The organism is Shewanella sp. DW31 (genome assembly GCF_015767295.1).
GTDB lineage: Bacteria > Pseudomonadota > Gammaproteobacteria > Enterobacterales > Shewanellaceae > Shewanella > Shewanella oncorhynchi.
The window spans coordinates 1-57671 of sequence record NZ_JADWMP020000025.1; the positions used below are offsets into that span (position 1 = coordinate 1).

Annotated in this window: 52 protein-coding genes (1 of these 52 running past the window's edge); 18 read left to right on the forward strand and 34 right to left on the reverse strand. The window is 44.9% G+C overall.

Annotation, left to right across the window (positions count from 1 at the left end):
• Positions 1 to 330: 330 nt before the first annotated feature.
• On the reverse strand, positions 331 to 1758 hold the full coding sequence (gene ccoG, locus GWI56_RS18030) for a cytochrome c oxidase accessory protein CcoG (protein ID WP_105250769.1): 1428 nt from the start codon (positions 1756 to 1758) through the stop codon (positions 331 to 333).
• 91 nt (positions 1759 to 1849) lie between these two features.
• Here ccoG and GWI56_RS18035 point away from each other — a divergent pair, with 91 nt between their 5' ends.
• From GWI56_RS18035 to GWI56_RS18045, 3 genes are all read left to right on the forward strand, one after another.
• On the forward strand, positions 1850 to 2200 hold the full coding sequence (locus GWI56_RS18035; RefSeq protein WP_105250770.1) for a hypothetical protein: 351 nt from the start codon (positions 1850 to 1852) through the stop codon (positions 2198 to 2200).
• 124 nt (positions 2201 to 2324) lie between these two features.
• Positions 2325 to 3230, forward strand: coding sequence for a 1,4-dihydroxy-2-naphthoyl-CoA synthase (locus tag GWI56_RS18040; protein ID WP_198573704.1), 906 nt, complete (start codon positions 2325 to 2327; stop codon positions 3228 to 3230).
• Between the two features lie 183 nt (positions 3231 to 3413).
• On the forward strand, positions 3414 to 3617 hold the full coding sequence (locus GWI56_RS18045) for a DUF2061 domain-containing protein (RefSeq protein WP_105250772.1): 204 nt from the start codon (positions 3414 to 3416) through the stop codon (positions 3615 to 3617).
• A gap of 108 nt (positions 3618 to 3725) precedes the next feature.
• Here GWI56_RS18045 and glmS read toward each other — a convergent pair whose 3' ends face one another.
• The 4 genes from glmS to glmU all read right to left on the reverse strand — a co-directional run bounded on the left by glmS (position 3726) and on the right by glmU (position 10306).
• Positions 3726 to 5555 carry a glutamine--fructose-6-phosphate transaminase (isomerizing) gene (glmS, locus tag GWI56_RS18050; protein WP_198573705.1) on the reverse strand — a complete coding sequence of 610 codons (1830 nt, stop codon included), beginning with the start codon at positions 5553 to 5555 and terminating at the stop codon, positions 3726 to 3728.
• 44 nt (positions 5556 to 5599) lie between these two features.
• Positions 5600 to 6370 (reverse strand): DeoR family transcriptional regulator, encoded by a 771-nt coding sequence (locus tag GWI56_RS18055; protein WP_198573706.1) that lies wholly within the window; start codon positions 6368 to 6370, stop codon positions 5600 to 5602.
• Positions 6371 to 6571: 201 nt separating this feature from the next.
• Positions 6572 to 8665: a TonB-dependent receptor gene (locus GWI56_RS18060; RefSeq protein ID WP_198573707.1), complete on the reverse strand. Its 2094-nt coding sequence runs from the start codon at positions 8663 to 8665 to the stop codon at positions 6572 to 6574.
• Between the two features lie 276 nt (positions 8666 to 8941).
• Positions 8942 to 10306 (reverse strand): bifunctional UDP-N-acetylglucosamine diphosphorylase/glucosamine-1-phosphate N-acetyltransferase GlmU, encoded by a 1365-nt coding sequence (gene glmU, locus GWI56_RS18065; protein WP_198573708.1) that lies wholly within the window; start codon positions 10304 to 10306, stop codon positions 8942 to 8944.
• Positions 10307 to 10447: 141 nt separating this feature from the next.
• On the opposite strand from glmU, the gene GWI56_RS21770 reads away from it, so the two are divergent.
• Positions 10448 to 10720 carry a hypothetical protein gene (locus GWI56_RS21770; protein WP_263204327.1) on the forward strand — a complete coding sequence of 91 codons (273 nt, stop codon included), beginning with the start codon at positions 10448 to 10450 and terminating at the stop codon, positions 10718 to 10720.
• Positions 10721 to 10768: 48 nt separating this feature from the next.
• Here GWI56_RS21770 and GWI56_RS18070 read toward each other — a convergent pair whose 3' ends face one another.
• The 14 genes from GWI56_RS18070 to mioC all read right to left on the reverse strand — a co-directional run bounded on the left by GWI56_RS18070 (position 10769) and on the right by mioC (position 23174).
• Positions 10769 to 11197 (reverse strand): F0F1 ATP synthase subunit epsilon, encoded by a 429-nt coding sequence (locus GWI56_RS18070; protein WP_105250790.1) that lies wholly within the window; start codon positions 11195 to 11197, stop codon positions 10769 to 10771.
• 36 nt (positions 11198 to 11233) lie between these two features.
• Positions 11234 to 12625, reverse strand: coding sequence for a F0F1 ATP synthase subunit beta (atpD, locus tag GWI56_RS18075; RefSeq protein WP_105250791.1), 1392 nt, complete (start codon positions 12623 to 12625; stop codon positions 11234 to 11236).
• Between the two features lie 35 nt (positions 12626 to 12660).
• Complete coding sequence (gene atpG / locus GWI56_RS18080; RefSeq protein ID WP_006084762.1) at positions 12661 to 13521, reverse strand: F0F1 ATP synthase subunit gamma; 861 nt, start codon at positions 13519 to 13521, stop codon at positions 12661 to 12663.
• A 50-nt stretch (positions 13522 to 13571) separates the two neighbouring features.
• Positions 13572 to 15113, reverse strand: a complete 1542-nt coding sequence (gene atpA / locus GWI56_RS18085; RefSeq protein ID WP_168827626.1) for a F0F1 ATP synthase subunit alpha — start codon at positions 15111 to 15113, stop codon at positions 13572 to 13574.
• A gap of 14 nt (positions 15114 to 15127) precedes the next feature.
• Complete coding sequence (atpH, locus tag GWI56_RS18090; RefSeq protein ID WP_006083842.1) at positions 15128 to 15661, reverse strand: F0F1 ATP synthase subunit delta; 534 nt, start codon at positions 15659 to 15661, stop codon at positions 15128 to 15130.
• Between the two features lie 15 nt (positions 15662 to 15676).
• On the reverse strand, positions 15677 to 16147 hold the full coding sequence (gene atpF, locus GWI56_RS18095) for a F0F1 ATP synthase subunit B (protein ID WP_006083841.1): 471 nt from the start codon (positions 16145 to 16147) through the stop codon (positions 15677 to 15679).
• Positions 16148 to 16184: 37 nt separating this feature from the next.
• Entirely contained in the window at positions 16185 to 16436 is a 252-nt protein-coding gene (gene atpE, locus GWI56_RS18100) for a F0F1 ATP synthase subunit C (RefSeq protein WP_006083840.1), read from the reverse strand.
• A 64-nt stretch (positions 16437 to 16500) separates the two neighbouring features.
• Positions 16501 to 17295, reverse strand: a complete 795-nt coding sequence (gene atpB, locus GWI56_RS18105) for a F0F1 ATP synthase subunit A (RefSeq protein ID WP_105250793.1) — start codon at positions 17293 to 17295, stop codon at positions 16501 to 16503.
• Between the two features lie 12 nt (positions 17296 to 17307).
• On the reverse strand, positions 17308 to 17691 hold the full coding sequence (locus tag GWI56_RS18110) for an ATP synthase subunit I (protein WP_105250794.1): 384 nt from the start codon (positions 17689 to 17691) through the stop codon (positions 17308 to 17310).
• Between the two features lie 225 nt (positions 17692 to 17916).
• A complete protein-coding gene (locus GWI56_RS18115; protein ID WP_105250795.1) occupies positions 17917 to 18795 on the reverse strand; it encodes a ParB/RepB/Spo0J family partition protein in 879 nt (292 codons plus the stop codon).
• A gap of 9 nt (positions 18796 to 18804) precedes the next feature.
• Entirely contained in the window at positions 18805 to 19593 is a 789-nt protein-coding gene (locus GWI56_RS18120) for a ParA family protein (RefSeq protein ID WP_105250796.1), read from the reverse strand.
• 73 nt (positions 19594 to 19666) lie between these two features.
• Positions 19667 to 20287 (reverse strand): 16S rRNA (guanine(527)-N(7))-methyltransferase RsmG, encoded by a 621-nt coding sequence (gene rsmG, locus GWI56_RS18125; protein WP_105250797.1) that lies wholly within the window; start codon positions 20285 to 20287, stop codon positions 19667 to 19669.
• A gap of 117 nt (positions 20288 to 20404) precedes the next feature.
• Positions 20405 to 22294 carry a tRNA uridine-5-carboxymethylaminomethyl(34) synthesis enzyme MnmG gene (mnmG, locus tag GWI56_RS18130; RefSeq protein ID WP_113941417.1) on the reverse strand — a complete coding sequence of 630 codons (1890 nt, stop codon included), beginning with the start codon at positions 22292 to 22294 and terminating at the stop codon, positions 20405 to 20407.
• A 439-nt stretch (positions 22295 to 22733) separates the two neighbouring features.
• A complete protein-coding gene (gene mioC, locus GWI56_RS18135) occupies positions 22734 to 23174 on the reverse strand; it encodes an FMN-binding protein MioC (RefSeq protein WP_198573709.1) in 441 nt (146 codons plus the stop codon).
• Between the two features lie 250 nt (positions 23175 to 23424).
• Between mioC and GWI56_RS18140 the strand changes: the two genes are divergently transcribed.
• Complete coding sequence (locus GWI56_RS18140; RefSeq protein ID WP_198573710.1) at positions 23425 to 24978, forward strand: oligopeptide:H+ symporter; 1554 nt, start codon at positions 23425 to 23427, stop codon at positions 24976 to 24978.
• Positions 24979 to 25062: 84 nt separating this feature from the next.
• On the opposite strand, the gene mnmE is transcribed toward GWI56_RS18140, so the two are convergent.
• The 5 genes from mnmE to rpmH all read right to left on the reverse strand — a co-directional run bounded on the left by mnmE (position 25063) and on the right by rpmH (position 28893).
• Positions 25063 to 26424: a tRNA uridine-5-carboxymethylaminomethyl(34) synthesis GTPase MnmE gene (mnmE, locus tag GWI56_RS18145; protein WP_198573711.1), complete on the reverse strand. Its 1362-nt coding sequence runs from the start codon at positions 26422 to 26424 to the stop codon at positions 25063 to 25065.
• Positions 26425 to 26530: 106 nt separating this feature from the next.
• Positions 26531 to 28159: a membrane protein insertase YidC gene (gene yidC / locus GWI56_RS18150; RefSeq protein ID WP_198573712.1), complete on the reverse strand. Its 1629-nt coding sequence runs from the start codon at positions 28157 to 28159 to the stop codon at positions 26531 to 26533.
• A gap of 3 nt (positions 28160 to 28162) precedes the next feature.
• A complete protein-coding gene (yidD, locus tag GWI56_RS18155; RefSeq protein ID WP_006083829.1) occupies positions 28163 to 28417 on the reverse strand; it encodes a membrane protein insertion efficiency factor YidD in 255 nt (84 codons plus the stop codon).
• The gene (gene rnpA, locus GWI56_RS18160) at positions 28384 to 28740 is read right to left on the reverse strand and encodes a ribonuclease P protein component (RefSeq protein ID WP_105250802.1); all 357 of its coding nucleotides are present in this window, start codon (positions 28738 to 28740) and stop codon (positions 28384 to 28386) included. Before rnpA ends, yidD begins: the two co-directional genes overlap by 34 nt.
• A gap of 15 nt (positions 28741 to 28755) precedes the next feature.
• Entirely contained in the window at positions 28756 to 28893 is a 138-nt protein-coding gene (gene rpmH / locus GWI56_RS18165; RefSeq protein WP_006083827.1) for a 50S ribosomal protein L34, read from the reverse strand.
• A 445-nt stretch (positions 28894 to 29338) separates the two neighbouring features.
• On the opposite strand from rpmH, the gene dnaA reads away from it, so the two are divergent.
• The 4 genes from dnaA to gyrB all read left to right on the forward strand — a co-directional run bounded on the left by dnaA (position 29339) and on the right by gyrB (position 35565).
• Positions 29339 to 30727, forward strand: coding sequence for a chromosomal replication initiator protein DnaA (gene dnaA, locus GWI56_RS18170; RefSeq protein ID WP_113941415.1), 1389 nt, complete (start codon positions 29339 to 29341; stop codon positions 30725 to 30727).
• A gap of 19 nt (positions 30728 to 30746) precedes the next feature.
• A complete protein-coding gene (gene dnaN / locus GWI56_RS18175) occupies positions 30747 to 31847 on the forward strand; it encodes a DNA polymerase III subunit beta (RefSeq protein ID WP_105250803.1) in 1101 nt (366 codons plus the stop codon).
• A gap of 201 nt (positions 31848 to 32048) precedes the next feature.
• Entirely contained in the window at positions 32049 to 33131 is a 1083-nt protein-coding gene (gene recF, locus GWI56_RS18180) for a DNA replication/repair protein RecF (RefSeq protein ID WP_105250804.1), read from the forward strand.
• Between the two features lie 16 nt (positions 33132 to 33147).
• On the forward strand, positions 33148 to 35565 hold the full coding sequence (gyrB, locus tag GWI56_RS18185) for a DNA topoisomerase (ATP-hydrolyzing) subunit B (protein ID WP_113941413.1): 2418 nt from the start codon (positions 33148 to 33150) through the stop codon (positions 35563 to 35565).
• Between the two features lie 112 nt (positions 35566 to 35677).
• On the opposite strand, the gene GWI56_RS18190 is transcribed toward gyrB, so the two are convergent.
• Entirely contained in the window at positions 35678 to 36340 is a 663-nt protein-coding gene (locus tag GWI56_RS18190; RefSeq protein ID WP_198573713.1) for a glutathione S-transferase family protein, read from the reverse strand.
• A 240-nt stretch (positions 36341 to 36580) separates the two neighbouring features.
• Here GWI56_RS18190 and GWI56_RS18195 point away from each other — a divergent pair, with 240 nt between their 5' ends.
• Genes GWI56_RS18195 through GWI56_RS18210 form a run of 4 tightly spaced genes read left to right on the forward strand, consistent with a single transcriptional unit; the run spans position 36581 to position 38826 of the window.
• Positions 36581 to 36883, forward strand: coding sequence for a hypothetical protein (locus GWI56_RS18195; protein WP_006083821.1), 303 nt, complete (start codon positions 36581 to 36583; stop codon positions 36881 to 36883).
• A 1-nt stretch (position 36884) separates the two neighbouring features.
• Entirely contained in the window at positions 36885 to 38111 is a 1227-nt protein-coding gene (locus tag GWI56_RS18200; RefSeq protein ID WP_198573714.1) for a sulfite oxidase, read from the forward strand.
• Positions 38111 to 38494, forward strand: a complete 384-nt coding sequence (locus GWI56_RS18205; RefSeq protein ID WP_198573715.1) for a cytochrome C — start codon at positions 38111 to 38113, stop codon at positions 38492 to 38494. The genes GWI56_RS18200 and GWI56_RS18205 overlap by 1 nt, the downstream gene beginning before the upstream one ends.
• A complete protein-coding gene (locus GWI56_RS18210) occupies positions 38491 to 38826 on the forward strand; it encodes a c-type cytochrome (protein WP_198573716.1) in 336 nt (111 codons plus the stop codon). Before GWI56_RS18205 ends, GWI56_RS18210 begins: the two co-directional genes overlap by 4 nt.
• 93 nt (positions 38827 to 38919) lie before the next feature.
• Here GWI56_RS18210 and GWI56_RS18215 read toward each other — a convergent pair whose 3' ends face one another.
• Positions 38920 to 39840 (reverse strand): biotin-dependent carboxyltransferase family protein, encoded by a 921-nt coding sequence (locus GWI56_RS18215; protein WP_198573717.1) that lies wholly within the window; start codon positions 39838 to 39840, stop codon positions 38920 to 38922.
• A 333-nt stretch (positions 39841 to 40173) separates the two neighbouring features.
• On the opposite strand from GWI56_RS18215, the gene GWI56_RS18220 reads away from it, so the two are divergent.
• Positions 40174 to 41214, forward strand: coding sequence for an HDOD domain-containing protein (locus GWI56_RS18220; protein WP_198573718.1), 1041 nt, complete (start codon positions 40174 to 40176; stop codon positions 41212 to 41214).
• An 87-nt stretch (positions 41215 to 41301) separates the two neighbouring features.
• Here the strand turns inward: GWI56_RS18220 and glyS are convergent, their stop codons facing one another.
• Complete coding sequence (gene glyS / locus GWI56_RS18225; RefSeq protein ID WP_198573719.1) at positions 41302 to 43371, reverse strand: glycine--tRNA ligase subunit beta; 2070 nt, start codon at positions 43369 to 43371, stop codon at positions 41302 to 41304.
• A gap of 10 nt (positions 43372 to 43381) precedes the next feature.
• Entirely contained in the window at positions 43382 to 44287 is a 906-nt protein-coding gene (glyQ, locus tag GWI56_RS18230; RefSeq protein WP_006084781.1) for a glycine--tRNA ligase subunit alpha, read from the reverse strand.
• Between the two features lie 117 nt (positions 44288 to 44404).
• On the opposite strand from glyQ, the gene GWI56_RS18235 reads away from it, so the two are divergent.
• On the forward strand, positions 44405 to 45001 hold the full coding sequence (locus tag GWI56_RS18235; RefSeq protein WP_198573720.1) for a DNA-3-methyladenine glycosylase I: 597 nt from the start codon (positions 44405 to 44407) through the stop codon (positions 44999 to 45001).
• A gap of 190 nt (positions 45002 to 45191) precedes the next feature.
• Here GWI56_RS18235 and GWI56_RS18240 read toward each other — a convergent pair whose 3' ends face one another.
• The 6 genes from GWI56_RS18240 to fadB form a co-directional block, all read right to left on the reverse strand.
• Positions 45192 to 48380: an amidohydrolase family protein gene (locus GWI56_RS18240; RefSeq protein WP_198573721.1), complete on the reverse strand. Its 3189-nt coding sequence runs from the start codon at positions 48378 to 48380 to the stop codon at positions 45192 to 45194.
• A 244-nt stretch (positions 48381 to 48624) separates the two neighbouring features.
• Entirely contained in the window at positions 48625 to 49071 is a 447-nt protein-coding gene (locus GWI56_RS18245; protein ID WP_113941403.1) for an MOSC domain-containing protein, read from the reverse strand.
• 48 nt (positions 49072 to 49119) lie between these two features.
• A complete protein-coding gene (tusA, locus tag GWI56_RS18250; protein ID WP_105250817.1) occupies positions 49120 to 49365 on the reverse strand; it encodes a sulfurtransferase TusA in 246 nt (81 codons plus the stop codon).
• 175 nt (positions 49366 to 49540) lie between these two features.
• A complete protein-coding gene (locus tag GWI56_RS18255; RefSeq protein WP_198573722.1) occupies positions 49541 to 50707 on the reverse strand; it encodes a diguanylate cyclase in 1167 nt (388 codons plus the stop codon).
• Between the two features lie 243 nt (positions 50708 to 50950).
• On the reverse strand, positions 50951 to 52114 hold the full coding sequence (gene fadA, locus GWI56_RS18260; RefSeq protein ID WP_198573723.1) for an acetyl-CoA C-acyltransferase FadA: 1164 nt from the start codon (positions 52112 to 52114) through the stop codon (positions 50951 to 50953).
• A gap of 22 nt (positions 52115 to 52136) precedes the next feature.
• Positions 52137 to 54287: a fatty acid oxidation complex subunit alpha FadB gene (gene fadB, locus GWI56_RS18265; RefSeq protein WP_198573724.1), complete on the reverse strand. Its 2151-nt coding sequence runs from the start codon at positions 54285 to 54287 to the stop codon at positions 52137 to 52139.
• A 490-nt stretch (positions 54288 to 54777) separates the two neighbouring features.
• On the opposite strand from fadB, the gene pepQ reads away from it, so the two are divergent.
• The 3 genes from pepQ to GWI56_RS18280 form a co-directional block, all read left to right on the forward strand.
• A complete protein-coding gene (gene pepQ, locus GWI56_RS18270; RefSeq protein WP_198573725.1) occupies positions 54778 to 56100 on the forward strand; it encodes a Xaa-Pro dipeptidase in 1323 nt (440 codons plus the stop codon).
• Between the two features lie 27 nt (positions 56101 to 56127).
• A complete protein-coding gene (locus GWI56_RS18275) occupies positions 56128 to 56742 on the forward strand; it encodes a YigZ family protein (protein WP_198573726.1) in 615 nt (204 codons plus the stop codon).
• A gap of 77 nt (positions 56743 to 56819) precedes the next feature.
• Positions 56820 to 57671, forward strand: partial view of a TrkH family potassium uptake protein gene (locus tag GWI56_RS18280; protein WP_105250821.1) — the 5' portion only. It continues 606 nt past the right edge of the window; 852 of the gene's 1458 nt are visible here — the first part of the coding sequence; the start codon lies at positions 56820 to 56822; the stop codon falls past the right edge of the window.

A 57671-nucleotide genomic window follows, 5' to 3' on the forward strand; every position in this document is an offset into this window, starting at 1 on the left:
TTCCAGTTGGCTAGGGCTGCGTATTCTACGCATTTCCCGTTTCGCGTCAAGGAGTTTTTGCAAACTTTCTCAACACTCATCAATCAGTAAACTCATCGATGAACTGTCACATCAGGCTGCTTAACGCTGTCTGCCGTGTCAGTGGATGCGCATTATAGGGAGCAGGAGATTTTGTGCAAGGGCTTTTTGTAGGAAAATAACGATTAATGGTTTAGACGTTTACTTATCAAACGATACGTATAAAAAAGGGGCTAAAAAGCCCCTTTATCTCGATTAAGTCTGGCAATCTATATGAGTCACGCTCAGCTAGATCATCATAAATACTGTTATCTATGGACTAAAGAAGCGAGATTCTTGCTCAACTTCGACTTCTTCACCGTCGATATGAGTTTTCACTTTTATCTCGATATTAGTAACTGAACGAGACAGCTCAACCGGATCGATACCTACACTAATAGGGAGAGTTAACACTTCACCACCCGCAATAGTGACCGAAGTTGGACCGTACCATTTATAGTTGTCTAATCCTTCGACACTCATAGTGTATTCGTGGGATTGCTCTGTCTTATTAAGAATCTTCAAGGTGAAGGTGTTTTCAATCAAACCTTGATTGTTCTCTCTATAGAGCTGGTTGCGGTCACGAATGATGTCCATACGCACAGGCGCTATGGTCGCACTGGAGTATATAAAGACTAATATCATCGCTATCAGTACCACGCCATAACCGACAAGTTTAGGTCGCAGCACTTTTTGCTTAATTCCTTCTAACTTGTTCTCGGTGGTATAACTGATAAGCCCTTTTTCATATCCCATACGATCCATGGTTTGATCGCAGGCATCGATACAAGCGCCGCAGTTAATACACTCATATTGCAGACCATTACGAATATCGATTCCCGTAGGGCATACCTGCACACACAAGTCACAGTCGATACAGTCGCCAAGCCCTAGCTCTTTAGGGTCATCTTTGCGTGAGCGCGGACCACGGGTCTCACCACGTTTAGTATCGTAACCCACGATAAAAGTATTCTTATCGAACATGGCCGCTTGGAAACGAGCATAAGGGCACATGTGGATACACATGATTTCACGCATCCAACCCGCATTGCCGTATGTGGCAAGTGTAAAGAACACGACCCAGAAGTAGATACCGCCAGAAGCATTAAGCGTAAATACGTCGACATAGACTTCACGACTTGGCACAAAATAGGACACAAAGGTCATCGCCGTCATCAGTGAGAGCAATAGCCAGGCCGTATGTTTTGCCGTTTTACGCCAGAGTTTGTCAAAGCTCCATGGCATTTGATCTAACTTAATGCGTTTATTGCGTGCGCCTTCAAGTTTTTCCTCGAACCAGATGAACATAAAGGTCCATACTGTTTGGGGGCAAGTGTATCCACACCAAACACGGCCAAGATAGGTGGTCACAAAAAACAGAGCGAAGGCAGCGATCATAAACAACGCTGCAAGCAAGGTGAGATCCTGCGGCCAAATCGTTAAACCGAAGACGTGAAACTTTTGTTCGCCCAAGTTAAACCATACGGCTTGACGGTCGCCCCAAGGGATCCAAGGTAAAAGCAGGAAAAATAACATGGCGATCCAGCCCATGCGGCGACGTACGCTACTCCACAAACCGTCTATGGCTCGGACATAAATCCGATTACGAGGATTAAAGCGATCAGCTTTACTCGCATCTGGCTGGTGAATCTTAATTCGATTGGTTTTCGAATAGTCCTTGTTGTTAGATTCTGAGTTCATCGTTACAGCCTTTTACTGCTTTAATATTGGACGAAAACTAGCTTATTATACCCATATTCTTAATGGTTATTCACTTATGTTGGACTAAAAGATGAAAGGTTGGATCATATTGGCGCTACTCGCGGGTGCTTTATATTACTTATACACAGAAACAGATAAATTAGATGTTCCTATTGCAAAGACTGAGGCGATGATCAAAGAAATAGAGAATAAAGTTGACTCTATGACAGGAACAAAAATTATTAAAATCGACCATAAACTGACTAAGGTAAGAACCGACATCATAGAACGTTTATCCACATTAGAACTCGAAGCCTTCAATCAAATTCCAATGACACCCGAGTCTATTGCCGACTTTAAGGCTAACTATTGTGGTACTATGGCACCTCAACATCCAGTGTTTAGCAAAGATAATCAGCTTTATCTATGTGATCACCTTTAATCATTACAGACTCATAGGCAAACGGGATTTTGCTATATAGCGCTAAGGTTTAGACTTAGGTGATTGACCTTATATATGATTCCGCCTAGCCTTTGAAGCATTACAGCATAAAGGCCTATGAATCATGACCCAACAAGTATCAGACATTTTTGATCCCACCCTATGGGATGAAGTCAGTGGATTTCATTTCGACGATATTACTTACCACAGAGCCAAAGCGCACGGCACAGTACGCATTGCCATTAATCGCCCAGAGTGCCGTAACGCCTTCCGACCTAAAACCGTTGATGAGTTATTTATCGCACTCGACCATGCACGCCAATGGTCTGATGTGGGTTGCGTACTGCTTACGGGTAACGGTCCTTCGGCAAAAGATGGTGGCTGGGCGTTCTGTTCAGGTGGAGATCAACGTATTCGCGGCAAAGATGGCTATAAATATGAAGGCGCTGAAGAAGGTAAGGCCGATCAAGCCAGAATGGGCCGCTTACATATATTAGAAGTGCAACGCCTGATCCGCTTTATGCCTAAAGTGGTCATCGCCGTTGTGCCGGGCTGGGCGGTGGGTGGCGGCCATAGTTTACACGTAGTGTGCGACTTAACCTTAGCCTCGAAAGAACACGCAATATTTAAACAAACCGATCCCGATGTTGCGAGCTTCGACTCAGGTTATGGCAGTGCTTATCTCGCCAAGATGATAGGTCAAAAACGTGCCCGCGAAATCTTCTTCTGCGGATTTAACTACAGCGCTGATGAAGCCTTCAACATGGGTATGGTTAATAAATCCGTTCCCCATGCAGAGCTAGAAACCGAAGCATTAATGTGGGCGAAAGAGATTAACTCTAAATCACCTACGGCTATGCGTATGCTTAAATACGGCTTCAACATGACTGATGATGGTATGGTCGGTCAGCAATTATTTGCCGGTGAAGCGACGCGTTTAGCCTATGCGAGCGCCGAAGCACAGGAAGGACGCGATGCCTTCCTCGAAAAACGCGATCAAGATTTTTCAGCCTTCCCTTGGCACTACTAATTTTAGAATTGTATTAATTTACGTTTAAATGCTCAAAGCCCTCTATCGTGAGGGCTTTATGTTTTTTACAACGGATAAATAGATAAAACCGTTTAAACTAATCTGAAAACACGGCTTTTAATTTTAATGAGAATTGTTATCATCTAAACATTCCCGCTGGGAGCCTATTTAGAGGACAAGATCATGACTAAGACACTCACTTTTGCTGTACTACATTTTAGCGTCGCTTTTACCGTAACCTATTTATTAACTGGCAGCGTAGTCGTCGGCGGCGCAGTGGCCTTAGTTGAACCCGCGATTAACACAGTGGTGTTTTACTTCCACGACAAAGTATGGAAACGCATTGAGGCAAAAAAGCAGCACGAGCTAGATGCCATTCCAGCATAGAAAGCTAAGCCACCAGCATTTACTATTGCTATAAGTTAATCGTCTTTTTGTCGTGAATCTAAATGAAAAAACCGCCAATAAAGGCGGTTTTTATTTAAGTGCTTATATTTATTCTACTGTTACAGATTTTGCTAGGTTGCGTGGTTGGTCCACGTCGGTACCTTTGATCAACGCAACATGGTACGACAATAGCTGTAGCGGAATAGTGTAAATCAGCGGCGCCATAAAGATGTCGCAGTGTGGCACAGGGATCACTTTCATCGTGTCATCCGACTCGAACTCGGCATCCACGTCGGCAAACACATACATGAGTCCACCTCGGGCACGCACTTCTTCGACGTTCGATTTCAGTTTTTCGAGCAATTCATTGTTTGGCGCAACGACGATAACAGGCATATCGGCATCGATAAGCGCTAATGGGCCGTGTTTTAATTCGCCAGAGGCATAGGCCTCAGCATGAATGTAAGAAATCTCTTTCAGCTTTAAGGCGCCTTCCATCGCAATCGGGTATTGATCGCCACGGCCAAGGAATAACGCATGGTGTTTATCGGCAAAATCTTCAGCCAATTCAGCAATCGCAGCATCTAGCCCTAAAGCTTGTTCCACTTTAGCTGGCATAGATTGTAGGCTTTGAGTGATGTCGGCCTGCATTTGCTCAGACATGCCATTGTGGCGACCGATCACCGCAGTCAACATTAATAAGCCAGCAAGCTGTACTGTGAACGCTTTAGTGGATGCCACGCCAATCTCAGCGCCCGCTTTCATCATGTAAGCCATGTCAGATTCGCGAACCAGTGATGAACCAGGTGCATTACAAATCGTCAATGTGGCTTTGTAACCCATTTCTTTCGCTAAGCGCATGGCCGCTAAAGTATCGGCAGTTTCACCCGATTGTGAAATCGTAACTAATAAGCTATTTGGAAATAAGTGCGACTTGCGGTAACGGAACTCAGAGGCAATTTCGACGTTACACGATACGCCAGCCCAATCTTCTAACCAGTAACGTGCCGCCATGCCCGCATGGTAGCTAGTACCACAGGCGATGATTTGCACGTGTTTGATATCTTTTAAGAACTCAGCCGCGTTATCACCAAAAGCAGTGTCTAGCACTTGCTTGTTAGCAATACGACCTTCAATAGTGCGCGTCAGTGCCAATGGCTGCTCGTAAATCTCTTTTAGCATGTAGTGGCGATATTCACCTTTGTCACCGGCATCGTGGGTAATTTCAGATTCTTTGACTTCACGCTCAACGGCATTACCGTTTAAGTCGAAAATACTCACGCTGCGACGGGTCACTTCGGCCACATCACCTTCTTCTAGGAAAGCAAATGAGCGAGTGACGGGTAATAAGGCGAGTTGATCTGAAGCGACAAAGTTTTCACCTAGACCAAAACCAATCACCAATGGACTACCAGAGCGAGCAACAACCATACGTTCACTATCACGACGGTCAATAACGACTGTGCCATAGGCACCTTCGAGTTGTTTAACTGTGGCTTGTACAGCACCAAGTAGAGTGTTATGGGTTTTCAGCTCATGGTGCACTAAGTGACAAATCACTTCGGTATCGGTATCTGAACTAAAGTTGTAACCTAAACCTTTAAGCATTTCGCGCAGTTTATTGTGGTTTTCGATAATACCGTTGTGCACCACGGCAATATCACCTTCCGATAAATGCGGATGAGCATTACGCTCACTCGGCTCACCGTGAGTCGCCCAACGAGTGTGCGCGATACCGGTTCCGCCTGCTAATGGGTCAGTTTCAAGCGCAGCCGACAACTCTTGTACTTTGCCAACGCGGCGCGTACGGTTGAGTTCACCATTGTGAATAACGGCAACGCCTGCAGAGTCATATCCGCGATATTCTAAACGGCGTAAGCCTTCTACCAGAATTTCAGCCACATCCCTTTGCGCCACGGCGCCTACGATTCCACACATAGTCTTTACCTATAAATTAAAATGAAGTTGTTAAGCTATTTTGTCTAATGAGCATAGGGCGCTAACATAACTCGCACGCCCTGATCTGAAATTTGTTTGAGCGCACTCTCGTCGATACGTGAGTCGGTGACCAACACACTGACCTTGGACCACGGTAACTCTAAGTTAGGGATCCGCTTGCCGATTTTGTCTGAATCGACCATAACGATCACTTCGCGGGAAACTTCGGCCATCACTTTGCTTAGGCCTGTTAACTCGTTAAAGGTGGTGGTCCCGCGTTCAAGATCGATACCATCGGCACCGATAAACAGTTGGTCGAAATTATATGAACGCAACACTTGCTCGGCGACTTGACCTTGAAAGGATTCAGAATGCGGGTCCCAAGTGCCACCGGTCATCAATAAGGTTGGCTCGTTTTCGAGTTCATGGATGGCATTAGCAAGGTGCAGGGCATTCGTCATGACTACCAGTCCACGTTTATCGTTCAGCTGTTCAATCAAGCCTGACGTCGTAGTGCCACTATCGATAATAATGCGATTGTGATCTTTAATCAGCTGCGCGGCGGTTTTCGCAATAGACAGCTTATTAGGCGCAATTTTAGCAGAGAACTGTTGAGTAACTTCGTCTGGAATCGCCACGGCGCCACCGTAACGGCGCAATAATAAACCCGTTTTCTCAAGCGCGGCGAGATCCTTACGAATCGTCACTTCTGAGGTTTCAAAACGTAACGACAGTTCATCAACGCTCACTTCACCCTGTTCGTTCAATATGGTGATTATGCTGTGGCGACGCTGCTGTGTGTTTCGTTTATTCATAAAACCTTTCAGTTAAGTTTCGATTCGAAAGGTTCATTATAGTGAAACGAAACTTTTTTGCTAGTCATACGAAACACACTTTTGCATGATCGCGAGTCATTTTAATTAATTTAAAATTGTGAACTTAAAAACCAACCAATAAAAAAGCAGTTTATCCTTTAGGGATGAACTGCTTTTAATGGATTTAAAACGTTATGAATTTTAGAACTTAGCTTCAACTGCAACACTGAAGTTACGGTCTTGGCCAATAGTGACCATATTGTACTGACCACCATCGATATAATCGGTATCGAAGAGGTTTCTCACGTTGGCGCGAAGGCTCACATCTTTGCCCATGATATCCATAGTGTAGGCTGCACCTATATCGAAACGCACATAACCATCTTTAGTAATAGTGTTATCGAGATCGGCAAAACGCTCACCCACATAGATAGCACCGAAGTTCATAGCAAAATTGTCAGTCACTTCGTAACGGGTCCAGATATTGGCCGACCACTCAGGGGCATCAATCGGAGTTTTACCTTCACGGGCATCTCCCGTTTGATACTCTGCATCTAAATACATCATGGAAGAAGTCACAAACCAGCTATCACCGATTTGACCCTGTGCTCCCATTTCAAAGCCACGATGTTTCTGTTCACCACCCTGAGTAGTGATATCGGTATAATCACCAATTGGTGCTGATAATTTCTCTGAAATTGTGATGTTTTCGAGCGTAATATCGAATACCGCTGCGGTTAATAACAGGCTATCGTCAAACAATTCCCACTTAGTACCCAGTTCATATTGAATACCGTATTCTGGCTTTAAATTCAGTCCATCGTTGACATCGAATTCGTTATTTACCGCGCCTTGTGGTGTAAAGCTTTTTGAATAGTTAACGTAAATATTGCCATTACTCATTGGCGAGTAGATCACACCAAACTTAGGCGATACGGCATAGCTATTTTCGCCATAACCATCTTTTTTCTGTTCGTCGTAACGCACGCCAGCAAGCAATTTCCATTGCTCATTAAGCGTCATTAAGTCCTGTAAATAAAAACCGTAATACTTGTATTCGCTTGGGGTACCTTTTTTGCCATTGTGGTAATCAAGATCTGGCTCAATTACCGTTTGCCCAGGAATAACGGTTTGAGTTGCCCCACGCTGAATTTGCTGCTGGTAGAAATAGTCTAAGTAGTTAGCACCAATAAGGAATTGGTGCTCCATGCCCGCTAAGGTAAATTCACCCGTAAAGTCCACGAAAGCGGTTTTATGCTGCCAATCGTCGTAACGATCGAATGGTTTGATGCTATACCCCTTAGTGAATGGGTCTTCCGTATATTGGGGAGCAGAATCAAAACGTTGACGATTAAATTGTTGATCGTTATAGCCGACTTTAACTTTCCAATCATCACTCATCTGCCAAGTTAGATCGGCACCTAAGTTAGAGACTGTGTTATCGGTAAAGGCCCAAGGTGCATCCCATACTGTTTTACGTTCACCGATAACATTACCTTGTTTATCTAACCACCCACCCGCATCAATGCCTGCTTTATCTTGGGTATGATCGTACTTAACCGATAACAGAACATCATCACTGACATCAAATTCTAAGTTTAAGTAGCCCAACCAACGGTCACGCTCTTGGTTCTCATCGTTAGCGGAATACTCACGCCAGTATTTTGTGTCTTGCTTCACTAACACGCCGCGGTAACGAAGACTCTGAGCATCATTTAAGCTGCCGCCAGCATCTAGCTGAGCACGGGTCGAACCAAAACCATCAGTATCAAAACCTAAATCGAGCATTGAATCATAGGTCGGTTTCTTAGTGACCATATTCACTAAACCACCAGGGCCAGATTGGCCGTACAACATGCTCGAAGGACCTTTCAATACTTCGACTTGCTGTAAAGTTTCAATTGGTTGTACGTAGTGAGACCATTGTTGATGGCCATTGATAAGATAACCATTACCCGAATCGAGCTCGAAGCCGCGGATACTGAAGACTTGACGGTTCCAGCGCGTGGTTCCCGCTGTCACACTCGAATCATTAACTAATACTTCCGCTAGATTGGTTGCCAACTGTTCATCAGTCACAAAATCAGGGATAACATTAACTGACTGTGGAGTATCCATTAAGTCGATATCGCCACGCATGGCACCCGATGCACTACCGACTTTATAGTCGTTAAAAGTACGGCCAGTCACATTGATGCGCTCAATATTTTTATCGCTCGCCACTTCTGCAATAACCGGCATAGCCATTAATGCCGAGCCTACAGCTAAACCTATAACTGAATATTTAAATACCATTGCCAACACCTCAAATAGACCTTTCGTCTTAGAATTGCAGGCAATATAAATGAGAAGTGTTTTTATTTTCTCTTCTTTACGAAAATTTACAATTGCGTGTGATAGTGATCAAATTAACTTAAAAACCAACAATTTGCCCATACCACAAAAACATGAAGAAAATCTTAATTATTAAGCATTACTTAATAAAAAGGCTTTTTAGTGCAACACATTGAACACAATAAAGATAAAAGCGGCACATGGCCGCTTTTTTGACATTAAGTTGAGTTTTAAAACTTACTTTTTAATTTTCACTGGACGTTGCCAACCAGTGAGGTGTTTTTGTTTAACACGAGTGATCACTAACTCATTCTCACCTACATCGCGGGTAATCGTTGAACCGGCCCCTAAAGTTGCCCCTTTACCTATGGTCACTGGAGCCACCAACTGAGTGTCAGAACCGACAAAGACGTTATCTTCGATAACAGTAAGATGCTTATTCGCGCCATCATAGTTGCAGGTAATAGTGCCAGCACCAATGTTGACGCCATCACCAATGATGGCATCGCCTAAATAGGCTAAGTGTCCAGCTTTGGATCCAACGCCAATCACCGCTTTTTTCACTTCAACAAAGTTGCCTATATGTGCATCTTGCTTAAGTTCTGCTCCCGGACGTAAACGTGCAAATGGGCCAGCACTGGCAGCAACGCCAAGCGTAGCACCTTCGATAATAGAGTAAGGCTTGATCTCAGCATCATCGGCAATCTCGCAATCAATTAAAATCGCGCCTGCGCCAATAGTGACATTATTACCCAAGGTCACTTTGCCTTCGAATATCACATTAATATCGATCATCACATCCATACCAACAGTGACTTCACCACGGATATCGATACGGCTTGGGTCGCGAAGGTTCGCCCCCGCCAACATGAGCTTGTCGGCTTCACGAGCTTGGTAAGCACGTTCAAGTTGCGCTAATTGCACGCGATTATTGGCGCCTTCGACTTCAATGGCCGATTGTGGCTGAGCAGTATCAATAGCAACGCCATCAGCGTGCGCCATAGCAATAATATCCGTTAGATAATATTCGCCTTGGGCATTATTGTTCGATAAACGGCTCAACCAAGTTTTAAGTTGTTTACCCGGAACCGCCATGATGCCGGTGTTAATTTCGTTGATCAGCAACTGTTCTGCAGTCGCATCTTTTTGCTCAATAATTCCAATGACTTTTCCTTGCTCACGGACAATACGGCCATAACCCATAGGATTCGCTAAATTCACTGTTAAAATAGCAACGCCATTTTCAGGACGGGCGGCGAGTAATGCTTCGAGAGTCGATGTTTGGATCAACGGCACATCGCCATAAAGAATAAGTACTGTATCGCTGTCGGCGATATGTGGGCTAGCCTGTGCAACCGCATGACCTGTGCCTAATTGATCGGCTTGCAATACCCAGTTAAGTTGTTGCTCACCCAAACAGGCTTGTAGCTTGTCGGCACCATAACCATAGACTAACTGAATAGAGTCACTGCCAACTTTATTAGCGGTATCGATGACATGTTGCACCATGCTCTTATGGGCGATGGGATGTAATACCTTAGGAAGATCAGAGCGCATCCGTGTTCCCTTGCCAGCCGCTAAGATCACTACATTTAATGCCATTACCAGATCCTTGAACAAATACCCAAGAGGGTGAAAAAATTACGGTCGTATACCAATCACATTAAATATCTAATCAGTTCAGAGCCTCACAGGCATCTCAATCCAAGGCGCATTGACGCAGAAATGGTTATTCCCTTTTAAATCAATGCAACACGGGAGTGGGATGCCTGTGAGGCTCCCAAAGGGCGGGTTTCAACGCGCTTCATACTGCGTTCAAGGCTTTCGACAGAGCACCACTATGCCTTCAAGCCTTCGCCTTGTCTAAAGCGCGTTGAACTCCCGCTGAATGAACAGATATTTAATACGATTGGTATTAGTGGCGCAATTTTAACGGAAAGCACATCGAAAAGCGAAGTAGATAGCGATGCTAATCAATCAAAGACATACAAGAATGCCAATCTATCCCATTTTTAGACACAAAAAAGGCGACCATAGGGTCGCCTTTTTTCACAAACAATAACCTTATCTGGCAATGTTTTTCTTGATGGTTTCAACAACACGTAATTGAGCCATAGCCTTAGCTAACTCAACCATAGCCGCGTCATAATTGAAGTCAGCGCCAGCAGTTGCCATATGGGCTTCTGCACGACGCTTAGCTTCTAATGCCGCTTGCTCATCAATATCTTTGGCACGCATAACCACATCAGCCAATACGGAGACAGAAGAAGGCTGCACTTCCAGAATACCACCTGAAAGGTAAAACACTTCTTCACTGCCGTCTTGCTTGACGATGCGCGCCATGCCAGGTTTGATATAACTAAGCAAAGGAGCGTGGCCATGCATTATGCCCAACTCACCTTCAGAACCAGTCACTTGCAGCGAAGCTACACGACCAGAGAAGATTTTGCTCTCTGCGCTTACAATATCAAGATGTACTGTCATGGCTGCCATCCCGTTCTCCTTAAAAAACTAAGTATGAATACTTAGTTATTTCTTTTTGTTCGCTTTCTCGATGACTTCATCGATTGAGCCAACCATGTAGAACGCTTGTTCTGGCAGGTGATCAAACTCACCGTTCAAAATACCCTTAAAGCCACGGATAGTGTCTTTCAGAGAAACGTACTTACCAGGAGATCCAGTAAAGACTTCTGCTACGAAGAAAGGCTGAGATAAGAAACGCTCAATCTTACGAGCACGGAATACGACAGTCTTGTCTTCATCAGACAATTCATCCATACCCAGAATCGCAATAATGTCTTTCAGCTCTTTGTAACGTTGCAGTACAGTTTGCACGCCGTTAGCAACGTCATAATGCTCTTGGCCAACAACCAATGGATCTAATTGACGTGAAGTCGAATCCAATGGGTCAACCGCTGGGTAAATACCCAGAGAAGCAATTTGACGTGACAGTACAACAGTCGCATCTAAGTGAGCGAAGGTTGTTGCTGGTGACGGATCGGTCAAGTCATCCGCAGGTACGTATACCGCTTGTACAGAGGTAATAGAACCCGTCTTAGTTGAAGTGATACGCTCTTGCAGAACGCCCATCTCTTCAGCCAATGTTGGTTGATAACCTACCGCAGAAGGCATACGACCTAACAGTGCAGATACTTCAGTACCGGCTAAGGTATAACGATAGATGTTGTCAACGAACAACAGTACGTCACGACCTTCGTCACGGAACTTCTCAGCCATAGTCAGACCAGACAGTGCAACACGCAAACGGTTACCTGGAGGCTCGTTCATCTGACCATAAACCATGGCCACTTTGTCGAGAACGCCAGAATCTTTCATCTCGTAGTAGAAGTCGTTACCTTCACGAGTACGTTCACCTACACCGGCGAATACAGAAAGACCCGAGTGGGCTTTAGCGATGTTGTTAATCAGTTCCATCATGTTAACTGTTTTACCAACACCCGCACCACCGAACAAACCGACTTTACCGCCCTTAGCGAATGGACAAACAAGGTCGATAACCTTGATACCAGTCTCTAACAGTTCAGTAGAGCTTGATTGATCTTCGTATGAAGGAGCTGTACGGTGAATAACATAACGCTCTTCTTCACCGATTGGACCCGCTTCATCAATAGGCTCGCCTAATACGTTCATGATACGGCCAAGAGTGGCGGTACCAACTGGAACAGTAATAGGTGAACCTGAGTTTACTACTTCAAGACCACGACGCAGACCGTCAGAAGAACCCATAGCGATGGTACGAACTACACCACCACCTAGCTGTTGCTGAACTTCCAGCACCAAACCATTACACGGGCCTTCACCTACGATTTTCAGAGCGTCATATACTTGAGGTACGGCATCTTGTGGGAACTCTACGTCCACAACCGCGCCAATCACTTGGACAACAGTACCTGTGCTCATGATTAATCCTCTAAAACTTGTATTCGTTACCTAACCTAAACCGCAGAGGCACCAGAAACAATTTCCGACAGTTCCTGCGTAATCGCAGCCTGACGGGCCTTGTTATAGACCAGTTGCAAGTCGTTGATAAGCTCACCCGCGTTGTCTGTTGCCGACTTCATTGCCACCATACGGGCAGCTTGTTCAGAGGCAATGTTTTCAACAACACCTTGGTAAACCTGAGATTCTACATAACGGACCAATAAAGTATCCAAAAGTGCTTTTGGATCTGGCTCGTAGATATAATCCCAACGATGAGCAGTTTCATCATCTTCTGATTTAGGCAAAGGTAGCAGCTGCTCGATCACAGGAGTCTGCGTCATAGTATTCACAAATTTGTTAAATACCACGTACAGACGATCCAGCTTGCCTTCGTTGTAAGCTTCTAGCATGACACCGACTGTCCCGATCAAGTCAGCGAGCTTTGGAGCATCGCCTAAACCTGAAGCGTGAGCAGACACTTGTCCACCGAAGTTTTTGAAAAACTGCACACTACGTGCACCGATAGGGCAAAATTCAAATTCTGCACCTTGGGCTTTCCAGCTTTTCACGTCTGCAATAACCTTTTTGAAAAGGTTAACGTTCAGACCACCACAAAGGCCACGGTCGGTTGCTACAACAATGTAACCAACCCGCTTAGCCTCTCTCACCTCTAAATAGGGGTGTTTATACTCGAGAGAACCTTGCGCGACGTGACCGATCACCTTACGCATGCTTTCCGCATATGGACGGCTCGCAGCCATGCGTTCCTGCGCTCTGCGCATTTTGCTGGCTGCCACCATTTCCATGGCGGACGTGATCTTCTGAGTGTTTTTCACACTCGCGATCTTGGTTTTAATCTCTTTAGCGCCGGCCATCTCTACTCTCCAATCTGGACCTGAGGTGTCTTAAGACACCTCTATCATTGTTACCAGGTTTGGGTTGCTACGAACTTGTCGAGGCCAGCTTTTAATTCAGCTTCGATATCAGCGCTATAATCGCCAGTATCATTGATAAGCTTCATTAAAGGAGCATGCTCGCTGTTCATGAACGAGAGCAGAGCGGCTTCGAAATTACCGACCTTATTCAGCTCAACACTCTTCAGGTAACCTTTTTCAGCTGAGAAAATAGACACAGCTTGAGCGGCTACGCTCATAGGAGCATATTGCTTTTGCTTCATCAGTTCGGTAACACGCACACCATGCTCAAGCTGAGCACGTGTTGCATCGTCAAGATCAGATGCAAATTGCGAGAACGCAGCAAGCTCACGATACTGTGCTAGTGCGGTACGAATACCACCAGACAGTTTCTTGATGATCTTAGTCTGAGCCGCACCACCAACACGAGAAACAGAAATACCTGGGTTAACCGCTGGACGTAGGCCAGAGTTAAACAGATCGGTCTCAAGGAAGATCTGACCATCGGTAATAGAAATTACGTTGGTCGGTACGAATGCAGAAACGTCACCCGCTTGCGTTTCAATAATCGGCAGCGCGGTTAAAGAACCAGTTTTGCCAGTTACTGCACCTTTAGTGAACTTCTCTACATAAATCGCGTTAACGCGTGATGCACGCTCTAATAAACGTGAGTGTAGATAGAATACGTCACCTGGGTAAGCTTCACGGCCTGGTGGACGCTTGAGCAGTAACGAAATTTGACGATAAGCAACTGCTTGCTTAGACAAATCATCGTATACGATCAAAGAATCTTCACCGCGGTCACGGAAGTATTCACCCATAGAACAACCAGAATATGGCGCTAAGTATTGTAGAGCAGCGGCTTCAGAAGCAGTTGCAACAACAACGATAGTGTTAGCTAAAGCACCGTGTTCTTCTAGCTTGCGTACTACGTTAGCGATAGTAGAAGCCTTTTGGCCAATCGCGACGTATACACATTTAATGCCAGAATTTTTCTGGTTGATAATTGCGTCGATCGCCATTGCTGTTTTACCAGTTTGACGGTCGCCAATGATCAATTCACGCTGACCACGACCGATAGGGATCATGGCATCAACGGCTTTATAACCAGTTTGAACTGGTTGATCAACAGACTGACGTTCAATAACACCTGGTGCGATAACTTCAATTGGCGAGAAACCATCGTTATCGATAGGTCCTTTACCGTCAATTGGCTCACCTAGAGTGTTAACAACGCGGCCAAGAAGACCGCGACCAACTGGAACTTCCAGAATACGGCCAGTCGTTTTCACTTTTACGCCTTCTGCTAAATCAGCATAAGGACCCATTACTACGGCACCGACAGAATCACGTTCAAGGTTCAACGCGATTGCAAAACGGTTACCAGGCAGTTCGATCATCTCACCTTGCATCACGTCGGCTAGGCCGTGGATGCGGATGATGCCGTCACTTACCGCAACGATAGTACCTTCGTTACGAGATTCGCTAACGACTTCGAACTGCTCGATCCGCTGCTTAATCAGATCGCTGATTTCAGTGGAATTCAGTTGCATGCTCAAACTCCCAATTACGACTGCAGCTTATCAGACAGACGCGATAACTTACCGCGGACCGAGCCATCGATGACTAGGTCTCCTGTCTTAATGATTACACCGGCGATGAGCGCGGCGTCAGTGCTACAATTCAGCTTAACTTTGCGTGCGAGACGTTTCTCTAAAGAAATACTAATCTGCTGTTGTTGTTCAGAGCTCAGCTCAGTTGCAGAAACCACATCGGCTTCTACTTCTTTTGCCCACTCATTACGGTATTCAGTAAATAACTGAGATACAGCAGGTAGCACCTTTAAGCGACCGTTTTCAGCCATTACCTTTATCAGGTTCTGACCTTGCACATTGACTTGCTCACCACACACACTAATAAAGAGTGCTGCGAGCTTAGTGCTGGCTAAAGAGCCAGCTAACAGTGGTTGCATGGTTTCGTTTTCACTCACCAATGCGGCAAACGTGAGCATTTCAGCCCAAGAATCCACTGCATCTTGTTCAATAGCAAAGTCAAAAGCTGCCTTTGCGTAAGGGCGAGCGATGGTGGTTAATTCAGCCATAACTCAACTCCCTTATCAAATTTCAGCGACTAGTTTATTAACTATGTCACTGTGGGCGGCTGGATCAATAGAACGCTCAAGGATCTTCTCAGCACCCATGATGGCAAGAGTAGCAACCTGCTTACGCAGATCCTCTTTGACGCGATTACGTTCAGCTTCAATTTCTGCTTTACCCTGAGCGATGATTTTAGCACGCTCAGCGTCTGCTTCGGTTTTGGCTTCTTCAACTATTTGAGCTTTACGCTTGTTAGCTTGCTCAATAATTTCATTAGCCGTTACCTTGGCTTCTTTTAGTTGGTCAGTCGCTTTCGCTTGTGCCAACTCCAGGTCTTTTACCGCACGATCAGCATCAGCTAGACCGTCAGCAATCCTTTTTTGGCGCTCTTCGATGGCATTCATCAAAGGGGGCCATACAAACTTCATGCAAAACCACACGAAGATGATAAAGGCGACCGTCTGACCGATTAGGGTAGCGTTGAAATTCACAACAGCCTCCTATTTAGAGTTAAGACAGAAGCGTTTTTTACAGCATTGCACCCAGTGGGTTGGTAAATAGCATAAATAATGCGATACCAACACCGATCATAGTTACGGCGTCAAGAAGACCCGCTACGATGAACATTTTAACTTGTAGCATAGGAGCCATTTCTGGTTGACGCGCAGCGCCTTCCAAGAACTTACCGCCTAATAAGCCGAAACCGATTGCAGTACCAAGAGCACCCATACCAATCAGCAGAGCAACAGCGATAGCTGTCATGCCTAAAATCGTTTCCATCTGTATCTCCAGTATCTAAATCTATATTAGTTGATGATTTAGTTTAAAATTTCTTCAGCAATCCTTAATGATCTTCATGCGCCATGCTTAAATAAACAATGGTCAACATCATGAAGATAAACGCCTGCAGCGTGATAACCAAAATGTGGAATATTAACCAGCCCAGTTGCAGAGTCACACCTAGGGTAGATAATAACAAGTTGGTACCATACATCAGCGCAATAAGGATGAAGATCAACTCACCTGCGTACAAGTTACCAAAGAGTCGCAATGCCAATGAAATTGGCTTAGCAATCAAAGTAACAGTCTCTAATAGGAGGTTGACGGGTATCATTGCCTTATGGTTAAAGGGCTGTAGTGTCAATTCTTTAACAAACCCAGACACACCTTTGACCTTAATGCTGTAAAAAATAATCAGCACGAACACACCAATAGCTAAGCTAAAGGTAATGTTAACGTCAGTCGTCGGAACCGCTTTTAGATAGGGAATACCCATTAAACTTGCTGCGTGAGGCAGCCAATCTACAGGGATCATATCCATGAAGTTCATCATGAATACCCATACAAAAATGGTCAGAGCTAAAGGCGCGATCAGAGCATTGCGACCATGAAAACTTTCTTTCACGCTGTTATTTACGAACTCGACGATAATCTCAACAAAACATTGCAGTTTGCCAGGAACACCGGAAGTCGCTTTTTTACCAACGCTGCGGAAAATCCACAGGAACAGAACACCAAGACCAACCGAAAAGAACAACGAATCAATGTGCCATGTCCAAAAGCCTTCACCAACACTTAAGTTGGTAAGGTGATGTTGGATATAGCCCTGCGGTGTTAACGCTTCACCAGTTGCAGCCATGATTCATCCCACTTAACTTTGCTTGAAGTATAAAGGAGCTGTCCAATGCACGATTAGCGTCAGCACATAACAAACAAAAAGCGGCATAAAAGCGACCTTAAGATTGATAAATACAAACGAAAACATTGCGATGGTTAACAGCAACTTTACCGCTTCCCCCCAGTAAAAAGTCTTTATGACTTTTGCAGCTGAACTTGCTCCCGTGTGGGAGAAAGCGAGGGTTGCGAATACAAAATTAGGGAGCACAGCGATTGAACCACCTGCTAATGCAGAATAGCCAAACTGAACTCCCCACACGGCGAAAAAGAGAATTGAAGCACCCCCAGCGACCGCCGCCTGCATCATCACCAATTTATAGGCTGACCACCGGCCACGACGCGCTAAAACCTTACTCAATTCATCCTCTCCGCATTCATACTTTTTGTTTCGATGACCGGATGACAAATACCCGTATTTATGTCGATGCACAAAAAGCTTGCGAAAGTATACCTTTTCACGCCTTCATTGCAACTTTGAGATAAGGAAAAACAACACTTTTAACGTGATCTCGCGCCAAACGAGTTAAAATGTAAGATTAGCATCTGTCACAAATTTACATTAAAAACTGTTAATCTACAGACATTAATGAATTTTACTAAGAATTCCGTCTAATTCAGCCAGATTCTGATAGTTAATTACAATTTTACCCGTGCCCTTACTGCTATGAGCGATCGAAACCTTAGCACCTAATCTTTCAATTAACTGCTGCTCTAAACGACAAACATCTTGATCTTTAGTCGTAGTTTCGGCTTGTTTAGGCGGATTTAAGGTTTGATTAATTAATCGTTCAGTTTCGCGAACGGTTAATTCCTTAGCGGCCACTAATCTCGCAAGATTTGTTTGTTCTTCTCCCTCAATTGCCAACAAAGCGCGAGCATGACCCATATCAATGTCGCCATACTCGAGTAGACGCTTAACAGGCTCATTTAAGCCGTTTAAACGTAACAAGTTAGATACACTCGCTCTGGATTTTCCCACAACATCGGCAACCTGTTGGTGAGTCAGTTCAAACTCTTGCATTAAACGTTGCAATGCAATGGCTTCTTCCATGGCATTTAAGTCTTCACGCTGGATGTTTTCAATCAAAGCAATAGCAACAGCGGCTTCATCAGCTACTTGCTTTACTATGCAGGGGATTTTATTCAAGCCAGCAAGTTGCGCAGCACGCCAACGACGTTCACCCGCAATGATCTCATACATGTTATTCGTCACTTGTCTCACAACGATAGGCTGAATAATGCCTTGATTGCGGATAGAGTGTGCCAGTTCTTCCAACGCTTCGGGGGACATGTCTTTACGAGGTTGATACTTACCTGGCTGTAATAAGTCTAAATCGAGATGGATAAGCTCTTCTTTTTTATCGACAACATCAGCTTCGTCAGTGTGCTTTTTACTGGCGGCATGGCTGTTACTCAGTAGGGCATCTAACCCTTTGCCTAATCCTCTTTTCTTTAACGTCATGGTGATCCTTTACGCTTGCTTAGCCTGAGTTTGTTGTTCTGAACGACGGATCATTTCACCCGCAAGCGCTAGATACGCCTTAGCGCCAGCACTCGATTTATCGTAATACATAGCAGGCGCTCCAAAACTTGGTGCTTCTGCCAGCCTCACATTACGTGGGATAACAGTACGGTAGACTTTGTCACCAAAATGCTGTTTTAGCTGATCGGACACATCATTAGATAAACGATTACGCGGATCATACATAGTACGTAAAATGCCTTCGATGCCAAGTCCAGGATTAACCATAGCAGCAAGCTTAGTGATGGTATCAATCAGTGCAGTTAAGCCTTCGAGGGCATAATATTCACACTGCATAGGCACGAGTACAGAGTCGGCCGCAGACATAGCGTTTACGGTCAACATGTTCAATGAAGGAGGGCAGTCGATGAAGATATAATCATATTGATCTTTGATCGGTGCGAGCGCGTTACGCAAACGGATCTCACGGGCAAAAAACTCCATCAATTTGATTTCTGCCGCAGTGACATCGCCATTACTGGCGATCAGATCATACTTACCCGCAGTGTTTTTAATGACGATCTCGTCGAAGGATTTTTCTTCAACCAATAATTCATAGGCTGTATTAGCTACGTCATACTTATCGACACCGCTCCCCATGGTGGCATTACCTTGAGGATCGAGATCGATCAATAATACTTTACGTTTTGTTGCTGCTAACGAAGCGGCGAGGTTAACGCAAGTAGTTGTTTTTCCTACGCCACCTTTCTGGTTAGCCACGGCAATCACTTTACCCACAATATCACCCTGTATGTAAATGCTGGTTTATTGCCCTTGCTTATAAATGATTTATTTATCACTTTTAAGCCTGTTATTCTTTGATTATCTTCAATAAATGTCTTTTTTCATCGAGTTTAGGCACCTTAAGCTCGATAACTTCTTTCACCACAAATCCATTTGGAATATGTTGCATCTCTTCATCGTTTAACTGGCCTTTAAGTGCATAAAACTGTCCATGTTCGGCGGGGAGATGATGGCACCAAGTCAGCATATCTTGGATTGAGGCAAATGCACGACTTAATACACCATCGAATTTATCCTCCGGTTGATACGCTTCTACACGGCTTTCAACTGAGCTGATGTTATGTATGCCTAATTCAAAGGACACTTGTTTTTGAAAACGAATACGTTTACCTAAGCTGTCCAATAACACAAATTGTTTATCGGGATTCATAATGGCTAACGGGATCCCAGGTAAACCCGGTCCAGTGCCTACATCGATAAAACGTTCACCTTGCAGGTGTTTTGAAACCACTAAACTGTCCATGATATGACGGATCAGCATAGCTTCGGGATCTCTCACCGATGTCAGGTTATAGGCTTTATTCCATTTGTTGAGCATACCAACAAAATCAATTAGTTGTTTTTTCTGCTCGACGGTTGCGGGCAAATTAATTTCGGCTAAATAAGCCTCTAACTGGGCAGATAACACTGAGCAACCTCAACAAAGATACGATTATGAACGCGAAGGCTATTATGAAGCCCGAAAACGATGAAGGGAAGCCTGAATGCTTCCCTTCTATGACCTAAGCAGCGATTAAGCTAGCTTTTACGCACTCTTACGTAATAAGCCACGCTTTTTGAGGTGAACCAACAAAATTGAAATAGCCGCAGGCGTAATACCAGAGATCCGTGAGGCTTGGCCTATGGTTTCTGGTTTATGGTTATTTAACTTAGCAATCACCTCGTTCGACAAGCCCGGTACTTCTTTGTAATCGAGCGTCAAAGGCAAACCAGTGTTCTCATTACGCACAGCTTTGTTGATCTCTTCCTGCTGACGTTGAATATAACCAGAATACTTAACTTGGATCTGAACTTGCTCAGCCGCCTGTGGATCTTCAAGCCCTGGACCAAAACCTTCGATCTGCATCAACTTGCTGTAATCCATTTCTGGACGACGCAGTAATTCTTCAAATGATGCTTCGCGAGAGATAGGCGTATTCAAGTGTGGGTTTAACGCATGGATCAAAGGTGAATTTGGATGCACCCATTGAGCGCGCAAACGTTGTAACTCAAGTTCGATCGATTCTAACTTCTCACTAAATGCCGCCCAGCGAGTGTCGTCAACTAAACCTAATTCGCGACCTTTTGCCGTTAAGCGAATATCAGCGTTATCTTCACGGAGTAGCAAACGGTATTCGGCACGGCTAGTAAACATGCGGTACGGTTCTTTGGTACCCAGAGTCGATAAATCGTCAACTAGCACTCCAAGATACGCTTCGTCACGGCGTGGACACCAGGCTTCTTTGCCTTGCACTTGCAGTGAGGCATTCATGCCTGCTAACAAACCTTGAGCACCGGCTTCTTCATAACCTGTAGTGCCGTTTATTTGGCCAGCGAAGAATAAACCGTTGATCGCTTTGGTTTCTAATGAGTTTTTTAGATCTCTTGGATCGAAATAATCGTATTCGATCGCATAACCTGGACGCATGATTTCTGCGTTTTCCATGCCTTTGATCGAACGTACTAAATTCAACTGTACATCGAAAGGTAAACTAGTAGAGATCCCGTTAGGATAGATCTCATTGGTATTTAAACCTTCTGGTTCGATGAAGATCTGATGCGAAGATTTATCCGCAAAGCGGTGGATCTTGTCTTCAATCGATGGGCAATAACGTGGACCAATACCTTCGATGACGCCTGAATACATAGGGCTTCTGTCTAAACCACCACGAATAATTTCATGGGTTTTTTCATTGGTGTGAGTGATCCAGCAAGAAATCTGTTTTGGATGATGACTGACATCCCCCATAAATGACATGACAGGTAACGGAGAATCGCCTTTCTGTTCAGCCATTTGAGAAAAATCGATCGTGTTTGCATCGATACGTGGCGGTGTACCTGTTTTTAAACGACCGACTCGGATCGGTAATTCACGTAATCGATTTGCTAAAGCAATCGCTGGTGGATCGCCTGCACGACCACCGCTGTAGTTTTCTAAGCCTATATGAATTTTGCCGCTTAAGAATGTACCTGTTGTTAATACAACAGCTGGAGATTCAAAAGCTAAACCCATTTGGGTAACTACACCAACTACTTGATGATTTTCAACAATTAAGTCATCTACGGCTTGTTGGAAAATACGTAAGTTAGGTTGGTTTTGTAATATATTTTGGATTTTTTGACGATACAGTGCACGGTCAGCTTGTGCTCGTGTTGCTCGTACTGCTGGGCCTTTACTTGAATTTAAGGTTCTAAATTGGATCCCTGCATAATCGGTTGCGATTGCCATTGCACCACCTAAGGCGTCAATTTCTTTCACTAAATGGCCTTTGCCTATGCCACCGATCGCTGGATTACATGACATTTGTCCTAACGTATCGATATTGTGCGTTAGTAATAATGTTTTTGATCCCATTCTTGCTGCTGCCAACGCGGCTTCAGTTCCGGCATGACCACCACCAACAACAATAACATCAAACCGTTCATGAAAATGCATGCCACTACCTTCAATTGCTAAGAGACTCAGTACGAGCCGAGCATTTTAGCATTTGCTTCGTCTTAGGTGAATGATCATTTTACGCTGTTCGATCGAGATGATCCGGACTAATAGATCTTAAGATCTTTATATAGATCTTCTTATTATGTTTACTATTAGGATCGCGTTTTTCTGTGCATAACCCAAATTCATTATATAAATCATTAATTAGCGCGATCTTGATCCTGTGATCTGATCGCGATCTAATGTCATTAAACATGGGGATAGATCGCCTACTTATCCACAAGGCGGATCATTAAGCAGATCGGACTGTGAATAGTACAGAGGTTGATCAGATCTAAATAATAGCTTATCCACATGTTTATACTTTAAATAAGTAAATTGTGGATAAATAGGATCTAAACTGTACATAGATCGGGACCTTATCCAATAAGCGATCTTAAATGTCCTGTTGCCATTGTGCTAACCATGCAAGGGCTGGGTCTTCCGGCACAGGATCAAGCTGTACATCGATCTGGATCTTATCCACAAAGGCTTTTGCATCGTAGTCTTGAATGGCCGAAATTAATTTTTCTGGGCCTTGGCAAAAGGTATCGTAACTTGAGTCACCAATTGCACATAAGGCAAAGTTTACTTGGCTGAGATCCGGTTTTTGCTCGGTAATTTCGTTGAAAAAAGGCTGAATATTATCTGGAAGATCACCAGCTCCATGAGTTGATGACACGATAATCCACAGTGCATGGGTGTCTATTTCGCACAATGTTGGGGTTAAATGAACTTGAACTTGGTGTCCTTGCTCCGTTAATTGGGCCATCATTTCGTCGGCAACATACTCTGCACTGCCCAATGTTGTACCAACGATTACTTCAATCTTTGCCATTATGATTTCTCAGTGTGTTGTTGTTTTTAAAACTAATTTCAATTAAATAGATAGCTGAATGGCTATTATTATGTTCATCATAAAGGAAATGTGGATAGGACCACAGAAGCGATACGTGATTTTTGCAGTTTTTGCATCCTTTATATAAGGTTGGTTTCGCTTACATGTTACCTTTAGCTTCTTGATACATAATTAATATATTTAAAAAGTTAATTTCATTTAAAATCAAATAATTATAATAGGATGATCCATGACAACACCCGTAAATGCGCCCCAGTGGCCACGGCAAATTCCTTACATCATAGCCAGTGAAGCTTGTGAACGTTTTAGCTTTTACGGTATGCGGAATATTCTTACCCCATTCTTGATGACAGCACTTTTGTTGTCTATTCCAGAAGAACTGCGCGGAACTATGGCTAAGGATGTGTTCCATTCCTTTGTCATTGGAGTGTATTTTTTCCCGTTACTCGGTGGTTGGATTGCCGATCGTTTTTTCGGTAAATACAATACTATCTTATGGTTAAGTTTAATTTACTGTGTTGGCCATGCGTTTCTCGCTATTTTTGAACACAGTATTCAAGGGTTTTATACGGGATTATTTTTAATTGCGCTCGGATCGGGTGGGATTAAGCCCTTGGTTTCTTCCTTTATGGGGGATCAATTTGATCAAACCAATAAAACATTGGCGCAGAAAGCGTTTGATTTGTTTTATTTTACGATTAACTTTGGCTCCTTCTTCGCCTCGTTATCTATGCCATTACTATTGAAATATTATGGTGCTGCGGTCGCATTTGGGATCCCTGGTGTCTTAATGTTTATTGCAACTGTGTTCTTCTGGTTAGGCCGCAAACGTTATGTGCATATGCCACCCGAGCCGAAAAATCCCCATGGTTTTTTACCCGTTATTCGTACCGCATTGCTCACTAAAATTGCTGGTCAAGCCAACATAGGTTTAGTGTTAGCTTTAGTTGGGATAATTTCTGCTGCGTATGCTTTAGTGAATATTCCAACCTTAGGTATCGTTGCTGGTTTGTGTTGTGCGTTAGTGCTTGTGATGGGATTTGTTGGCGCTGGGGCTTCATTGCAACTTGAACGCGCTAGGGGGAACCATCCGGATATCGCCGTTGATGGGGTGCGTTCAGTACTACGGATCTTAATCTTATTTGCGTTAGTGACTCCCTTTTGGTCTTTGTTCGATCAGAAAGCGTCCACTTGGATATTGCAAGCCAATGACATGTCTAAACCGGAATGGTTTGAACCCGCTATGATGCAAGCTTTAAACCCATTATTAGTTATGTTACTGATCCCATTTAATAACTTTGTGTTATATCCAGCGATTGAGCGTATGGGGATAAAGTTAACTGCTTTGCGTAAAATGGGGGCTGGGATTGCCATCACGGGCGTGAGTTGGATAGTCGTTGGTAGCATTCAATTGGTGATGGATGGCGGCTCGGTATTATCAATCTTTTGGCAGATTGTGCCCTATGCTTTGCTCACCTTTGGTGAAGTATTAGTCTCTGCCACTGGGCTAGAGTTTGCCTACAGCCAAGCGCCTAAAGCCATGAAAGGCACTATCATGAGTTTTTGGACCTTATCAGTGACCGTCGGTAACTTATGGGTGTTACTGGCGAACGTCAGTGTGAAAAGTCCGGCTGTGACCGAACAAATTGCCCAGACGGGGATCAGCATTACCGCATTTCAGATGTTTTTCTTCGCTGGTTTTGCCATCTTGGCGGCATTGATGTTTGCGCTTTATGCAAGATCCTATCAAATGCAAGATCATTACCGCCACGTCGAATCATGAGGATGGGTGGAAATATTCGGTTGTAGATAAAAAATCAGCCCATATCGTATGGGCTGATTTATATGAAAATAATATTAAGGTTAGTTATTTTCCGATACAGAAAGAGCTGAAAATCTTGCCGAGTAAATCGTCAGAAGTGAAGCGGCCAGTGATTTCTGATAGTGCTAATTGGCACATGCGTAACTCTTCTGCTAGCAGTTCTCCTGCTAGATATACTTCTAATTGTTCTTTACCCAATTGCAGATGGTTTGCGGCGAGTTCAAGGGCTTCTAAGTGACGACGCCGGGCGATAAAGCCACCTTCGAGGTTACTCTGGTAGCCCATGAGTGATTTTAAATGCTGCTTTAACTGTTCAACACCTAAGCCTGTTTTCGCCGAGATCCGGTAAACACTATAACCTTGTTCCTCTGTCATCATTAAGTCTTCGCCAGTGAGATCGGCTTTATTGCGGATCACTGTTACACCTAAATTTGAGGGCAGGCGATCGACAAAGTCAGGCCAAATATCATGGGGATTAACGGCGGCTGTGGTGGTGCCATCAACCATAAATAACACCCGATCGGCACTGTTTATTTCATTCCAAGCGCGTTCTATACCAATTTGTTCAACGGTATCTGTCGTATCACGTAGACCTGCGGTATCGATAATGTGCAGTGGCATGCCATCTAAGTGGATGTGCTCGCGTAATACATCCCTTGTTGTACCGGCAATTTCGGTAACGATAGCCGATTCTTTACCGGCTAAAGCGTTTAATAAGCTGGATTTTCCGGCGTTAGGACGACCCGCGATCACGACTTTCATGCCTTCGCGGATGATAGAACCTTGTTTAGCACTGGCTTGCACTAGGTCAAGTTTGTCGATGATTTTGTAGAGTGCATTGGCAATTTTACCATCACTTAAAAAGTCGACTTCTTCATCGGGGAAATCAATCGCAGCTTCTACATATAAACGTAGGTTAGTGACTTGATCCACCAGCTCATGGACTTCCTTAGAAAATTCACCCTGGAGTGATTGCAGCGCGCTTTTAGCCGCTTGCTCACTGGTGGCATCGATAAGATCGGCAATCGCTTCGGCTTGGGTTAAGTCTAGCTTGTCGTTCATAAAGGCTTGTTCGCTGAACTCACCGGGTTTGGCTATTCGAATACCACCGACTTCCATTACACGTTTGATCAGCATGTCTAGAACGATTTGGCCGCCGTGGCCTTGAAGTTCTAATACATCTTCGCCAGTAAAGGAATTGGGGCCTTTAAAAAACAGCGCTATGCCTTGGTCGATTACTTGGCCTGTTGCACTTTTAAAGTCGCAATAATCGGCATATCTCGTTTTAGGAAGATGACCCAATACGGCCATAGCGACATCACTGGCCTTGTTGCCTGAAATTCGGATGATGCCAACGCCGCCACGTCCGGGCGCGGTGGCTTGAGCCACGATAGTGTCAGTTGTCACGGAAATACCCACCAAACTAATATCTACCAAATCATGTAAAGGAAAAGGCGGCTAATTAAGCCGCCTTTAGTATTATTTTCACTTTATGCTTTGCTAAAGGTAGGGCTTATTTTAAGCCTTTTTTCTCAAGACCTGCATAAATAATCTTCTGCTGCGTGATGGCAACTATGTTACCTACTAACCAGTACAGTACTAGACCTGATGGGAACCACAGGAAGAATACGGTAAAGATTACTGGCATCCATTGCATCATTTTCACTTGCATTGGATCCATTGTCGGCGCAATTGGTTGCATCTTCTGCATTACAAACATAGAGACGCCCATCAGCAGCGGCAGTATGTAGTAAGGATCTTGTACCGATAAATCGTGGATCCACAGCATAAATGGTGCATGACGTAATTCGAAGCTTTCTAGCAATACCCAGTATAAGGCAATGAAGATTGGCATCTGTAAAATAATAGGTAAACAGCCACCCATAGGGTTAACTTTTTCTTTCTTATACAGTTCCATCATGGCTTGACCCATCTTTTGACGGTCATCACCAAAGCGTTCTTTCAAATCTGTCAGCTTAGGTTGCAGGTTACGCATCTTCGCCATTGAGGTGTACTGTGCTTTTGTCAGCGGGAACAGTAAACCACGAACGGTTAACGTGATCAGAATAATTGCCACACCCCAGTTACCGACGAATGATTGATAGAACATCAATAGCCAGTGAATAGGAACTGCTAACCACCATAAGAAACCGTAATCGACCACTAGATTTAAGGTTTCAGAAATCGCTGACAGTGCCGCTTGATCCTTAGGACCAACATAGAACTGTGAGCTAATTTCTTGGCTGGCACCAGGTGCAATATCGTATACCGCGCCGCGGAAACCAATATTAGCTAAACCGCCAGCACTGACACTAGAAAAAATGGTGTTGCTGTCAGTTGCGGGTGGCACCCAAGCTGAAACGAAATAGTGTTGTAACATGGCTGCCCAACCGCCTAAAGTGGCTTGGTTCAGGTTACTTTTGGCCATGTCGTCAAAGTTGTATTTTTCATAGCGCACATCATTCGTTGAGAACGCACCACCACGATAGGTAGGCATCATCATGCTGCTTTCAGATGGCTTGATCGTTTGTTTAATCTGACCGTACATCTGAACTTGCAGCGGTGCTGCTGAAGTGTTGTTGATTTTATAGTCAATATCTATGTTGAACTTACCGCGATGGAATACGAACACTTTAGTGTAAGTCACACCATTGTCAGCGATATAAGTTAACGGTACTTCTAAGGTATCTTGGCCTTCGGCTAAGGTATATTCAGTTGCCGTTGTGCTAAATGCGGCACGGCCTTTTGCGCTGCTATCGATACCATCGCGACCAATTAGGCCACTTTGAGCTATATAAGTGAAATCATTCGTTTGCTCAAGCAATACGAATGGTTGATCTTTCTCTAGTTCTTTTTTGTGCGAAACTAACGCAGCAAAAACGATGTCACCACCCACTGGATTGATCTGAATGTCTAACTGATCTGTTTTTACCGTAATCAGTTTGCTGTTTGCAGTAACTGCTGCAGCAGGAACACCTGTATCAGCTTCTGGAACATCGGCACTGTGCGAGCTTGCCGCGTTCGCCACTAAGGACGATTCGGTTGCAACGGGTTTAGGAGCTTTGTCTGCTTGCCACTGTTGCCACAGCAAAAAGCTGACAAACAGTAGTCCTATGAGCAATATATTGCGTTGAGATTCCATAGCCTATTTATTACACCTATCATTTTTAGGGGGGACGGGATCACTACCGCCGGGATGTAAAGGGTGACATTTTAATATGCGTTTCAATGCAAACCAACAACCTTTCGCGGTTCCATGCACTTTTATTGCTTCAATAGCGTAGTGAGAGCAGGTGGGATTGAAACGGCATCGAGGGCCCAGTATAGGGCTTATGAATACTTGATAGCCACGAATTAACGTGGTCGCTAGCCATTGTAGCGGCGACTGAGTTTGCGCCATAGCTTTTCTATCAATTTGTTGATTTCAGCGTTTTCCATTTCCATCACGCCATTTCTGACAAGCACAACAATATCAAGATGAGGAATGTCGTGTTGATTTAAGCGAAAACTATCTCTGATCACGCGCTTAATACGGTTACGTTGATTGGCGCGTTTTACATAGCGTTTAGCAACAGTAAGGCCCATACGCGGATGTTGTTCCGTGTTAGGAATAGCGAGCAAGGTAATTTCAGCAGAAGATGCTTTGATGGGATTGGAAAATACAGATTTAAATTGCGCGGGAGTTAACAAACGTAACTCCCGCGAAAAGGTATAGCTAGTCAACTAGTTACCCACTTATTAAGCAGATAAACGAGCGCGACCTTTCGCACGACGACGTGCAAGCACCTTACGGCCGCCTACAGTAGCCATACGAGCGCGGAAGCCGTGAGAACGCTTGCGCTTCAGGTTGCTAGGTTGAAAAGTACGTTTACTCATGATGGCAATCCGTCTTTGTTATTAGTGAACATATCCTTATCTCTAGGATAGAGGTAAGGGCAAAAAAGAGGCCGAATTGTAATCACAATACTTAGTCACGTCAACAACGAAAGTAAGTAAGTGCTTTATTTCTGCCAGCGTACCCTTAGATCAATCCCCAGAATACACCATAAGATGTGGATAACTCTGTGTACGGACACTACATGTAGTAGTGAAGGGGATCTTCGAGCCGATCGAAGGGGCGCCATTATAGATCAATGTGGATCGCTTAATAAAGCAGGATTTGCGGTTAGTGCTGAATAAAAGGATCGTTTTGGATCTTTGATGATCGAGGATATCCACATAGAATGATCTCGCTGGGGATAAATATTTTTTAAGGATAGCGATCCTTGAGATCTCGCTATAGAATACACCTCTTTTTTGATGATCTTTTGGGGATAACTAAGTGGCTGTTTCACTTTGGCAACAATGTATCGGACGACTGCAAGATGAGCTTTCTGCTCAGCAGTTCAGTATGTGGATTAGACCGTTACAAGCCGAAATGGATGGAGATACTCTGGTGCTTTATGCGCCCAACCGCTTCGTGCTTGATTGGGTCAGAGATAAGTACATCAATATCATTAATCAGTTCTTTACTGAGCAAATGGGTAGTGACGCGCCTAAATTGCGTTTCGATATCGGTAGTCGTCCTTCGGCGAAAAAGCCAAGTGTACCGGCACCGATTGCGCCAACTCGAGCACCCAATACCCAAACGAAAGCGACTGTGGGCACGACCTTTAATGTCCAAGCCGAGCCTATGGCGAACGCGAATCACCGCAGTAACATCAATCCTAGCTACCAGTTTGATAACTTCGTAGAAGGTAAGTCGAACCAATTAGGTAAGGCTGCGGCGTTACAAGTGGCTGAAAATCCGGGTGGTGCTTATAACCCACTATTTTTATATGGCGGAACAGGCCTAGGTAAGACTCACTTGTTGCACGCTGTCGGTAACGGGATCATTAAAAATAATCCTAATGCCAAAGTGGTTTACATGCATTCCGAGCGTTTTGTCCAGGACATGGTTAAAGCGCTGCAAAACAATGCGATCGAAGAATTTAAACGTTACTACCGTAGCGTCGATGCTTTGTTTATCGATGATATTCAATTTTTTGCCAATAAAGACAGATCCCAAGAAGAATTCTTTCATACCTTCAATGCGCTGCTTGAAGGTAATCACCAAATTATTTTGACTTCAGATCGTTATCCAAAAGAGATCGACGGTGTTGAAGACAGATTGAAATCGCGTTTCGGTTGGGGTTTAACTGTGGCTATTGAGCCACCAGAGTTAGAGACCCGCGTAGCGATCTTGATGCGTAAAGCTCAAGAGAGCGGCATTAACTTGCCCGATGAAGTGGCTTTCTTTATTGCTAAGCGTTTACGTTCAAACGTACGCGAGCTAGAAGGGGCATTAAACCGCGTTATCGCCAACGCTAACTTCACGGGTCGGCCAATTACTATTGATTTTGTTCGTGAAGCCTTACGTGACCTCTTGGCACTTCAAGAAAAATTAGTCACTATAGACAATATTCAGAAAACCGTAGCTGAATACTACAAGATCAAGATGGCTGATATGTTGTCTAAGCGTCGTTCACGCAGTGTCGCGCGCCCAAGGCAAGTGGCAATGGCGTTATCCAAAGAATTAACTAACCAAAGCTTGCCGGAAATTGGTGATGCTTTTGGTGGTCGAGATCACACCACAGTGTTGCATGCCTGTCGTAAGATTGCTCAGCTACGGGAAGAGAGCCACGACATTAAAGAAGATTATGCTAATTTGATTAGAACCTTATCTTCTTAAAACAAGGAATTTGGACACGATGAAATTCTCAATTGATAGGGATGCCCTATTAAAGCCGTTGCAATTGGTGTGTGGTGCGGTAGAAAGACGCCATAACTTGCCCATTTTGTCTAACCTCCTTGTAGAAGTAAGTGGTCACTCACTTAAGCTGACCGGTACAGATTTAGAAGTCGAACTCGTGGGCCAAGCTGTGGTTCACGGTGATATCGAAGAAGGTCGTACTACGGTTCCAGCGAAGAAACTGCTCGATATTGTTAAGTCTTTGCCAGAACAAAGCGAACTGAAAGTCGAACAACAAGATAATAAATGGTTGCTGCGCTCAGGCCGTAGCCGTTTTTCCTTAGCGACTTTGCCCGCAGAAGAATACCCTAACGTTGAAGCCTTCCAAGCTGAGATTGAATTTAGCTTGAAGCAGGGCGTGTTGAAGTCGATTATCGACTCGACGCAGTTTTCGATGGCTAACCAAGATGTACGCTATTACCTCAACGGATTATTGTTTGAAACTGAAGGTAATGTGTTGCGTGCGATAGCGACCGACGGTCATCGTTTAGCCTTAAGTCATCGTACGATTGAAGCACAATTACCGGAAAAACAAGTCATTGTGCCCCGTAAAGGCGTAATTGAAATGGCGCGCTTATTGGAGTCTGACGATCTCGATATCACCATTGCTATTGGTGATAATGCTATTCGTGCCACCACGGCTAACACAGTATTTACCAGTAAATTAGTCGATGGCCGCTTCCCTGATTATCGCCGTGTATTGCCAAAGGGCGGTGATAAAATTGTGATTGCGAGTCGTAATCACTTGAAGCAAGCGCTGACGCGGGCTTCTATTTTATCCAATGAAAAATTCCGTGGTGTGCGTATTCAACTTGAAAATGGTCTGCTCAAAATCACCGCTAATAATCCTGAACAGGAAGAAGCGGAAGAAATCATTGATGTGGAATACAACAATCAGGCCTTAGAAATTGGTTTTAACGTCAGTTATTTACTGGACGTGCTCAACAACCTTAAGTCCGATGATGTGCGTATCACGCTCATTGATGGTAACTCCAGCGCCCTAATCGAAAACCATTTGGAAGAAGATTCCATGTATGTGGTTATGCCGATGCGCTTATAAACCATCGATTTTTACGTTACCCGTGTCTGTACCTCTGTCTTCGATGTCTATGCCGCTTAACGGCGGCACAGTGTTTAATGCACAGCATTGGCCATTCCTTCACTCATTTACCGATAGTCTTAGCCTGTGGCAGTGATTGAGTTGCTCGTTAAGTGCTATGAATCCTTGCCTACGCCGTTTACGCGGCTTAATGAGTAATGCATGAGCCTGACCCGTCTCAATATCGAAGCGTTTCGCAACATTCAGTCCGCACAGTTAATCCCCGCACCTGGGATTAACGTGATTTATGGTCAAAATGGCAGCGGAAAAACCAGTATTTTAGAAGCCATTTATTTCCTCGGTATGGGGCGCTCGTTTCGCAGTCATTTATCCCAACGAGTGATTAATCACGATGACGATAAATTAACGCTATTTGCGACTTTAAATTTAGCGCGCGGTGACAGTAAAATTGGTTTACGCCGATTTCGCAATGGTGAGACGGAAGTGAAAATCGACGGCGAAAAAGTCAAACGTCTGTCGACCTTAGCCGAAGCTTTACCTATTCAAGTGATCACACCTGAAAGCTTTTCTTTACTGTTTGAAGGCCCAAAATCCCGTCGACAATTTATCGATTGGGGCGCATTTCATGCTGACCCACAGTTTTATGGCGCTTGGACGAATGTTCGTCGCGTTCTTAAACAAAGAAATCAATTACTTAGAAACGGTTCGGCTTACAGTCATATTCAATTTTGGGACCAAGAGTTTGTGCGCTATGCCGAGCAGGTCACCGAAATACGAAACCATTATGTAGACTCGTTAAATGAGCTACTTAAGGGTATAATCGGGGAGTTTTTACCGAGTGTAGATGTGAAGGTTTCATTTACGCGCGGCTGGGATAGTAAAACGGATTTTGCAGAACTACTCGAAAACCAATATTCCAGAGATTTGGCCACAGGTCATACCGTCAGCGGTCCCCATAAAGCTGACCTTAGACTTCGTGTAGGCACTTTGCCGGCGCAGGATGCCCTGTCCCGTGGTCAATTGAAATTATTAGTCTGTGCACTGCGTATTGCACAGGGAAAGTTGCTCAAACAACAAATAGATAAAAACAGTATTTATCTTGTGGACGATCTTCCGTCCGAGTTGGATGCACAGCATAGGCAGCTATTGCTTAAGCAGTTAACGGATACCGGAGCACAAGTTTTTGTGACCGCCATTGATCCTGCTGCAATAGTCGATTCGTTACACACGCCTCCCAGTAGGATGTTTCATGTGGAACAGGGACGTGTAACGGTAATTGAATAACCATTGAGAGAATAATATGTCAGAGAATAGTTACGATTCTTCGAGTATTAAGGTCCTTAAGGGCCTTGATGCAGTACGTAAGAGACCTGGGATGTATATTGGTGACACCGACGACGGTACGGGTCTACATCATATGGTGTTCGAAGTAGTCGATAACTCTATCGATGAAGCCTTAGCCGGCCACTGTAGCGATATTACGATTACTATCCATGTAGATGGTTCGGTTTCTGTTAAGGATGACGGCCGTGGTATTCCGGTCTCTATCCATGAGGAAGAAGGCGTATCGGCGGCAGAAGTTATTATGACGGTATTGCATGCCGGCGGTAAGTTCGACGATAACTCCTATAAAGTGTCTGGCGGTCTCCACGGCGTGGGTGTATCGGTTGTAAACGCTTTATCTAAAAAGCTGCAAATGACCATTCGTCGTGCTGGCAAAGTATATGAGCAGTTTTATACTCATGGTGTGCCTGATGCGCCGATCAAAGAGATTGGTGATGCAACCAAAACCGGTACCGAAATCCGTTTTTGGCCAAGTGAAGATACCTTCAGCGATGTTGAGTTTCACTTTGAAATTCTGGCAAAGCGTGTGCGTGAACTGTCTTTCCTTAACTCAGGCGTGGGTATTCGTCTGGTTGATGAACGCGACAATAAAAATGAATTTTTCAAATACGAAGGCGGTATTAGCGCATTCGTCGATTACCTGAACCGTAATAAAACACCCGTCAACAAAGACGTATTCCACTTTATGCAAGAGCGTGAAGATGGCATTACCGTTGAAGTGGCTATGCAGTGGAATGACGGTTATCAGGAAAATATTTTCTGTTTTACCAACAACATCCCACAGCGTGATGGTGGTACTCACTTAGTCGGTTTCCGTAGTGCGTTGACACGTAACCTCAACAGCTACATGGAAAACGAAGGCTATAACAAGAAAGGCAAAACCAGCGCGACTGGCGACGATGCCCGCGAAGGCTTGACTGCCGTTATCTCTGTTAAAGTGCCAGATCCTAAGTTCAGCTCGCAAACCAAAGACAAACTGGTTTCTAGTGAAGTGAAAACCGCGGTTGAACAAACCATGGGTGAGAAGCTGAACGATTATCTGCTGGAAAACCCAGCCGATGCGAAGTTGATCGTCGGTAAGATTGTTGATGCTGCCCGTGCCCGTGAAGCGGCGCGTAAAGCCCGTGAAATGACCCGTCGTAAAGGCGCACTCGATTTAGGTGGTTTGCCAGGTAAGCTGGCCGATTGCCAAGAAAAAGATCCTGGTCTTTCAGAAATTTACATAGTGGAAGGTGACTCTGCTGGCGGTAGCGCTAAGCAGGGACGTAACCGTAAGAACCAAGCGATTTTGCCACTGAAAGGTAAAATTCTAAACGTTGAGAAAGCCCGCTTCGATAAGATGTTGTCTTCTCAAGAAGTGGCCACACTGATCACGGCGCTCGGCTGTGGTATTGGTCGCGACGAATATAACCCTGATAAAACCCGTTACCACAACATCATCATCATGACGGATGCTGACGTCGACGGCTCGCACATTCGTACTTTGCTGTTGACCTTCTTTTTCCGTCAAATGCCTGAATTGATTGAACGTGGTTATGTGTATATTGCTCAACCGCCTTTATTTAAAGTAAAAAAGGGCAAGCAAGAACAGTATTTGAAAGATGAGCCTGCATTGACTCAATACCTCACGACTCAAGCATTGGATGGCACTGTTGTGTATCCAACGCAAGGTGCGATTGGTATGTCAGGTGAGCCGTTAGAGCGTTTGGTGACTCAGTATCGTGAAGTGGAAGCCATTGTTGCTCGTTTAGAGCAGCGCTATCCAACGCACATTACTAACCGTATGCTTTACCATCCAATGATCACCAACGAGATGTTGGCCGATGAAGGCAAGATGAAAGAGTGGATCGATGCCTTTATCCATGAGCTGGTGGAAATGGAAAACAGCGGTGTACTGTATTCTGCTGAGCCGATTCTCGATCCTGAGCGTAAAGTGTATCTGCCTAAGATCACCATTCGTAAGCACGGTATCGATACTAACTATCTGTTTACTTATGACTTCTTCCAATCAAGCGATTATCAACGTATCGGTAAGTTAGGTGCGGCGTTAGATGGCATGATTGAAGAAGGCGGCTATGTACAACGCGGCGATCGTGTTAAAGAAGTCGGCAGCTTCCTCGAAGCGCTAGATTGGACGATTTCTGAAGCCAAACGCGGCTTATACATTCAACGTTATAAAGGATTGGGTGAGATGAACCCTGAGCAATTGTGGGAAACTACAATGGATCCTGAATCACGCCGTATGTTGCAAGTCACGATTGATGATGCTGTGGGTGCCGATCAGTTGTTCACTTGTTTGATGGGTGATCAAGTTGAACCTCGTCGTGAGTTCATCGAAGCGAACGCATTGAACGTGGCTAACTTAGACGTTTAATGCTAGATGTATAATATTAGACGTGTAATGCGTGTTAAGTGACACGCGTTAGTACTTGAATGATTAAGGGAAAGCCAAGGCTTTCCCTTTTTTATCTCTATGATTTATCTCTTTATCGATCAATACCCGCTTCATCCGCCGCAACAATTTCAGTCTCTGCTTTAGCCGCATTAATCCACGCCTGCATTTCCGGACAGCTGATCACATGCTGCATATAGGCACGGCTTGCCTGCGAGACTTCAATATCGTAGGTAAGAAAACGCATAACCACAGGGGCAAACATCATGTCGGCAATCGACCATTGGCCAAATAACCAAGTACCTTCGGAATTTGATGGGGCAAACTCGGCCATCTGTGCAGACCAAATCGCATCGATGCGCTCAATGTCTTTGCGGACCGCATCTGTGAGTTCAACATAGCGCCTCGCGCGTATGTTCATTGGTAGAGCGTTACGCACGGCATTAAAGCCTGAATGCATTTCACTGGCAATCGATCTGGCCTTGGCTTTTTGTTTAGGAGCTTGCGGCCATGCGCTACCTGCAAGATAGGTGTCGTTGAGGTATTCACAAATTGATAGTGAATCCCATACCCTAATGTCACCATCGACTAATGTCGGTACTTTTAACGTCGGCGAAATGGCTTTGAGTTGCTGATAGAAGCTGTCGGTATCGAGTTGCAGTAATACTTCGTTGAACTGCACGCCAGATTTTGCGGCCATAAACCAAGCCCGCAGTGACCAGCTAGAGTAGTTTTTATTGCCAATATAAAGATCCATTGTTTGTCCTTGAGTGAAATGCCGAGTGTTTCTGCAAAGCTACTATATGGACTCATTTCACCTATGACTAATGAATATTTTACCCTTTCTACATCCGCTAATACACGTCATTTCTCTTGAGCTTACGAGTCACTTTTATTGAATTTAAACGACTCACAGCATTGAGATAATTTAACCATATCTTAATTACTTTGTTCGATGGATTCTGTCGAGATGAAGGCTAATTGGCGAGATAAATGTATGTGGCAGCGAGTAATTTACCCCGTAAGTGCACTGATTTTTATGCTATCGGCGGTGGCAAACGCCGATGAGGCAAATAAGTTATTGAATATGTGTAAGGCCTGTCATGGCGAGTCCGGTGTGAGTCGTTTTGAGCATATTCCTAACATCGGATGGCAAAACTCAGAATACCTATTGAAGCAGCTTCGAGCCTTTAAGGCGGGGAATCGCCAAGATCCCACTATGACTAAAGTCGCCCAACTCTTGACTGAGGCTGATATGCAGCTGATGGCGGATTACTTTTACCTCGGAAAGGATAAATAACATGGATCTTAATCGTCGGGTTTTTATTAAAGGTGCGGTAGCGACGTCTGTGTTATCAGCTTTACCCGTTAAGTGGGTATTTGCCGATCAGCTTCCCGCAGCCGTCACTCCTCTGGATATATCAGCATTAACTTGGACTAAGGCAGAGGACTTGCCGAGTTATTTCAAAGTGTTAAACACTCATCCACTGAATGCGTTTCCGCCGGAGCATAAGCTCGCTCCTGCTGTGACGCCTGCCGATGCATCGTTTATCCGTTGGAATGGCATAGTGCCTGATTTTAAGGCGCTGGATGCTAAGACTTGGACTTTTAAAGTGGATGGCGAGTCCGTTGCTACTCCGAAAACCTACACAATCGATGAGCTCAAGCGCCGCTTTAAGCATTACACATTACAGTTACTGATTGAATGTGGCGGTAATAGTCGCTCTGGCTTCTTTCCTAGTACTAAAGGCAATCAATGGAATAATGCTGGCGTATTTTGCTCCGAGTGGACAGGTGTCTTAGTGAGTGATGTGCTTAAGGATTGTGGTATTAAAGCTGATGCTGTTTATACAGGCCACCACGGTGTTGATCGGCATTTGAGCGGCAAAGGTGAGGCGATTTCACGCGGCGTACCAATAAAGGCGGCGCTCGAAGAGCTTGGGCTTATTGCATGGTCGATGAACGGTGAGGACATTCCGTATTTACATGGATATCCCTTACGTATTGTGTTTGGTGGACGGCCAGGCTCCGTTTCGCAAAAAGCGGCGACGGGGATCAGTGTGCGTAATAAAGTCCATGATGGACATAAAATGGAAGCACCAGCGTATCAACTCCCTAAATATCCTATAGCGCCAGGTGAGTCCGTTGATGATAAAGACTATAAAATCATTGAAGAAATGATAGTGAAGTCATTGATCACTCAACCCCAATCTGGAACCGAATTAGCTGTGGGTCAAAAGATGACTATCGCAGGCCATGCTTGGGCGGGATTGCGGGAAGTGGTTAAGGTGGAAGTAAGCTACGATTATGGCACCCGTTGGTTTGCCGCTGAATTAGAAAAACCTAAAAACATAACAGCATGGCAGCAATGGAAGATTGAATTGCAATTACCGTCGCAGGGCTATTATGAAATCTGGGCCAAAGCAACCGATAGTGAAGGTGATAGTCAGCCTGTCGTACAACCGCAATGGAATCCTAAGGGATATATGTTTAACGGCTGCCACCGTATTGCCGTTAGGGTGGTGTGATGAAGTCGCATATCAATAAACTGATATTGCTTGGGCTAGTAGCATCCAGTATTTCGCTAGCCGCTGAGTATCCAGTGGACCCTAAATCGGGTTTGATCATGGCTCCTGGCTGGGAGTTAGTGAACTATCAATGTAATGCCTGCCATACCAGTATGATAGTCGTGCAAAACCACGGCGATAAAGCCTTTTGGAAAGAGACTTTGCAGTGGATGATAGACACTCAGGGTTTATGGGACTTGTCGGATACTTGGGAGCCGACCTTGAGTTATCTAAGCACTCATTATGGGCAGGCTGAAATGGATATGACGATCTTCAGACGTCTACCTTTAGAACCGAACCTGCAGCCTACGCTAGTTAACCCTTTCCCTAAGGAACCAAAATGAAAGCGATTATCATAAGTTTGATTGCGCTATGTGGTTTATCCACAGAGGTTAATGGAGAGGTTTATCAAGCAGATATAGAGCGAGGTCAGGCATTGGCTACAGCACAGTGTGAGTCATGCCATGGCAATGCGGTGATCGCTATGGCCAAGCAATTCCCAAACTTAAAGGGACAAAAATTAGCTTATCTTAATAAACAGCTCGTCGATTTTAAAACCGGTTTACGACTCGATCCTTTGATGCAATCACAAGTCAGCGCGTTAAGCTCTGAGCAATTACAAGATGTGGCGCTGTTTTATAGCCAGCAAGTTACACCGAACCTAAGTGCGAATTAGCGCGAGCATAGTGTGTTATTTGAATTAAACCGATATAGGGTTTAGTAGGGAATACGGGGTGATATTTTGTAGATTTGATTATGTAGTGGTTCGTTAACCTAGGCTACGTTGTAGTCGATAGAAGTAGTCATGCCATTCTGCTTGCGCCGTTGCGGCTTGTTCATCGTCAACCAATTCGAATTTAACTGTCTGCCCTGGGCGAGTTTGCGCGAGTTTCCATAGATCGGCTTCAATAATCACGGCGATTTGAGGATGATTGCTGGTGGTCTTAGCATCGGCAAGTAACACTAAAGGTTGCCCCGAAGCTGACACTTGAATGACTCCGGGCTTGACTGTATGGGATTGAACGGGAAATGGTTTTGCTAAGGTCAATATTTCCCCGTTGAGTATTGCACTTGCACGATTGCTTTCTGCCGACAGTTGCCACTGTGTTTGCCAGAATGTTTGCTGAGATTTCAACGAGAAGGCTTGGGTGTGCTTTGTTGCGAGTGCGCGAATATGCCCATTCCAACTTTTTTGAATTGCGCCAACTTGCCTTCTTAGTGGATGAGCTGAACCTAAGGTCAGGTTATCGCCAGCTTCTAATGCGCGACCATGAAATCCACCGATACCTGAGGTTAAATCAGTTGCAGCAGAATCCATCACTAACGGCACTCTAACGCCGCCATCAATCGCAACATAGGCACGCATGCCTTTATTTCCCCCTCTAAGACTGAGTTTTTGTCCTGCCTTAATTGAGTAACGCCAGCCGCAAACTATGGGTTTATTGTCTATGCGGGCATCGAAATCGGCACCCGTTAAGGCAATCCAAGCATCACGTTTAAACAAAAAAATCGATTGGCCGAAGGTCAATTCCAGTACGGGTGTATTGTCTGGGTTTGAGAGTAGGCGGTTTGCTAAACACAGTGCAGGTCTATCTAAGGCACCAGCTTGGGTTACGCCTAAATGTCGATATCCCATGCGTCCGATATCTTGAACTGTGGTTAGTGCACCCGCTTTTATTACCTCGATCATCAAATTTTCCGTTGTTAGCTCGCGAGTAGATTGTTAATCACTTAAAGGGAGGCAAAATACGTATCCCTTTATGAATGGTAGGCATATTGTCAGTTAAATGATGCTGAAATGTAAGTTTTTTGAGGTTTCAACTTGTAACCAAGATTGTCTTTGTAAAAGCAGTAATGGTGGGATAGAAGAAGTCCGAAATGAATTGAATATGTTACACTTAAGCTAAGTATTAGCCTGTCTACAATGTCTTAATACACGGCTTGAGCTGATCAAAATGGATTTATGATGGGCAATATTTAAATGACTTTTTAACAATTATTTATAATGACAGGTTGATGCTTCTTGATTAAATCACTTTTTAATAAACTCTTTAATATTCGCGATACGGCGACCGTTGAGAGACCCAAAAGTTTTTCAACGACGGACTTAGGTAAGTCGCTTGAACCTGCGCGAAAGCCTGCTAAACCTCTCGAAGACATTAGCGTGGTATCTGTTGATTTATCTGCTCTCTTTTATAGTTTGTTATTTCCGACACGGGTTAAGGACACTGGCGGTGTAGCGAATAATCTTGAACGTCGGGTAATGGCGGAGATAGAGCAAGCCTTGGCATCGCCACAAGTCATCGCCGAAAAAGTGTTAAAGCTGCCATCAAAGGTATTGGAGTTAGATCGTAAATTGGCCGACCCACAATTTGATATTAAGGATCTATTAGCGCTTATCGAGCGAGATCCTTTATTGAGTATTGAGGTGCTTAAGCTGTGTAATTCTCCCGCGTTTAAACGTAGCGATAGGGATATCACCAGTTTACAGCAGGCTTTGGTACAGCTTGGCCGCGAACAGTTGAGAAAATTTGTCACCACTTGTTTAGTGCGTGAAATGTTGGATATCAAACCAATCTATTTCCGTCGTTTTGGGGCAGAAATTTGGCGCCATTCGATGCAGGTTGCTTTTCTCGCCAGTGAGTTAAGCGATGAAGATCAAGATACGGCTTTTTTATTGGGCCTATTACACGATGTCGGCAAGTTGGCTATTTTTAAAATGCTCCTCGATGCATTTGTACAGGCAGAGCCGGGAGAACAGCCTAATTCTGGATTATTTAGACAAGTGATGACGACGAAATCGTTAACCTTGAGTTCATTGCTTGCTAAGCATTGGCAGTTACCCAATACCTTTGAAACAGAATTAGACAAGCTTGCCAGTGTGAACTCGCGCCCGCAAGCGGGGCTCGCCGTAGTGGTATGGCGGGCGAATGTGATTAGCGAGATTTCTATGCTGCATCAAGCAGGGCAATTATCCCCTGAGATACTGGCGAATTTACTGCAGCAAGTTAACTTAGATCAAACTCAATTTGATGGCTTACATCAAAAACTGCTGCAGTTCTGATTGGGCTGTTTAAGATATCAGGACAATAAAAAACGCGCTATTGAGCGCGTTTTTTCTAAAGCGATAATTTAAAAAACGTTAGTATCGTTATTGCAGTAGTGATATATCCGCGACGTGCAGGAACTGCTCGCGTAGATTATTCAATAATGCTAAACGATTGTTTTTCAACGCTTCATCATCCGCCATGACCATCACATCTTCGAAGAACTGATCCACGCTTTCACGTAGGCCAGCTAACAAGGTTAAGGCTTGTTGGTAATCGGCATTGGCAAACAAAGGCGCCAATTGCGGTTGCAGCTCGTTCAACTTGGCTGCCAATGCTTGTTCTGCGGCTTCGGTTAACAGACTTGCATTGATCGTTGTCGGTAAAGCACCTTCAACCTTAGCTAGAATGTTTGATACACGTTTGTTCGCTGCCGCAAGTGCGCCAGAAGCTTCTAGGCTTCTAAAGTGTGATACCGCATTGATACGACTATCAAAATCAGCTGGGCGTGTTGGGCGACGTGCTAGCACGGCTAAGATCACATCAACACCAATACCTTTATCTTGATACCAAGCGCGGAAGCGTGCCATTAAGAACTCTAACACTTCGTCGCTTGCATTGGCGTTGCTTAAGTTAGCACCGTGGAGCTCCTGAGCTTTAGCAATCAGTGTTACTAAGTCCAGTGGTAGTTTGTTCTCAACGATAATACGCAGCACACCGATGGCGGCACGGCGTAGGGCAAAGGGATCGGCTGCGCCTTTTGGTGCTTGGCCAATACCAAAGATACCGACTAAAGTATCGAGCTTATCTGCTAATGCGACTGCGCAAGATACGCCAGCACTAGGCACAGTATCGCCAGAGAACTTAGGCTTGTATTGCTCTTCCATTGCAACCGCAACGGCTTCGGTTTCACCATCGAGGCGGGCGTAGTGCATGCCCATAGTGCCTTGAGTGTCGGTAAACTCCATCACCATATTGGTCATCAAATCGGTTTTAGATAACAAACCTGCACGGGCTGCATCAACCGCATTCGCGCCAGTTTGTCCGGCAATAAAGGCGGCTAGGGCAGAAATACGATTCACTTTGTCTTTTAAGGTGCCGAGCTGTTGTTGGAACAGGACGGTTTCTAGGCTAGGTAAACGTGATTCCAGCGTGTGTTTTTTATCGGTATTAAAAAAGAACTCGGCGTCGGCAAGACGTGGACGAACGACTTTCTCGTTACCTGAGATAATTTGCGCGGGATCTTTAGATTCGATATTGGCTACAAAGATAAAGTTTGGCAGTAACTTGCCCGCGTCATCAAAGACTGGGAAGTATTTTTGATCGCCCTTCATGGTGTAGACCAAAGCTTCAGACGGTACACTTAAGAATTTTTCTTCGAAGCTAGCGGTCAATACTACTGGCCATTCAACCAAAGAGGTGACCTCTTCAAGCAGGCTATCTTCGATATCGGCTGTGCCACCAATCTTAGCGGCGGCTTTTTCGGCATCGGCTTTGATTAATGCTTTACGGCTTTCGTAATCGGCGATGACTTTGCCTTTTTCTTTTAGGTCGGCAAGGTAGTGATCAGCGTGTGCTAATTCAAACTGCTTGAGCCCCATAAAGCGGTGACCGCGAACAGTGCGTGCCGATTTGATACCCAGCAATTCACCTTCAATCAACTCACTGCCTAACAACATAGTTGCTGTGTGCACAGGGCGAATAAATTGGGTTTTATTATTGCCCCAACGCATTGGCTTAGGAATGGGCAATTTATCGAGGGCTCGTTGCGCCATAGCAGCGATCAAACTTTTGGTTTCGACGCCTTCAACTTTGGCGTTATGGACTAACCATTCGCCTTTATCTGTAACTAAACGTTCGGCTTGTTCAACAGTAATACCATTACCACGTGCCCAACCTTCGGCGGCTTTAGTCGGTTTGCCTTCAGCATCGAATGCTGAACTCACTGCTGGGCCGCGTTTTTCAACGACTTTGTCAGCTTGTGCAAGGGCAAGTTCAGTGACGTTAATTGCCAGACGACGTGGCGCTGCGTACCAAACGGCTGAGCTGAACGCTAAATCGGCTTTGGTGAGTTCTTCAGTAAAGTTAGCTAAAAAGGATTCAGCTAGTTTACGCAGTGACTTAGGGGGTAATTCTTCCGTGCCTAACTCTATGAGTAAGTTTTCAAAATTCATGTTTTTACCTCTACTTACACATTGGGAAGCCAAGCGCTTCGCGTGCCTGATAATAAGATTCAGCGACCGCTTTCGCCATAGTACGAACGCGTAAGATGTAGCGTTGGCGCTCGGTAACTGAAATGGCATGGCGGGCATCGAGCAGGTTGAAGGCGTGTGAGGCTTTCATCACTTGCTCGTAGGCGGGCAGAGGTAAGGGTTTTTCTAGCGACAATAAATGCTGACACATTTTTTCGCACTGATCGAACAGGGTGAACATAAAATCCACATCGGCGTGTTCGAAGTTATAGGTCGATTGCTCGACTTCGTTTTGATGGAACACATCGCCATAGGTGATTAGGCCTAGTGGACCATCGGTCCATACGAGATCATAAACACTATCTACGCCTTGGATATACATGGCCAGACGCTCTAGGCCATAGGTGATTTCACCTGTGACAGGGCTGCATTCGATGCCGCCGACCTGTTGGAAGTAAGTAAACTGAGTCACTTCCATACCATTAAGCCAAACTTCCCAGCCTAAGCCCCAAGCACCTAGTGTTGGTGATTCCCAGTTATCTTCCACAAAGCGGATATCGTGGATTTGAGTATCAATACCCAGTGCTTGCAGTGAGCCTAAATACAGCTCTTGAATATTGTCAGGTGAAGGCTTCAACACGACTTGGAATTGGTAGTAGTGCTGCAGACGGTTAGGGTTTTCACCGTAACGACCATCCGTAGGGCGGCGCGATGGCTGCACATAGGCACTGCTCATAGGTTCTGGCCCTAAAGAACGTAGGAAAGTTTGTGGGTGGAATGTACCCGCGCCGACTTCCATATCTAGAGGTTGAACAATTGCACAGCCTTGCTGTGCCCAATATTCCTGCAGGGTGAGAATGAAACCCTGAAATGTTTTTACGTCGTGTTTTGTCGTCATGTCTACTTGTCTACTGCCGTCAGCCTGAATAGAAAATGGGTTCGATTATACCTTGTAGATATCTGCTTATGTAGGTTATTTTTTACCTTCTTAATTAAAACAATAAGGTTATATACCATGGAAGAGATCCGCTGTGGCTGGGTCAGTGATGATCCCTTGTATCGTGAGTATCACGACAAAGTGTGGGGGCGACCTGTTTATGATCCAAAGGAGCTGTTTGCTAAGTTGTGTTTAGATGGTCAACAGGCGGGATTATCTTGGATAACTATCCTGAAGAAGCAACAAAACTATGAACAGGCCTTTGCTAATTTTGAACCTGAGATTATTGCGACTTTCGATGAGGCGAAGGTAGAGGAGCTCATGTTGAATCCCGGTATAGTGCGCAATCGCTTGAAGGTGAACTCTATCATCAAGAATGCTAAAGGTTATTTAGCCTATACAGCCGATGGGAAGGATTTCTCTGCATTTTTGTGGAGCTTTGTGGGCGGTAAACCCATAGTTAATCAGATTAGGGCAATGTCGCAGGTTCCGGCACAAACACCAGAATCTGAAGCCATGTCAAAGGCGTTGAAGAAACTCGGATTCAATTTTGTCGGTCCAACCATTTGTTATGCCTTTATGCAGGCGGTGGGTATGGTGAACGATCACCTTGTCGAGTGTATTGCTTATCAGGCCTGTGTCGATTCTTGTGCCGGACTGCATAACCACGAGTAACATTAATCGCAGAGCTTGCCTATGTTGAAGTAGGGGTTGGGACTTGTCGTGGTATTAGAAGCCTAGAGATAAAAAAGCATGTTCCACGTGGAACATGCTTTTTGTTATTCGCAGGAGTTAGTCATCACTCTTATAAAGTCTAAATGGTCTTATAGAAAAGCGACAATTTCATTTTGCCTTGAGGTCGAACTTAGATTTTCTCAAAGAAAAACGGCTTACGCTGTGCTTTATCCCCATTAAGTTCATTCATAGTCTCTGCATCAAATAACTTACCATTGACCATAGTATGAGTGACTCTGTCGGTAACTCGAATGTCGGCTAATGGATCACCATCAATAACGATCAAGTCTGCGAGCTTACCTTCTTTGATAGAACCGAGTTGCTGCTCCATGCCAAAGGTCGTCGCTGGATTAATGGTGGCCGTTTTTAATACCTCCATATTGCTCATGCCGCCTTGGGCAAACATCCACATTTCCCAGTGTGCCGCTAAACCCTCACGTTGGCCGTGAGCGCCGATATTAGGATGAACACCTAACTTATTGAGCTCGTTAGCCACCTTAGCAACATTGAAATGATTGTAGTGGCTATCTGGAGCATGGGGGCGTCGCATTGATCTTGCTTGTAAAATATCGGCGGGCACATACATGGATAGGCGTTGATGGGCCCATACATCGGTTTTATCATACCAGTAGTTTTCACCAGAAATACCACCATAGGCGACTACTAAGGTTGGGGTGTAACCAACTTGAGTCTGGCTCCAAAACTGTTTGATATCGTTATAGATTGAACCAACGGGGAGCGAGTGCTCAATCGTAGTATGGCCATCGGCGACCATGCTTAAATTATGTTGCAGCAAACTGCCACCTTCAGGGACAACCATCATTTCAAGTTCACGAGCTGCGGCTATGACTTGCTGTCTCTGATTGCGGCGCGGTTGGTTATAGCTTTTTACGCTAAAGGCTCCGACTTTTTTCAGGCGTTCAAGATGGAATTTGGCATCATCCAGTGAGTCTATGTGCGATGTGTAGCCTGGCGCATTCGCTCCATAAAGTATGGTGCCGGTGGAGAATATTCGTGGGCCAACAATATTGCCTGCTTTTTGTTGCTCAGATGCGGCAAAGATTTCTGTGGTGTCATTCGATGGATCGTGAATAGTGGTGACACCCAAGGAAAGGCCTGAATACAGCACCCAGTTCTGTTGTGGCACAATTTCATCATCTGCTTGCGGTCCATGGGCGTGGGCATCGAATAGTCCTGGCATAATGGATTTGCCTTTGATGCCGATGATCTGCGCATCCTTGGGAATCGCAATATTGGTATCGCCTACGGCGACAATATGATTGTCTTTAACTATGACCACGCCGTTCTCAATCACCTGGTCATTTTCCATCGTAATCACTTTACCGCCGACGAAGGCGATTGTTCCACGTGGAACATCGGCCTTTTCGGTAAAGCCTAAATCGATAATGCTTGGTTGTGCCTTTTCATCTTTGTCGCGATATTGAGTGTCAACCTTGGCTTGGTACAACTCGGGGCCAAGAGTCCAATAGAGTTGGTCGCTTTTACTGTTCCAACTGATACTTTCGCCCGCACGGGCACTCAATTGGCTTACAGGTAGATTGCTGGCATTGGGGCCAATCTCAACTGTCTCACCGTGTTTAGCAAAAGGTGTTACCCAAACTTTAAAGCGTTCAGCAAAGGCGAGTTGCTCACCATCGGGTGAAACCCTAAATTCAGTTGCATGTTTGCTGCTGTAATGAACCCGCTTATCGAAGCCGTCTAAGTTGATCGATGATAATTGCGGCGTTTCATCTTCGCTGCTATTCATAAAAAAGATGCGATCGGCATTGGCACCGAATTGAGCTTGATAGCCATCGGTACTGATCTTGCTATTTTGTTTACCTTTAATATCGACTTTATATAGCCCGGGCTCCTGCGACCAAGTTCTTGGTGTGAGGTTACCGCCTTGAGTTTTACGATACACTACGAGTTCACCATTGGGTGAAAAGGTGGGTTCGACATACTTTCCTGGTTCAGATGTTAGCTGCTTAGGTTTGCCACCTTTGGCGCTAATCACTTGTACTGTGCCTTGGTCTTGGTCATTCCAAGTGGTGAAAACAATATTTTTACCATCGCGCGACCATTGGGGATAAAGTTCTGCAATATTTTTGTCTAGATCAGTTAAGCGCGACATTCTGCCATCGGGTAAGGATTTTAACCAAATTTTCCCCAGTGCTTCGAAGGCGACTTTGCTACCATCCGGTGAGACTTGCGCCATACGTAGCATTTTTACATCGAAAACGTCTTTATCGATATCTTGCTTAAAGCGCACCGAGGGTTGTATGGCTAACTCAGTTTTTACACTAAAGGGGATATCTGTGAGTGTTTTATTGGCAACATTCAGACGATTAATTTTTCCCTTAGCCCAGAAGAAAATATCCTTGTTATCTTGTGTCCATGCCATTGTTGGATAGACGCCATGAATGGCCCAAGTCTCTTGCATATCACGGTCAAGTTCGCCAAACAGTTTAGTCGTCTCTCCCGACTTAAGGTCGAGTAGGTAGAGTGATGACTGAAAATCATCGCGCTTAATATAGGCGAGCTTAGTGCCGTCTGGGCTCGGCGTTGGCCGAATTGCACCACCCGTGCCTTCGATTAATACTTCAATCTCACCAGTTTGAGTATCGTAGCGTTTTATTTTGTAGATACCGTTGACCGAATCCTTTGAGTAATGGAATGTTTTACCCGGCGTGTCATCTTGGCTAAAGTAGATATAGCGACCATCGGGTGAATACGCGGGTTCACCTAAATCTTTCTCATCATTAGGACGCTCGGTCAATTTAACGCCTTCACCACCCGCAACGTGGTATAGCCACACTTCGCCCGCACCCAAACTACGACTGGCGGTAAAGTGCTTACGGGCAACCAGATACTGGGAGTCTGGGCTCCAAGCTGGACTGTTTAGCAGCCTGAAGGTTTCTTGGGTAACTGTTCTTGGGTTTTTACCATCAGCATCCATAATCCAAATGTTATCACCACCATCGCCATCGGACGTAAAAGCAATGTGCTTGCCATCGGGGCTATAGACGGGCTGCATCTGCCAAGCTATGCCTTGGGCTAATGGCTTAGCTTCACCGCCTGTTACTGGAATTTGGTAGATGTCACCGAGTAAGTCGAAGACGATATATTTACCATCTGGGCTGACACTCAAGTTCATCCAAGTGCCTTCATTAACATCAACTTTGACTTGCACTAAGGGAGCATTCGCTGGAGCGTTAACATTCCAAGTCGATTCTTTCGTTTCTGTGGCGTTAACTGCGAGGGTATTCATCCCAAGAGTGAGGGCAATATAAAGCGGGGTAAGTTTAGAGTTAAACATGTCACTTCCTGTTATCGTTCTTATGGGCTACATGATCGGTATTAATCACAAGATAAAGTTTTGTTAATACTTGGTGTAGTTATCGCATAAATAGATAGGAAGGAAAACGTAAATACTGTTTCAATTGATGTTCGAGCTAGAAAGCTGATATTTATATTAGGGTTGGGAAAACAGAAATAGAACCAAGTTATTTGGTTCTATTTATAGAGGAGTATGGAGAACTAGCTGAGATAGGCTGATTGGATTAGCGAGGAAAGAAAATTGCTATCTCATCACCTAGGTGGATCATGGCATCATTTAATACCCTGCATGTAACACCTCCTCGCCAATCTGGGGTGAGTGCGGCCTCTAAACCGACATGTGCAATTTCCATTTTTTTACAGGGATCGGTCTCACCTGTAATTTCAAGTAGTAACTCACCAATTTGTAAATGTTTACCAACATCTGCACTGCTAAATACCAGACCATCAACGAGCAGATTTGCTCTGCGAGTCGTCCAAGGCAATTCTGCCTCGATAGCACGACAGGCTTGTTGCCATTGTAGTTTGGAAAGCACAGTGACTTGGCGTTTGCCAGGACGACCAAATACATCTTTCTCTACACCATTTAACTGGGTGACATTGGCACAGAGAACCTCATTCATTGGGCCGCGCTTTACAGTTTTATAGGCAATTGCCAGCAGTTTTGGCATAGTTCCTCACATCCTTTTTTAATGATTAAGTCGCTAAAACGATACGACTTAAAGTCCTTTTTTGATCAAATATTGGTATGGCGTCTGAGCCGTTTCGCTGGCGATAAGGGTGTGATCCATAAACTCACAGAAGCTTGGAATATCGCGTGTCGTTGCTGGGTCATCGGCAATGATCAGCAGTGTCTCGCCTGCAGCCATTTGTCTTACCGTTTTACGCACCATCATTACAGGTTCTGGGCAACGTAAGCCTAGTGCATCGAGCCTATGCTGTGCGGTTGAGAAAGCATCGTTCATATTACCTCTACTGAACAGTTAAGCAGAATTAGCTAATGTTACTCCAGCCCCCATGATAAACCAAGTTGGTGGTCTCAATTTGTGATGTGGTTTGATTGGTGTGCTTTTTGTCGTTACCAAAGCTAGAGATAAAATGTTCCACGTGGAACAAACTTATGGCTTATGGTAATTAACATTACTCAACGGCTTTATCAGCAGCGCTTTGAGATTGAGAGATTGGATGGATAACAGCTGTACTATTCTCTGGTGCTAAATCATTTGCAGCTGCCATAGTTTGTTGCTGCAATTTGGACGCCCGTTTGTAGCTATACATTTTTTGATCGGCTTTATGAATTAAGCTATTGGCTTCTTCATATTCATAGGGGCCAGTATCTGTAATGCCAAAGCTTAAGGAAATATTGTTTAGACTGAGTTTTATTTTTTGATTAAACCGAGTGATGAAATTCTCGCGAGCTTGTTCCTCACGACAGTTAGGCATGATGATACAGAACTCATCTCCACCATATCGAAAACATTGATCTTCAGCACGAGTGGTTTCTTTAATCGCTTTTGCGACAGCACAAAGTACTTCATCACCTGATCTATGGCCTTGAGTGTCATTAAATAATTTAAAATCATCTACATCTAAGTAGATGACACATACGGGCTCGGCGCGTCTTTGGGCTGCTCTGAGTATGCGAGTTGCGGTTTCTTGTAAGTGCCTTACGTTGAGCAAACCTGTTAAGGGATCGGTTTGCGAGAGTTCTTCTAACTGCTGTGTTCGCTCTTTGACTTTGCTTTCCATGCTTTGGGCATATTTTTCGGCTTTATCCTTAGCGTTCTCAATCTCGGAGACTAAGCTGCGAATATATGTATCGAATACTAGTGTGACATCAAACAGCACGAGTTTATCAATTGCGGCTCGAATACGTTCGGCTTGACGTACATCTTGTACTGAGCTGTTGATCACTGCATAGATCAACTCCTTGAGAGTGTGTACTGCAGACAGGTAAAGTTTGGGTTCAACACCTATACGTTTATGGACTAAACCAATCCGCAGGCGATTGTTTACGTACTCAAGATCATAAATACCATTAAATAAATCAAGCACATATCTTCTCTGTGCGGTACGTAGGCGGGCAAGGGTGTCTGAGTCTCCAATCAAGAGCGCAATTTCTGACACACTGGTTTGTAAGCCGTAAAAGTCGTCGACGATTTTATCTATGTTTTCTTCAATGATGGGCTTAAAGGATTGCAGGGCCTTTACGTCCGCCCCAGTAAAAGAGAAGAGTGCCTTACGAGACTCGATCTCCAGCTCAGTGATCCGCATTTGTTCGAAAAGGGTCTGTTCCGTTTGTAGCATCTGGCATTCCTCTGGTAAAACAACGAATTGCATCCTTGCACTACACTGCCTAGATTTGGCTGATGATTGCTTGCCTGTTGTCGTCCACAATAGCCAGTAATGCCCTTGTAGTTAAGTCGATAACGGACTGATTTTCAAATGAACAGCAGAAGAAATGAGAAATATTAATATTTACGATGGCAGAAGATTTGGCATAAAAAAGCCGGAACAAGTTCCGGCTTTGATGATTATTTGATTAACGAATTAAACGCGTTCGAACACGGTTGCGATACCTTGGCCTAAACCAATACACATGGTCGCTAAACCTAAGGTCGCGTCTTTGTCTTCCATCAAGTTGATCAGCGTCGTAGAGATACGCGCACCTGAACAACCCAGTGGGTGACCTAATGCAATCGCACCGCCGTTGAGGTTGATTTTGTCATCAACCACATCCGCTAAGCCTAAATCTTTTACACAAGGTAAAGACTGAGCTGCAAACGCTTCGTTCAGTTCAATCACATCTAAATCGGCAACTGTGATACCGGCACGAGCCAGCGCTTTTTGCGTGGCAGGAACAGGGCCGTAACCCATTATAGCCGCATCACAACCCGCAACCGCCATAGAGCGAATACGTGCACGAATTGGTAAGCCAAGTGCGCGCGCTTTAGATTCTTCCATGATTAACATGGCTGAAGCGCCATCAGACAGTGCAGAAGAAGTACCCGCAGTGACAGTACCGTTAACTGGATCAAATACCGGACGCAGTGCTGCTAGAGATTCCATTGTTGTTTCTGGGCGGATCACTTCGTCTTGCAGTACTTTAATTAAGGCACCGTTAGCATCGTGACCTTCAATGCCATAGATTTCCTTGGCAAAACGGCCTTCAATCGTCGCAGCATAAGCACGTTGGTGTGAACGTACCGCAAAAGCATCTTGCTGTTCACGGGTAATGCCGTGCAGTTTACCTAGCATTTCAGCCGTTAATCCCATCATGCCAGAGGCTTTTGCCACGTTATTAGCAAGACCTGGGTGGAAGTCGACACCATGGCTCATAGGCACGTGGCCCATGTGTTCTACGCCACCAATAATAAAGGTGTCGCCCATGCCAGTCATAATCGCCCGCGCAGCTTGATGGATAGCATCCATTGACGAACCACATAGGCGGTTAACCGTCACAGCGCCAGCGGTCTTTGGAATGCCGGCTAATAGTGAAGCATTACGGGCAATGTTGAAGCCTTGCTCTAGGGTTTGTTGCACACAACCCCAAATCACGTCTTCAATTAGGTTTGGGTCGAGTTGCGGATTACGCAGCAACAGACCTTTCATTAATTCGGCAGACAGAGTTTCTGCACGTACATGACGAAATACGCCAGCCTTTGAGCGGCCCATCGGAGTACGGATGCAGTCTACGATAACAGCTTGTTTCATGATTAAATTCCTTTCCCGCTAATTAGGCTTGGTAGTAGCTACCGTTATTGGCTGCTAATGTGCGCATCGCATCTGTGACTTGATACAGACCGCCCAAGTGAGCATATTTGTCTGCTAAGGCCACAAAGTTTGCGACACCCATGGTATCCAAATAACGGAACACGCCGCCTCTGAATGGCGGGAAACCTAAGCCATAAACTAGGCCCATATCCGCTTCGGCTGGTGATGCGACAATACCTTCTTCTAAGCAGCGCACGGTTTCGATGATCATAGGGATCATAGTACGGGCAATAATGTCATCGGCTTCAAAGGCTTTTAACTCGCCAAAGGCAGCTTTCAATAGGCCGTAGCTCGTTGGATCGACATCTTTCTTCGGTTTACCACGGCTATCGACTGAATAGACATAGAAACCTTTGCCATTTTTCTGGCCAAGACGTTTGTTCTCAAACATCACATCAATCGCATCAGTGCCTGATTTACCCATTCGATCAGGGAAACCTTCAGCCATAACGGCTTGGGCGTGATGACCTGTGTCTAAACCCACTACGTCGAGCAGGTAAGCAGGGCCCATTGGCCAACCGAATTGTTTTTCCATTACCTTGTCGATTGCAGCAAAGTCGCCACCTTCGGCAAGTAAGCCGTTAAAGCCTGCAAAGTAAGGGAAGAGTACGCGGTTAACGAAGAAGCCTGGGCAATCGTTAACCACGATTGGCGTTTTGCCCATTTTGCTGGCGTAAGCCACAACAGAGGCGATGGTTTCTTCAGAGCTGTGCTCACCACGGATAACTTCGACCAACGGCATTTTGTGCACTGGGTTGAAGAAATGCATACCGCAGAAACGCTCAGGTTTCTTCATGCTATTAGCGAGCAAGTTGATTGAAATCGTTGAGGTGTTTGACGCGATAATTGCATCTTCACTCACATAGCCTTCAACTTCGGCTAAAACCTGTGCTTTAATTTTTGGATGTTCAACAACGGCTTCAACGACGACATCACTGTGTTTGAGCGCAGCATAATCTAATGAAGGCGTGATGTTGTTCAGCACTTTGGCCATTTTTTCTGGCGTTGAACGACCACGAGCAACTTGGGCAGACAGCAGTTTGGCGGCTTCATTGAGGCCTAAATCTAATGCTGGCTGGGCAATGTCTTTCATGACAATCGGTGTGCCTTTGCTGGCGCTTTGGTAGGCGATACCGCCGCCCATAATGCCAGCACCTAATACGGCAGCGTTTTTCACTTCTTTGGCTAATTTACCCGCTTTTTTCGCTTTGCCTTTAACGAATTGATCATTAAGGAAGATACCGATAAGCGCTTTAGCAACGTCAGTTTTAGCCAGTTTGATAAAGGCTTGATGCTCGATTTGCAGTGCTTCGGTGCGGCCTTTAGTCGATGCTTGCTCAATCACGCTTACTGCGGCCATTGGTGCAGGGTAGTGTTTACCCGCAACCGCAAACACCATGCCTTTGGCTGTGGAGAATGACATCATAGCTTCAAGTTTTGGCAGTGTTAGTGCAGACAGCTTGCGGTTACGACGCGCTTGCCAATCTAACTTTTCAGCAACAGCATCTTTGAGCATTTGAATTGCAGCCGCTTCTAATGCTTCTGGCGCAACCACAGCATCCACAGCACCGACTTTCAGTGCATCTTCAGCGCGTTGGTCGTTACCTGTGGTGATCCATTCAAGTGCGTTATCTGCACCAATCACACGTGGCAGACGAACTGTGCCGCCAAAGCCTGGGATGATGCCGAGTTTAGTTTCAGGTAAACCGATTTTGGCTGTGGTATCTGCGATACGAAAATCCGTTGCCAGAATGGTTTCACAGCCGCCACCTAAGGCAAAGCCTTTGATTGCAGATGCGGTTGGGAAAGGTAAGTCTTCGAGTTTGTTGAAGACAGCGTTGGCTTGTTCAACCCAAGAGAGCAGTACGGCGTCATCTTGTGCGAATAGGCCTAAAAATTCGGTAATGTCGGCACCCACAATAAAGGTATCTTTACTTGAGGTCAGCACTAACGCTTTGATATTGGAATTTTGCTTGATGCTGTCTAATGCGGCATCGAGCGAAGCGAGGGTTTCTCTGTCGAATTTGTTCACCGAACCGGGTGCGTTAAAGCACAGCTTGGCAATATTATCCTCGAGTAACTCAACTTGAATTGTAGGACTTTGGTAGATCATTGCTTGCTTCCTTTTGGCTTAAAAGTGATACCCACCATTATGTGTTGGTGCTAGTACGACTCTCTATCTCACAGCAGCTTCGGCCATCATTTGACCAGTTGTGTGCCAGTGTGCTTCGAAATTCGATAAATTACAACACCCAATTTAAACGACTGTTTAATTTCTTGTCGGCTAGAGTGATTTTTCACCTTTGTGATACACTGCACAGAGTGTAGAACACCTAGGGTGCGTTAAATCACTTTGCGGATAAATAGGTCTTTGTGGCTGTTTTCCTTAGACGTTTAAACGCTGCAGCCATGCTAGGGTTGAATAGAATTATTAAAAATAATCATGATGTTATCGCTTTAATGTTCTTTATTCAGCAGCCATGTATTTTAGATTGAGTGACAGTTTAACGTTTTGATTGAATCTGTTGTTCATGATCAGATTAAGATTATGTGGGCAAATTTGGCTCATAATATTAACTTTTATTCATTGCAGGAGATGACAAATGGATCAGTTGGCTCATCACTATCGTGCCCATATTGCCGAGTTAAACCGCCGAGTCGCAGAGATTTTGTCTCGAGAAGCCTTGTCTGGTTTAGTGATCCATTCGGGTCAGCCGCATCGGATGTTTTTGGATGATATCAATTATCCCTTTAAAGCAAACCCGCACTTCAAGGCATGGTTGCCAGTGTTAGATAATCCGAATTGCTGGTTAGTCGTCAATGGTCGCGATAAGCCGCAGCTGATTTTTTATCGTCCTGTGGATTTTTGGCACAAAGTATCCGATGTGCCGGATATGTTCTGGACCGAGCATTTTGATATTAAGCTGTTAACTAAGGCCGATAAGGTCGCTGAACTGTTGCCCAAAGACACTGTTAATTGGGCTTATTTGGGCGAGCATTTAGATGTAGCCGAAGTGCTGGGTTTTACCAGTCGCAATCCTGATGCTGTGATGAGCTATTTGCATTACCACAGAACCACTAAAACTGAATATGAGCTGGAATGTATGCGCCGCGCCAACCAAATTGCGGTGCAGGGACATTTTGCTGCTAAAAATGCGTTTTATAACGGTGCGAGTGAGTTCGAGATCCAACAGCATTATTTATCTGCCGTGGGCCAGAGCGAAAATGAAGTGCCCTACGGCAATATTATCGCTCTTAATCAAAATGCGGCGATTTTGCATTACACCGCGCTCGAGCATCAAAGCCCTGCGAAACGTTTGTCTTTTCTTATTGATGCGGGCGCGAGTTACTTTGGCTATGCGTCTGATATCACTAGAACCTATGCATTTGAGAAGAATCGTTTCGATGAGTTGATCGCTGCGATGAATAAGGCGCAGCTTGAGCTTATCGACATGATGCGCCCTAGCGTTCGTTATCCTGATTTACACTTAGCGACTCACGCTAAAGTCGCGCAAATGCTATTGGATTTCGATTTAGCCACGGGTGATGCCCAAGGTTTGGTTGATCAAGGCATTACCAGTGCTTTCTTCCCCCATGGTTTAGGCCACATGTTAGGTTTACAAGTGCATGATGTGGGTGGCTTCTCCCACGATGAGCGCGGTACCCATATTGCGGCGCCCGAGGCCCATCCATTCTTGCGCTGCACCCGCATTTTAGCGCCAAACCAAGTGCTGACTATGGAACCTGGGTTATACATCATAGATACTTTGCTCAATGAGCTTAAACAAGATAGTCGTGGCCAACAGATCAACTGGCAAACGGTTGATGAGTTAAGGCCTTTTGGCGGCATTCGTATCGAAGATAACGTCATAGTGCACCAAGATAGAAACGAGAACATGACCCGTGAGCTCGGCTTAGCCGATTGATGTTTGAAAATAGATTAGGGCGAATTTGTGCTCGAAAGTTATAACGTTCCCTGTGATGAAATCGTCATTGAAGAAGAGATAAAGCATAGTCGCTTTATCTCTTTTCTCTTTCATTGCGATAGTGTCGATAAATTAAAGTTAGTACTTACTGACATAAAGCGTGACTATCCCGGCGCAAGCCACTATTGCTCAGCTTTTGTTGCTGGCGCACCGGATGATAGCGTCTTGATTGGTTCGAGTGATGACGGTGAGCCCGCTGGCAGTGCAGGCCGCCCTATGTTAGCTGTGTTGCAAGGGGCACATATTGGCGAAGTGGGCGCTGTTGTCGTGCGTTACTATGGCGGTACTAAGCTAGGCGTAGGTGGACTCGTTCGGGCTTATACGTCGGGCTTAAGGCAAGGCTTGATTCAATTACCGACGCGACTCAAACAGTTACGGTATCCCGCCAAGTTGCATTGTGATTATGCATCGCTGCGCGATGTCGAGCATCTATTACAGCAAGTGGATGCCGTGATCATCGATAAGCAATTTGCTGCAGCGGTCGATATTGTGTTTGAGATAGGGCGAGAGCAACAGGCATGGCTTTGTGAGTCGCTGGCGACACTGAGTCAAGGAAGTTTGAGGCCCGAGTTTGAGCTGTGATGCCTGCGTAAATTATGCCAAAATAGCCCAAATGCTGAAAATACCTTTACAGCCAATGGAATAATTGAACTCGCGTAATGCAATATAAAACCATAATTAGAATCATAGGCCTGCTGATTGGTTTATTTTCAATCACTATGCTGCCACCAGCACTGATCGCTGTTTGGTATAACGATGGCGGCGGCACGGCGTTTATGCAGGCATTTTTTGTTAGCCTATTTATTGGTTTTTGGCTCTGGTATCCGAACCGCCACTGCAAAGAAGAATTGCGTACTCGAGAGGGCTTCCTGATTGTCGTGCTGTTCTGGACTGTACTGGGTTCTATTGGTGCCTTGCCGTTTATCTTTTCGAGTCAGCCAGACTTAAGCTGGACAGACAGCTTCTTTGAATCTTTTTCTGCGTTAACTACCACCGGAGCCACTGTCATTGTCGGGCTCGATTTCCTACCTAAGGCCATTTTGTTTTACCGCCATATGCTGCAATGGCTTGGCGGCATGGGGATTATTGTGCTCGCAGTGGCTATTTTACCTGTGCTCGGTGTGGGAGGAATGCAGCTTTATCGCGCAGAAATTCCGGGGCCAGTGAAAGACAGTAAGATGACCCCGCGGATAGCCGAAACCGCTAAAGCACTGTGGTATATCTATTTACTGCTAACGATTTCCTGCGCGACGGCTTATTGGTGGGCGGGCATGAGTATTTTTGACGCCATTTGTCATTCATTTTCGACCATAGCCATCGGAGGTTTTTCGACCCACGATGCCAGCATGGGCTATTTCGATAGTCCTACTATTAACCTTATTTGTGTGTTCTTTTTAATTGTTTCTGCGGTTAACTTTAGCGTGCATTTTGCGGCATTCTCACGACGTGGGATTAACGTTAGAGTCTATTTTAAAGATGCTGAATTTAAGATGCTGGTGGCGATTCAACTT

What these genes read in the sequence shown, in the direction of transcription:
- ccoG (WP_105250769.1), bottom strand. Translation starts at nt 1,758, where the DNA reads ATGAACTCAGAATCTAACAACAAGGACTATTCGAAAACCAATCGAATT.
- GWI56_RS18035 (WP_105250770.1), top strand. Translation starts at nt 1,850, where the DNA reads ATGAAAGGTTGGATCATATTGGCGCTACTCGCGGGTGCTTTATATTAC.
- GWI56_RS18040 (WP_198573704.1), top strand. Translation starts at nt 2,325, where the DNA reads ATGACCCAACAAGTATCAGACATTTTTGATCCCACCCTATGGGATGAA.
- GWI56_RS18045 (WP_105250772.1), top strand. Translation starts at nt 3,414, where the DNA reads ATGACTAAGACACTCACTTTTGCTGTACTACATTTTAGCGTCGCTTTT.
- glmS (WP_198573705.1), bottom strand. Translation starts at nt 5,555, where the DNA reads ATGTGTGGAATCGTAGGCGCCGTGGCGCAAAGGGATGTGGCTGAAATT.
- GWI56_RS18055 (WP_198573706.1), bottom strand. Translation starts at nt 6,370, where the DNA reads ATGAATAAACGAAACACACAGCAGCGTCGCCACAGCATAATCACCATA.
- GWI56_RS18060 (WP_198573707.1), bottom strand. Translation starts at nt 8,665, where the DNA reads ATGGTATTTAAATATTCAGTTATAGGTTTAGCTGTAGGCTCGGCATTA.
- glmU (WP_198573708.1), bottom strand. Translation starts at nt 10,306, where the DNA reads ATGGCATTAAATGTAGTGATCTTAGCGGCTGGCAAGGGAACACGGATG.
- GWI56_RS18070 (WP_105250790.1), bottom strand. Translation starts at nt 11,197, where the DNA reads ATGGCAGCCATGACAGTACATCTTGATATTGTAAGCGCAGAGAGCAAA.
- atpD (WP_105250791.1), bottom strand. Translation starts at nt 12,625, where the DNA reads ATGAGCACAGGTACTGTTGTCCAAGTGATTGGCGCGGTTGTGGACGTA.
- atpG (WP_006084762.1), bottom strand. Translation starts at nt 13,521, where the DNA reads ATGGCCGGCGCTAAAGAGATTAAAACCAAGATCGCGAGTGTGAAAAAC.
- atpA (WP_168827626.1), bottom strand. Translation starts at nt 15,113, where the DNA reads ATGCAACTGAATTCCACTGAAATCAGCGATCTGATTAAGCAGCGGATC.
- atpH (WP_006083842.1), bottom strand. Translation starts at nt 15,661, where the DNA reads ATGGCTGAATTAACCACCATCGCTCGCCCTTACGCAAAGGCAGCTTTT.
- atpE (WP_006083840.1), bottom strand. Translation starts at nt 16,436, where the DNA reads ATGGAAACGATTTTAGGCATGACAGCTATCGCTGTTGCTCTGCTGATT.
- atpB (WP_105250793.1), bottom strand. Translation starts at nt 17,295, where the DNA reads ATGGCTGCAACTGGTGAAGCGTTAACACCGCAGGGCTATATCCAACAT.
- GWI56_RS18115 (WP_105250795.1), bottom strand. Translation starts at nt 18,795, where the DNA reads ATGACGTTAAAGAAAAGAGGATTAGGCAAAGGGTTAGATGCCCTACTG.
- mnmG (WP_113941417.1), bottom strand. Translation starts at nt 22,294, where the DNA reads ATGCATTTTCATGAACGGTTTGATGTTATTGTTGTTGGTGGTGGTCAT.
- mioC (WP_198573709.1), bottom strand. Translation starts at nt 23,174, where the DNA reads ATGGCAAAGATTGAAGTAATCGTTGGTACAACATTGGGCAGTGCAGAG.
- GWI56_RS18140 (WP_198573710.1), top strand. Translation starts at nt 23,425, where the DNA reads ATGACAACACCCGTAAATGCGCCCCAGTGGCCACGGCAAATTCCTTAC.
- yidC (WP_198573712.1), bottom strand. Translation starts at nt 28,159, where the DNA reads ATGGAATCTCAACGCAATATATTGCTCATAGGACTACTGTTTGTCAGC.
- yidD (WP_006083829.1), bottom strand. Translation starts at nt 28,417, where the DNA reads ATGGCGCAAACTCAGTCGCCGCTACAATGGCTAGCGACCACGTTAATT.
- rpmH (WP_006083827.1), bottom strand. Translation starts at nt 28,893, where the DNA reads ATGAGTAAACGTACTTTTCAACCTAGCAACCTGAAGCGCAAGCGTTCT.
- dnaN (WP_105250803.1), top strand. Translation starts at nt 30,747, where the DNA reads ATGAAATTCTCAATTGATAGGGATGCCCTATTAAAGCCGTTGCAATTG.
- recF (WP_105250804.1), top strand. Translation starts at nt 32,049, where the DNA reads ATGAGCCTGACCCGTCTCAATATCGAAGCGTTTCGCAACATTCAGTCC.
- gyrB (WP_113941413.1), top strand. Translation starts at nt 33,148, where the DNA reads ATGTCAGAGAATAGTTACGATTCTTCGAGTATTAAGGTCCTTAAGGGC.
- GWI56_RS18190 (WP_198573713.1), bottom strand. Translation starts at nt 36,340, where the DNA reads ATGGATCTTTATATTGGCAATAAAAACTACTCTAGCTGGTCACTGCGG.
- GWI56_RS18195 (WP_006083821.1), top strand. Translation starts at nt 36,581, where the DNA reads ATGTGGCAGCGAGTAATTTACCCCGTAAGTGCACTGATTTTTATGCTA.
- GWI56_RS18200 (WP_198573714.1), top strand. Translation starts at nt 36,885, where the DNA reads ATGGATCTTAATCGTCGGGTTTTTATTAAAGGTGCGGTAGCGACGTCT.
- GWI56_RS18205 (WP_198573715.1), top strand. Translation starts at nt 38,111, where the DNA reads ATGAAGTCGCATATCAATAAACTGATATTGCTTGGGCTAGTAGCATCC.
- GWI56_RS18210 (WP_198573716.1), top strand. Translation starts at nt 38,491, where the DNA reads ATGAAAGCGATTATCATAAGTTTGATTGCGCTATGTGGTTTATCCACA.
- GWI56_RS18215 (WP_198573717.1), bottom strand. Translation starts at nt 39,840, where the DNA reads ATGATCGAGGTAATAAAAGCGGGTGCACTAACCACAGTTCAAGATATC.
- glyS (WP_198573719.1), bottom strand. Translation starts at nt 43,371, where the DNA reads ATGAATTTTGAAAACTTACTCATAGAGTTAGGCACGGAAGAATTACCC.
- glyQ (WP_006084781.1), bottom strand. Translation starts at nt 44,287, where the DNA reads ATGACGACAAAACACGACGTAAAAACATTTCAGGGTTTCATTCTCACC.
- GWI56_RS18235 (WP_198573720.1), top strand. Translation starts at nt 44,405, where the DNA reads ATGGAAGAGATCCGCTGTGGCTGGGTCAGTGATGATCCCTTGTATCGT.
- GWI56_RS18240 (WP_198573721.1), bottom strand. Translation starts at nt 48,380, where the DNA reads ATGTTTAACTCTAAACTTACCCCGCTTTATATTGCCCTCACTCTTGGG.
- GWI56_RS18245 (WP_113941403.1), bottom strand. Translation starts at nt 49,071, where the DNA reads ATGCCAAAACTGCTGGCAATTGCCTATAAAACTGTAAAGCGCGGCCCA.
- tusA (WP_105250817.1), bottom strand. Translation starts at nt 49,365, where the DNA reads ATGAACGATGCTTTCTCAACCGCACAGCATAGGCTCGATGCACTAGGC.
- GWI56_RS18255 (WP_198573722.1), bottom strand. Translation starts at nt 50,707, where the DNA reads ATGCTACAAACGGAACAGACCCTTTTCGAACAAATGCGGATCACTGAG.
- fadA (WP_198573723.1), bottom strand. Translation starts at nt 52,114, where the DNA reads ATGAAACAAGCTGTTATCGTAGACTGCATCCGTACTCCGATGGGCCGC.
- fadB (WP_198573724.1), bottom strand. Translation starts at nt 54,287, where the DNA reads ATGATCTACCAAAGTCCTACAATTCAAGTTGAGTTACTCGAGGATAAT.
- pepQ (WP_198573725.1), top strand. Translation starts at nt 54,778, where the DNA reads ATGGATCAGTTGGCTCATCACTATCGTGCCCATATTGCCGAGTTAAAC.